The following is a 56,543-nucleotide window of genomic DNA, read 5'->3' as shown; positions in this document are numbered from 1 at the left end:
CCGCGGCGCCCTGGCCGTGGGTAAAACCCGCTGGGGCATGCTGGCCCTGGTGTTCTTCGCCACCACGCTGAACTACATCGACCGCGCCGCCCTGGGCGTGATGCAGCCGATCCTAGCCAAGGAAATGAGCTGGACGGCGATGGACTACGCCAACATCAACTTCTGGTTCCAAGTCGGCTACGCCATCGGGTTTGTGCTGCAGGGTCGCTTGATCGACCGAGTTGGCGTCAAGCGCGTGTTCTTCTTCGCAGTATTGCTGTGGAGCCTGGCCACCGGCGCCCACGGCCTGGCCACCTCCGCCGTAGGCTTTATGGTCTGCCGCTTTATCCTCGGCCTGACCGAAGCCGCCAACTACCCGGCCTGCGTCAAGACCACCCGTCTGTGGTTCCCCGCTGGCGAGCGGGCAGTGGCGACCGGCATCTTCAACGCCGGCACCAACGTCGGCGCGATGATGACGCCGATGTTGCTGCCGCTGATCTTGCACGTATGGGGCTGGCAGGCGGCGTTCCTGTGCATGTCGGCACTGGGCGGCATCTGGCTGGTGTGCTGGGGCCTGAAGTACTACAACCCAGAAGATCATCCAACGGTTAAACAATCCGAATTGGACTACGTGCAACAAGAACCCGAACCGGAACAACCGCGCGTGCCCTTCAGCCGTATCCTGCGCATGCGTGGCACCTGGGCCTTTGCCCTGGCCTATTCGCTGACCGCGCCGGTGTTCTGGTTCTACCTGTACTGGCTGCCACCGTTTTTGAACCAGCAATACAACCTGGGCATCAACGTGACGCAGATGGGCATCCCGCTGATCATCATTTATCTGACAGCCGACTTCGGCAGTGTGGGTGGGGGGATTCTCTCCTCGTTCTTGATCGGCCGGGGGATGAACTCGATCAAGGCACGGTTGCTGTCGATGCTGCTGTTTGCCTGCTGCATCGTCGGCGTGATCATGGCGGCCGGCTCCAGCCAGCTGTGGGTGGCGGTGTTTGCCATCTCCCTGGCCATCGGTGCGCACCAGGCCTGGACCGCGAATATCTGGAGCCTGGTGATGGACTACACGCCCAAGCACATGATGAGCACGGTGTTCGGCTTTGGCGGCATGTGCGCGGCCATCGGCGGCATGTTTATGACCCAGATCGTCGGCCATATCCTGACCGTGACTAACAACAACTACACCGTGTTGTTCACCCTGATCCCGGCGATGTACTTCATCGCGCTGACCTGGATGTACTTCATGGCGCCGCGCAAGATTCCCAAAGTCGACGTTTGACTCACCGCCGCCGCTGCTGCCAGGCAGCGGCCAACCCGCTCATGCAGATCACCCCGATGCCGACCACCGTGGTCATATCGGGGGTATGGGCAAACACCAGCCAGCCCAGTAAACCCGCGAAGACGATCTGGCAATAGCCGAACGGCGCCAGCAAGGCCGGCGCCGCAAAGCGGAACGCCTGGGTCAGCATCAAGTGCGCAGTCATGCCACAGGTGCCCAAGGCCAGCATCATCACGCCGTGCCACAGGGTCGGCACCTGCCAGAAGAACGGCACCAGCGCACTCATCACCAAGGTATTGCACAGCCCGGCGAAAAAGTTGCTGGTGGTGGGGGTGTCGTATTGGCTGAGGATGCGCGTCAGCAACTGGTAAAAGCAGAAGAACATCGCCGAACACAACGGCAGCAGCACCGCCGGCGTGAACAGTTCGCCACCGGGGTGGATGATCACCACCACGCCGATAAACCCGCAGATCACCGCCAGCCATTGGCCGCGTGTCACATGCTCACCCAGCAGCGGCACCGAGAGCGCCGTCACCAGAATCGGTGCGAGGAAGTTCACCGCAGTGGCTTCGGCCAGCGGGATGTAATGCAGCGCAGTGGTAAAGAACAGGCTGGTACCCAACAGACACAACGCGCGTACCACCTGCATCCCCGGCCGTTTGCTGCGCAGCACGCGCAACCCCGATTGCGGCAGGAAGATCCCGGCCATCAGCACCGTGTGCACCACATAGCGTGCCCACACCACCATAACAATCGGGTAGAACCCGGCGAGGTATTTGGACAGCGCGTCGTGGCTGGAAAACAGAAAAGTCGCCACCACAATCAGCAGGATGCCTTTGAAAGGATGGTTGACGCCGGACAGCGGGGTACTGACAGTCATGGAATTCTCTTGCGTGGCGGGCTTAACGCTGAGCACTGAACGAGGCCGCGCTCAACCCGGTAATCTAGCAGGCGGGCCGCAGCCTGCCCCGAGAGCATAACCAAACACCGGGCGAACAGCGCACTAAATCATGGGAATCGAGTCCAAGCCTGCACGTCGCCTTCCCGTTGCACATTTTTTAATCAAGGCTTTGCCGCTATGAAAAAAACTCTCTTTGTTCTCTCCACCCTCGCCTTGCTCGCCGCCTGTAACCAGGAGGCCAAGCAAGCGCCGAAACCCGCGCCCGCGTCGGTGCAAGCGACCCTGGTTCCGCCAACCCCACCAACCGATCAGTGGGTGGGCAAATGGGTCGGCGTCGAAGGCCTGCACCTGACCATCGCCAAGGACGACAGCATCGGCCGCGGTCATTACATCCTCACCATGCAATACGGCCTCGACGCCGATGACAGCGGCACCTTCAAGGGTGAGGCGGCCGAAGACGGGATCGCCTTCAACCGTCCGGACGGCCCGCAACTGCTGCGCGCCGGTGATGGCGCGGCGACCGGCCTCAAATGGCTGGCGGACAAGAAAGACTGCCTGGTTGTGGTGACCGGCGAAGGGTATTGCCGCGATTAACGGCCATACTCATCTCAATATTTTGTAGGACCGTTCATCAAGAGGATTGCCCCATGCTATGGAAAAAAGGCCGACGCAGCGACAACGTGGTGGATGCCCGCAATGACAGTGGCGGTGGCGGCGGGATGCGCTTCGGCGGCGGCAAGGGCCTGAGCCTCACGGCCATTGTGCTGATTGTCGGTATCGGCTGGTTGACCGGCCAGGACCCGATGCAAATCCTCGGCCAGTTGACCGGTCAGATGGAGCAGGCGCCGTCGGTCAGCACCCAGACGCGCCAGGCGCCACCGGCCAACGATGAGCAGGCCGATTTCGTCCGCGCAGTGCTGGGCGACACCGAGGACACCTGGGGCCAGGTGTTCAAGGAGAATGGCAAAACCTACCAGAACCCCAAGCTGATTCTGTTCCGTGGCCGGGTCAATTCCGCCTGCGGCGGCGCCACTTCGGCGAGCGGTCCGTTTTATTGCCCGGCTGACCAGCAGGTGTACCTGGACCTGGACTTCTTCCGAGAAATGTCCCAACGCTTCCAGGCCGCTGGCGACTTCGCTCAGGCTTACGTGATCGCCCACGAAGTCGGGCACCACGTGCAGACCTTGCTCGGCATCTCGGCGAAGATCCAGGCCGCGCGCCAGCAAGGCCTGCAAATGCAGGGCGACGGAGGGCTGTTGGTGCGTCAGGAACTGCAAGCCGACTGCTTTGCCGGCGTGTGGGCCAACCGCGCACAAAAACGCCTGAACTGGCTGGAACCGGGGGACATCGAAGAAGCCCTGAACGCAGCCAACGCCATCGGCGATGACCGTTTGCAGCAGCAAGGCCAGGGTCGCGTGGTGCCGGATTCGTTCACCCATGGCACCTCCGCGCAGCGGGTGCGCTGGTTCAAGGCCGGCTTCGCCCAAGGCCAGATCAGCCAGTGCGACACCTTTAACGCCAAGAGCCTGTAAATGCATAAACGCTCGGGATTGCTGCTGGGTATGTACCTGGCCTGCTCTACCGCCGGGGCCGTCGAGCATGGGGTCAAGGTAGTCAGCCCTGAGCGTTTCCAGCTGGAGGCCGGCGCCTTAAGCCTGGGTGTAAGCCAGGACTGGGGCCAGCCGCTGCCCCATGTCACCCGCGTGCTGATCGTCGTGCACGGTCGCCTGCGCAATGCGCAGACCTACCTGCACAGTGCCGAAGCCGCCGCCGAACAGGCGGGCCAGGCCGATACGACGCTGGTAATCGCCCCGCAGTTTCTCAACGAGGCCGATGCGCAGCGCAATCACTTGGACAACAGGGTGCTGCGCTGGAAAGGCAATGAGTGGATGGCCGGCGAACCGTCCACGGGCGCAGATCGCGTCAGTTCCTACGGCGCGCTGGACCAACTGATCGAGCATCTGGGGGATCGCCGGTTGTTTCCGGCACTCAAGGAAATCGTGGTCGCCGGTCATTCCGGCGGCGGCCAAGTGGTGCAGCGCTTTGCCCTTCTCGGTCATGACCATCCGGCCTTGCATCACGAAGGCATCCGCCTGCGTTATGTGGTGGCCAATCCATCGTCCTACGCCTACTTCAGCCCGCAACGGCCCGTGCCGTTCGACGCGGCGACCTGCCCCGGTTTCGACGACTGGAAATACGGCCTGCAAAAACTGCCGACCTACGCCAACGGCCAAAACGCCGCGCAACTTGAGCAAACCTATGTGTCACGCACCATCACGTATCTGCTCGGCCAACAAGACACCAACCCCAACCACCCCGCGCTGGATAAAGGCTGCGAGGCCGAGGCCCAGGGCGCCTATCGGCTGATTCGCGGGCACAACTATTTTGACTACCTCCAGCAACGCCATCCGCAGCTGCGCCAAGAACTGGTGGAAGTGCCAGGGGTGGGGCATAACGGCGATGGTATGCTCAGATCACCCGAAGGCCAGAAAGTACTGTTTCCCCAGCTTTAACTGAACAAACCGGCCCAACCTGTGGGAAGGAACTAGCACCCGATAGCCGTAGGTACCCACACAACCCTCAAAGGCTGAAATAACTCTGTGGTGAACTCGGCTGTTTGTAGTGAGCTGGGCTTGTTGTGGTGAGCTGGGCTTAATGTGGTGACCTGAGCTTATTGTGGTGACCTGGCCTTGCTTTGGTGACCGGGCTTGTTGTGGTGAGCGGGCTTGCCCCGCGCTGGGTTGCGAAGCAGCCCCATTCCAGGCGATGTGGTTTCAACTGACACTCCGAGGTGCCTGACTTTGGGGCCGCTTCGCAGCCCAGCGCGGGGCAAGCCCGCTCACCACAAGAGCCTCATCTACTGAGGTGATGGTTCACTGAAGGTGGGTAGGGAGCCATGCCCCGTTAGCGCTGGGTCAGTCACCCCAGCTATTGCTGACTCACCGTTGTGGTGACCTGGCCTTGATGTGGTGAGCGGGCTTGCCCCGCGCTGGGTTGCGAAGCAGCCCCATTCCAGGCGATGTGGTTTCAACTGACACTCCGAGGTGCCTGAGTTTGGGGCCGCTTCGCAGCCCCATTCCAGGCGATGCGGTTTCAACTGACACTCCGAGGTGCCTGAGTTTGGGGCCGCTTCGCAGCCCAGCGCGGGGCAAGCCCGCTCACCACAAGAGCCTCATCTACTGAGGTGATGGTTCACTGAAGGTGGGTAGGGAGCCATGCCCCGTTAGCAGTGGGTCAGTCAACCCAGCTGTTGTTGACTTACCGTCATCGGGGCAGGTCGAATCGGCACATCGCCCCTCCCACCTTTGATAGTCATTGCCTGGGCTGGATCATCCGGTGCAGTGCCGCGCAGTCTGCGGCATGCCAGTCCGTCAACTCGGGCCACGGGTTCTCCGGCAGGTTTACCAGCACGGTCCGCGTTCCCGCCGCACGGCCGCAATCGAGGTCGAAGCGGTAATCCCCAACCATCACCATCTCTTCCGGCGCTACCTGCCATGCCGCTGCCAGCTTCAGCAGGCCCCCCGGTTCCGGTTTGGGCGGTGCGTCTTCGCGGCCCAGCACATCGTCGGCGGCGAAGCAGTCGGCCAGGCCGATGGCCTGCAACGTAACGTGGGCCAGTTCCCGTGCGTTGCGGGTCAGGATGCCCAGGCGATAACCGCGCACAGCCAACTCGCGCACCAGTTCCACCGCACCGTCCGCTGCCACCGAGCCCAGCGCCAGTTCACGCTCATGCTCCAGTAACCAGGCATGTTTGGTCGCCGCCACCTCGGCCGGCAATGCCGCCAGGTGGGTGAGGATGTCGTCCTCGGGTGGAATCTCCAGGGCCACGCGGATGGCGGCGAAATCATGCACAGCCACCGTGAGGGTGCCGTCCATATCGAAGACCCAGTGCTTAACGTCCGTCAGGCTCATGCCCAATCCTTGCGATGGCGGATCAGCCCTTCCTGGGTTACCGACGCCACCAACTGCCCGGCGCGGTTGAACACGCTGCCACGGGAGAAGCCTCGGGAGTTGCCGGCCCACGGGCTATCCATGGCGTAGAGCAGCCAATCGTCGGCGCGCAGATCGGCGTGGAACCACAGCGCATGATCGAGGCTGGCGACCTGCATGTCTTTCTGCCACACGGTCTTGCCGTGGGGCAGCAACGAGGTGGTCAACAGGCCGAAGTCCGACGCGTAGGCCAGCAGGTATTTATGCAGCGCCGGCGCATCGGCCAGGGCGCCGTCGGCACGAAACCACACGTACTTGACCGGGTCGGACGGCTGCGGGTTGTAGGGATCTTTTTCAGTGACGGGGCGCACTTCGATCGGCTTGGCGCACAGCAGTTTGTCGCGCATGGGCTCGGGGATCAGGTGCGCACGCTGGCGTGTCAGCTCCAGCTCCGATGGCAGGTTTTCCGGGCCCACCACTACGGGCATGGTGCTCTGGTGCTCGAAGCCTGCTTCGTCGTACTGGAACGAGGCGCTGCATGTAAAAATCGGCTGCCCCTTCTGGATTGCCGTGACCCGGCGCGTACTGAAGCTGCCGCCGTCGCGCACGCGGTCCACCGAGTACACCACCGGCAACCCCGCATCGCCGGGGCGCAGGAAGTAACCGTGCAGGGAGTGCACATGCCGCGCTTCTTCGACGGTCTGGCTGGCCGCCGACAACGACTGGCCGAGCACCTGGCCACCGAACAACTGGCGAAAACCCAGGTCCTGGCTGCGGCCGCGAAAGAGGTTTTCCTCAATCGGCTCCAGCGTCAGCAGGTCCACCAGATCTTCCAATACTTGGCTCATTGAGCAACTCCTAAAAACGATAGGGCATTCCGGGCTGCTTATCCGTGCAGCGTGTCCAACCATTGGGCGCGGGTGATGCGGTACAAAACATGATGACGCAGCGGGTCGTCGGCCGCGACTTTGGGGTGGTCGAAATCGGCTTGCGGATCGTAATGCATACCGATGGCCTGCATGACTTTTTGTGAAGGCAGATTGGCCTCAGTGGTGAAGGCGACGATTTCATCCAACTGCAATCGATCGAAGCCACACCGCAGCGCAGTCCAGGCCGCTTCACTGGCGTAGCCCAGGCCCCAGTGCTCGCGCGCCAGACGCCAGCCAATCTCCACCGCCGGGGTGAAGCCGGTTTCAAAGCTGACGTTCTGCAACCCGGTGAGGCCGATAAACTCGCCAGTGTCCTTGCGCTGCAAAGCCCAGAAACCAAAACCATATTCGGCGAAATGCCCACGGATGCGCCCGATCAAGGCGGCACTCTCCAGATGGCTCAACCGGGCCGGAAAATAGCGCATCACCTGAGGGTCGTCGCACATACTCGCAAACACCTTGAGGTCTTTGTCGCGCCACTGGCGCAGCACCAGCCGCGCGCTTTCCAATTCCAGTATCGGCTCCATGGGGCCCCCTCCCTTGCCATGTGCGTGAGTGTACAGCGCTGTTAAGATCCGTCGCAGGTTCCCGTCAGAAAATTCCATGCCATTGCCACTGATTTACCACGATGACTACAGCCCCGAGTTCCCGGCAGACCACCGGTTCCCGATGGATAAATTCCGCCTGCTGCGCGACCACCTGGTGGCCAGCGGCCTGACCGAAGACCACCAACTGCTGCGCCCGTCATTGTGCCCGCCGCAGATTCTGGCCCTGGCCCATGAACCTGGGTATATCGAACGCTACATGAGCGGCGAGTTGTCCCGCGAAGACCAACGGCGCCTCGGCCTGCCCTGGAGCGAAGCCCTGGCCCGGCGCACGGTGCGGGCGGTCGGCGGCTCGATTCTGACCGCCGAAAAAGCCCTGGAACACGGCCTGGCCTGCCACTTGGCGGGCGGCACCCACCATGCCCATTACGATTACCCGGCTGGCTTTTGCATTTTCAATGACCTGGCGGTGATCAGCCGTTACCTGCTGGAAAGCGGCCGGGTCAACCGCGTGCTGATATTCGACTGCGACGTGCACCAGGGCGACGGCACTGCACGCATCCTGCACGACACACCGGAAGCGATCACCGTGTCGCTGCACTGCGAAAAAAACTTCCCGGCACGCAAGGCCCATAGCGACTGGGACATCCCGTTGCCCATGGGCATGGGCGATGTCGACTACCTCAAGGTGGTCGATGACGCCCTCAACTACCTGCTGCCGCTGTATCAGCCCGACCTGGTGCTATACGACGCCGGCGTGGATGTGCATAAGGACGACGCCCTCGGTTACCTCAAGCTGACAGACCCGGGCCTGGCCGACCGTGATGAACGCGTAATGCGTCACTGCCTGGGCCGTGACATCCCGGTGATGGGCGTGATCGGCGGCGGCTACAGCAAAGACCGCGCCGCCCTGGCCCGCCGCCACGGCATCCTGCACCACAGTGCGCAGCGGGTATGGGCGTCATCAGGCTGTCATTGAACCGTGGGCCGTTACCCACAATGCCTGTGGAACGGCCTGTGGATAACTTGAGCGTAAGCGTCTACGAGCCAGTAGCTGTATAGCGTGTAGGAAGCTGTACATTTTTTGATCAGGCAAGGCTGCGTCGCTCGGGTAGAATGCTCGGCTTATTTCCGCGACCGTAGCCTCTGCCCATGTCCGACCTTTCTGCTCATCACGTCACCATTATCGGCGGCGGCCCTGCCGGCTTGATGGCCGCCGAAGTCCTGAGCCTGGCGGGCGTGCGGGTCGATCTGTACGACGGCATGCCATCGGTGGGGCGCAAATTCCTGCTGGCCGGCGTGGGCGGCATGAACATCACCCATTCCGAAGTGTACCCGGCGTTTATCGCCCGCTACGCCGAGCGCGCGCCGCAGATGGCGCCGTTACTGCGAGGGTTTAGCGCCGATGACTTGCGCGGCTGGATACACGGCCTGGGCATCCAGACGTTTGTCGGCACGTCCGGTCGCGTGTTTCCCACCGACATGAAAGCCGCACCGCTGCTGCGCGCCTGGCTCAAGCGTCTGCGCGAACTAGGCGTGGTTATCCACACCCGGCATCGCTGGACCGGCTGGACTGCCGAGGGCGATTTACTTATCCACAGCCCGGACGGCGATAAAACCCTGCGCAGCGACGCGGTGTTGCTGGCCCTGGGCGGCGGCAGTTGGTCGCGCCTGGGCTCCGACGGCGCATGGCTCAAGCTGCTGGAAGATCGGGGCGTACCCTACGTGCCGCTGCAACCGAGCAACTGTGGCTTTGAGGTGTCGGCCTGGAGCGAGTTGATGGTCAGCAAATTCGCCGGCGCGCCGTTGAAAAACGTCGCCATCGGCTTGGGGGACGACAAACCGCGGCTGGGCGAATGCGTAATCACCGCCACCGGCATCGAAGGCAGCCTGATCTACGCACTGTCGGCGCCGATTCGGGAAGCGATCAACCGCGACGGCGCGGCCACCGTGCATATCGATTTGCTGCCGAGCAAGGCGCTGGATAAGGTCCAGGCCGCCCTGGCCAAGCCGCGCGGTTCACGCTCGATAAGCAAGCATTTGCACAGTCAGCTGGGGCTGGATGGCGTGAAAGCCGCGCTGCTGCGCGAGTTGACGCCAGCCGAGCATTTCCAGGATCCCGCGCAATTGGCGGTGGATATCAAGGCGTTGCCACTGACGCTGGTGAAAACCCGGCCCATGGATGAAGCGATCAGCACAGCCGGCGGCGTGCCGTTCGAAGCACTGGACGAACGCTTGATGCTTAAGCAATTGCCGGGGGTGTTTTGTGCCGGTGAGATGCTGGATTGGGAGGCGCCGACGGGCGGGTATTTGCTGACGGGGTGCTTTGCCAGTGGTCGGGCAGCTGGGCGGGGCGTGTTGGAATGGCTTAATCGTTGAGATGTGTGGTGGGTTTGAAACCCCATCGGGGGCAAGCCCCCTCCCACAATTTGACTGTATTCACAAATCAAAAATGTGGGAGGGGGCTTGCCCCCGATAAGGCCATCAGCCACACCAAAAAATCACTTCTTCTTACGCGGCCCGGTATTGAATACCGGCACCTTACGCACCGGCTTGATCGAAGGCTCCGACGGTGCGACATCACCACTGTCCACCCACTTGCCCAAATTGCGCTTGCCGCCACCACCGGACGCCTTGGGCTTCTTCGGTTTTTTCGGCTTCTTCACCACCTGACCGCTGGCGTCGGTTTCGGGCACGCGGTGCTCCGGCTCGAACTCCGGCTCGGTTTTGCGCGTGAGGGTCTGACGGGTCAGCATCTCGATGGCCGACAGCATGTTCACTTCATCGGCGCACACCAGGGAAATCGCCTCGCCGGTGTTGCCTGCGCGGCCGGTGCGGCCGATGCGGTGGATGTAGTCCTCGGCCACGATCGGCAAGTCGAAGTTGACCACCAGCGGCAGGTCTTCGATGTCCAGGCCACGGGCCGCCACATCGGTGGCCACCAGAATCTGCACATCGCTGGACTTGAAGCGGTCCAGCGCGCGTTGGCGCGTAGCCTGGGGTTTGTCGCCATGGATGCCATCGGCGTTCACGCCCAGGCCCTGCAACTTGTCCACCAGTGCGTCCACGCCGTTGCGGGTCTTGGCAAACACCAGCACCTGCTTCCAGCGGCCTTTGCGCATCAGGTGCACAAACAGCTCCGGCTTGCGCTTCTTGTCCACCGGCACCACCCACTGCTTGACGGTGTTGGCCGCCACGTTGCGCGGGCTGACTTCGATGCTCAGCGGGTCGTTAAGCATTTGCCCGGCCAGCAGGCGGATATCATCGGAGAAGGTCGCCGAGAACAGCAGGGTCTGGCGCTTCTTCGGCAGCATGCGGTAGATGTTCGCCAGTTCTTCGGAGAAGCCCAGGTCGAGCATGCGGTCGGCCTCATCCAGCACCAGGGTTTGCAACTGGTTGAGTTTCAGCGCGTTCTGGCGGAACAGGTCGATCAGGCGGCCCGGTGTGGCGACCAGGATGTCGACGCCCTTGCGCAGCTTCATCATTTGCGGGTTGATGCTCACGCCGCCGTACACCGCGTAGGTGGTCAGCGGCAGGTGTTGCGCATATTCGGCGACGCTGGCGTGAACCTGCTCGGCCAGCTCGCGGGTCGGGCACAGGATCAGCGCGCGTGCCGAGTTGGCGGCGACTTTCGGCCCTTCCATGGTCAGCAATTGCAGCAACGGCACGGCGAAGCCGGCGGTCTTGCCGGTGCCGGTCTGGGCGGCGGCCATCAGGTCGCGACCGGCCAGCACCGCCGGAATGGCTTGCGCCTGCACCGGCGTCGGGGTCTGGTAGCCGAGCGTCTCAAGGGCGCGCAGCAAGGGTTCGATCAGGCCAAGGGTGGCGAAAGTCATGTAGTTACCGTAGGAAAAATCAACGCAAGGTCGCAATGCGCGGCAGTTTACCTTATTTCCGGCTTGGGCTTGCGCCACTGGGGCAGGCTGATCAACAGCACCGCGCTGATAATCACCAGCATCGCCAAGGCTTCTTCCAGGCCGATGCTCTCACCGACGAACACAATCCCCAGCAACACCGCCACCGCCGGGTTGACGTAGGCGTAACTGGTCGCCGCCGCCGGGCGTACGTGCTTGAGCAGGTACATGTAGGCGTTGAACGCGATGATCGAGCCGAACACGGTCAGGTAGGCCAGGGCCAGCCAGCCTTCCAGCGGCGGCAGGGCTTGCAGGTGTTCGCCGGACAGCGCACTGCCGAGCAGCAGCGCTACACCGGCCACCAGCATTTCCGCGGCACTGGCCATGGCGCCCTGGGGCAATGGCAACTGCCGGCTCCACACCGAACCGAACGCCCACGAAGCCGCCGCAAACAGCAACAACGCGGCCCCTATCGGACTCGATTGCAGGGTGCTGCCCATGTTGAGCATGGCGATGCCGACGATCCCCAGGATCACCCCGGCCCATTCCAGCCGCGTATTGCGCGCGCCCCAGAAGTACCCGCACAGCAGGGTGAACAGCGGCACCGTCGCCACCGCCAGCGCCGCCACCCCGGACGACACGCCGGTGTGCTCGGCCACGCTGACGCCGCCATTGCCGAAGGTGAGCAGCAAAATGCCGATCATCCCGGCGGCTTTCCATTGCTTCCAAGTCGGCGCCGGCACCCCACGCCATCTGAGGTAGCCATACATCAACGCCCCCGCCGTGCAAAACCGAATCCCCGCTAGCAACAGCGGCGGCCAATATTCGACGCCGATGCGGATCACCAGGTAGGTGGAACCCCAGATCACATATAAGGCAAAGAAGGCAGCGATCAACGGTAAGGGAAAGCGACGTGGGCCAGGCATGGGGCGGCTCTATGACGGAAACGGGAGGCTTATTCTAGAAAGGCAGGCGGATAAAAATAAGTTACAAAACCTGTTTAAACGGCCCATACACTTTTCAAAACAGGGTTATGGGGGCTATAAGCTTTGTTTTCGAAAGCAACCGGTGATTGGAGCCTTTCTATGGACAAATACGACCGCATGCTCCTCAACGCCCTGCTTGAAGACGGCCGCGCGTCCTACGCACAACTGGCGCGCATCGTTAACCTCTCCGCCCCCGCCGTGGCCGAACGCGTGGCCAAGCTGGAGGCCAGCGGGGTAATCACCGGCTATCAGGCCAAGGTGGACCTGTCCAAAGTGGGCTTACCGATTCAATGCGTGATTGAACTGCGCCTGACCCACCACGGTAATCAAAAGGTCTACGACGCCCTCGCCGAAATCCCCGAACTGACCGAGTGCCACCGCGTCACCGGCGACCCCTGCGTGATCATGCAGGCGGCGGTGGGGTCGATGCAGGAGCTGGAAAACTTGATCAACCGGATTGCAAAGTTTGGGTTCAGCAAGACCTCGATCATCCTATCGAGCGCGATAGAACGGCGAGTGCCGTTGGGGCAGTTGGAGGGCAACGGGAAAACGCTTGGCTGATAGATCGCCATCGGGGGCAAGCCCCCTCCCACAGTTTTGACCGCGTTGACTGCGCAATCCGAAGGTAAACACAGATCCAATGTGGGAGGGGGCTTGCCCCCGATAGCGGTAGACCGGTCAGCTAATCCGTGACTGACACACCACAATCGGGGCAAGCCCTCTCCCACATTTCCAGCAGCGTTGTTCTGTCAGAACCCGCGATGTTTCTTCAGATGCTCATTGATCTTCGCCGCCGGCACTTTCTGCAAGGTGCATAGCAGGTCGTGGGACAGTTCGCGCAAGCCGTGAGTCCCGCGCAACTCCTTGGCCAAATGCGCCGTCAGGTTGGCGGCCATTTCCGCGTCCGCCAATGCCCGGTGAGCCTTGCCGGTGTGAGGCAGTTGAGCGAAAGCATTCAAGGTGCCGAGCTTATGGTTGGGGGCCGAGGGCATCAGGCGGCGGGCCAGTAGCAGGGAGCAGGCGAATTTCTGCAGGCGGGTGCGGCGGATCAGGCCCAGTTCGAAGTCCCAGAACTTCTGGTCGAACGCGGCGTTGTGCGCCAGCAGCGGCGTGGTGCCGACGAACTCGTTGACTTCGTTCATCACCCGCTCGGCCGGTGGCGCGCTGCGCAACATGGCGTTGCTGATGCCGGTCAGTTGTTCGATAAAGCCCGGCACGCGCACGCCAGCATTCATCAGGCTCTGGTAGCGGTCGACGATCTGCCCACGCTCAAGGATGACCACGGCAATTTCCGTGGCCCGGCAATGGCTGCTCGGGGTGATGCCGGTGGTTTCAAAGTCGATGACCGCTATACGTTCCAAACCTGTTCCTACTCCGTCAAAACAACTATTTGAGCAGCAACGCGCCTTCGATCGGCACGTAGCGGCTGGCGGCGCGTATCAATGAATTGGCCGTAAGCCCCGGTACGCCATAAGCCACAGCTTCAACGCCATGTTTGTGGATGATGCGTTCGAGCAGCATGTCGAAATCGCCGTCGCCGGAGGCCAGCACCACTTCGTCGACGTGGTCGGCGGCGTCCATGATGTCGAGGGTGATGCCCACGTCCCAGTCGCCCTTGGCCGAGCCGTCGCTGCGCTGGATATACGGCTTGAGCTTTACCGTGAACCCCAGGTTGCGCAGGATCTGCTGGAACTGCTGCTGCTTGCTGTCGCCCCGGTCGATGGCATAGGCGTACGCCTCGACGATCTGCCCGCGCGAGCTGATATCAGCCCACAGGGCGGCGTAATTGAAGTGGCAGCCATAAGCCTGGCGCACGGTGTAATAGAGGTTTTGTACATCGGCGAACACTGCAATTTTCTTCACCGCACTTCCCCATGACAGCCATTTGGACCCGGCATACGGGGGTCCGCAAAGGCGCCAGTATGCCAGCCAGCGGGAAGTTTCCGGGAAAAAATCAGACCGGGGCGCTATGCCGCCCCGGTCTGGCTATGTTCAGACGAAGGAATCGTCGTCGCCGAAGGAGGATGAATCGTCGGAATAATCGCTGTCGGCAAAGCTGTCGGCATTGTTGCTGCCCCAACTGTCATCGCCGGCGTATTTCTGGTCATCGCTGCCCCAACCGCCTTGATCGCTGGCCGGCGCCGGTTGTTCGATGATTTCCTCCACCACCTGCGGTTGCGAGTTGTGGTGGAACAGGCTGCTGATGCCCTCGGCCAGTAACACACCACCGGCCACGCCGGCGGCGGTTTTCATGGCGCCGCCAAGGAAGCCGCTGCCCATGGGCGCGGCAGGCGCTTGGGGTGGTTGCTGATAGTTCTGTTGTGGCGCGGGCTGGCTAAAGGAAGGCCGCGCCGGTTCGCGCCAACCGCCGCCCGTGGAGGCCGGAGCGCTCTGGGTCGGTTGTGCGTCGCGGGAGCCGCCGCCAAAGATGCTCGACAGGAAACCGCCACCGCTGGAGGCCGCAGGTTGCGCGGATTTGGCACGCTGCAACTCTTCCTGCAACTGCTGGATCTGCTGCGCCTGTTGCTTGTTCTGCGCGTCGAGGCTCTGGAGTGCGTGTTCCTGCACCAGAATCGACTGGGTCATGTAGTACCCGGCGGCCGGTTGGCGAGTCATGTGCTCCTTGATCCGCGCTTCGGCCTGGGCGTCGCGGGGGGCTGAGTCCGTTTCGGCTTGCTGCAACCGTGAAAACAGTCCATCGATCAGGGTTTGCTCTTCGCTGTTCATGGCGACCTCGTTAGATTGCCGGTAGAAATCATGGTCCTGACCTTGATCAGGCCAGGTGCGTGCTAGTTATGGGGCTGTTACCAATTGTTTCAATGGTCTTTACTCAAGGTTTACGTTTGCGCCCCTGCGATGCTGATCGGTTAAAGTGTCGCCCTTGTTTACAGGCCTGCGATGAACCTGATGAATCCGTTAGACGTACTGCGCGACTCCTTCCGTTTTACCCAGCGCAATCTGGGCGCCATCGTTCAGTTGTGCCTGCCCTTGGTGATTCTTGAAGCGGTGCTGCAACAAGTGCTCGACCATACGCTGGGGGCGGATGCCTTCCCCGGTTACAGCGTGGTGGTGGGGCTGCTGGTGTACCCGTTGTACACCGGCGCCCTGATCCTGTTCCTCGATGCCCGCACCCGTGGCGAGGCGCCGCGTACCCGCGATGTGTGGGCGATGGCGCTGACCCTGTGGCCGCGTTTCGCGCTGCTGACGGCGATGAGTACGCTGCTGATACTGCTGGGGCTGTCACTGTATTTTCTGCCGGGGCTGTGGCTGATGGTGGTGCTGGCGTTCGCCGAATACCTGTTGGTGCTGCGCGACATGCCGGCACTGGAGGCGATGAAGGAAAGTTTTCGTCTGACGCGCGGCCACTTCTGGCGCATCCTGGTGTGCCTGCTGTGTGTGATGACGCCGCTGTGGCTGCTCAAGGGCGTAAGCGTCGCGGCGTATCCCGAACCCGCGCCATTGCTGGGGGTATTGATCGACAGCGCCCACAGCTTCCTGCAATTGTTCACCAGTGTGGTGCTGTTCCGTTTATTCATGCTGATCGGTGGCGACGCCGACGCACGGTGATATGCTCCCCGCCACTCCTGACACGCCATAAGCCGAGCCGATGACCCGTTTATTGCGCATCACCTTGCTGGGCCTGTTGTTGATCGCGGGCCTGTTGACCGCGTTGATCTACAGCCTGACCTGGCGCCCCGAGCCCAAGCAGACCCTGCCCGTCAGCTGCGTGGCGCCACGTGCGCCGACCCTGTTGCCCGGGCAGGCGCTCAAAGTGATGACGTGGAACGTGCAATACCTGGCCGGCAAGAACTACGTGTTCTGGTATGACACCCCCGACGGCAGCGGCCCGGATGAGCGCCCCACCGTAGAAGACATGGCCGCCAGCCTCGACGAAGTGGCGCGGGTGATCCGCGACGAACAACCCGACATCCTGCTGTTGCAGGAACTCGACGAAAACGCCAAGCCCTCCCATTACCAGGATCAACTCGCGTTGCTGCAAGAGCGCTTGGTGGACCTCTACCCGTGCAGCGCCCAGACGTTCGACTGGAAGGCCGATTTCGTGCCCGACCGGCATATCTTCGGCAGCGTCGGCCGCAAGCTCGCCACCCTCAGCCGCTACCAGATCGAACACGCCGAGCGCCTGCAACTGCCGGCGCCCGATGCCGGCTTGATCAGCCGCCAGTTCCAGCCCAAGCCGGCTCTGCTGCTGACGTATTTACCCCTAAGCGACGGCGGCCAACTGGCGGTACTGAACACGCGCCTTAGCGCCGACATGCCGGGACGCAGCGTCGCACAGGAACAGGTGCAGGCCACGGTCAAGCTGCTGGATAAATTCGAGGGGCGTGGCACGCCGTGGTTGATCGGCGGCGATTTCAACCTGCTGCCGCTGGGGCAATTCCTGCGCCTGGACGCCAGCAAACGCGGGCAATATTCGCCGGACAGCGAACTGCATCTGCTGTGGGATAAATACCCGATGATCCCCAGCAACAGCCAGTCCAGCGGCATCGACCGCGAGAAGTGGCTGACCTACTTCCCCAATGACCCAAGCATCGATGGCCCGGATCGCACCGTCGATTACCTGTTCTACAGCCCTCGTATCAAGCGGGTGGAGGCCAAGGTGCGGCAGGAGGATACGTTGCGCATTTCCAACCATTTGCCGGTGATTGCCCGCTTCCTGCTGCCCGCCGCGCAATAACTGTGGGAGGGGGCTTGCCCCCGATGGCGGTATGTCAGTCAGCTCTCTAACTGGTCCACCGCTACCGGGGGCAAGCCCCCTCCAACATTTGGAGGCTTAGGGTTACGACTTTCGGGGTTTGATCCGCGCGGTCGGCTCGGCTATCAGCGGATCATCCGGCCAGTAATGCTTGGGATAACGCCCCTTCAGATCCTTCTTCACCTCGGCATAGGTACTGCGCCAGAAGTTCGCCAGGTCCTGAGTCACTTGCACCGGGCGTCTTGCCGGGGACAACAGGTGCAGCTTCACCACTTGGCGCCCGCCGGCGATGCGCGGGGTGTCGGCCAGGCCGAATAATTCCTGCAAACGCACCGCCAGAATCGGCGGCTGCTCGCTGTAGTCCAAGCGCACCGATGAGCCCGAGGGGACTTTGATGTGCTGCGGCGCCAGTTCATCGAGGCGCTGGGGCAGCGGCCAGGGCAGCAGGTTGTGCAGGTAGCTGGAGATATCCAGGTTAGCGAAGTGGCTCAGGCGCGAGACTTTACCCAGGTAGGGCATCAGCCAGTGCTCCAGGCCGGCCAGCAACGCGCTGTCACTGAGGTCGGGCCATTCGCTGGTTTTGCCGGCGTCCAACTGGCGCAGCAGCATCACGCGGGATTGCCATTGGCGCAGTTCCGGGGTCCAGGGTAATAGCTCCAGACCTTTGCGCCGCACCAGGTTGACCAAAGCCTGGCTGCGTGCAGCTTCGTCGAGGCCGGCCAGCGGTTCGCGGCTGAGTACCAGTTCGCCGACTTTGCGCTGACGCTCGGCGCGCAGTACGCCTTCGCGTTCGTCCCAATCCAGTTGATCGACGTTGCGGACTTGTTCGGCGAGCACCGTGTCGAACAACGTCGGATCGAAATCCGCCGCCAGGTAGATGCGTTCTTCGCGCTGGCCCTGACGGCTACCCAGGTCGGCGATTACCAACCACGGCTGTTTCATCAGGCTGTCAGCCTCCGCGAATAGCGCCGCGCGACCGTTGGCCAAGCGGTATTCGGCTCCGCCTGGGCGGCGTTGCTGGGCCACGCGATCCGGGTAAGCCAGCGCCAGCAAGGCGCCGAGCCAGCGCGGGTGATCGGGATCGGCCACCGCTTGGGTCGGCTTGCCGCGCAGATACCCGCGGTATTGCCGCGCCAGTTGCTTGGCCCGCTGCACGCCACCTTGGCTGCCGCGCGCGCGCTCCTCGCCGGACAACAACGCCAGACGGCTATGCAGGTCCGCACCGCCACCGCGCACGATATCGCGCTCGCCCAACAGCGCAGCGACGTCACACGCGGTCGCCGCCAGCCCCAGGTCCTGCCCGCGCAGCAGCAAATGGGCGATGCGCGGATGGGCCGGCAATTCGGCCATTTTCTGGCCGTGGGCGGTAAGCGTGTCGTCATTCAATGCCCCCAGACGCACCAGCAAGTCCTGGGCCTGGGCATAGGCCGCGCTCGGCGGTGCATCCAGCCACACCAGTTGGTTCGGCGTCACGCCCCAGCGCGCCAACTGCAGGGCCAGACCGGCGAGGTCGGCGGCGAGAATCTCCGCGCTGCCATACGCGGCCAGGCCTTCATGCTGGTCTTCGGACCACAACCGATAACACACCCCCGGCTCCAGGCGCCCGGCCCGGCCGGCGCGCTGGGTCGCACTGGCGCGGGAGATGCGTTGGGTGTCGAGGCGGGTCATGCCGCTGCCGGGGTCGAAACGCGGCACTCGCGCCAGCCCGGCGTCAATCACTACACGCACGCCATTGATGGTCAGGCTGGTCTCGGCGATGTTGGTGGCCAGGACCACCTTGCGTTTGCCGGGCGGCGCAGGGTCGATAGCGGCGCGCTGGGCGTTGAGGTCCAGCTCGCCGTGCAGCGGGCACAGCAACACGTCGGGGCGATCACCCAGGGCGTCGGCGAGTTGCTGGTTGACCCGACGAATCTCCGCCTGGCCCGGCAAGAACACCAACACGCTGCCGGTTTCGTCATGCAGGGCTTCAAGGATGGTTTGCACCACGCGCGGTTCGATAAATTCACCGGGCTGGTACGGCCGCCCCCAGCGCATCTGCACCGGGAACATGCGCCCTTCGCTGCGCAGGATCGGTGCGTCGCCCAGCAAACCGGCCAGGCGCTCGCCTTCGAGGGTGGCGGACATCAACAGGATTTTCAGCGGCTGCTCATCGCGAAACAGCTCACGACCGTTCAGGCTCAGGGCCAGGGCCAGGTCGGCGTCGAGACTGCGCTCGTGAAATTCATCGAAGATCAGCAGGCCCACGCCCTCCAGCGCCGGGTCGTCCTGCAAGCGCCGCGTGAGAATACCTTCGGTGACCACTTCGATACGCGTGTTGGGGCCGACCTTGCTGTCGAGGCGGATGCGATAGCCGACGGTGTCGCCAACCTTTTCCCCCAGTTCGCTGGCCAGGCGTTCGGCGGCGGCGCGGGCGGCCAGGCGCCGCGGTTCGAGCATCAGGATGGTCTGCCCGGCCAGCCACGTTTCATTTAATAAGGCCAAGGGCACGCGGGTGGTTTTACCGGCGCCGGGCGGTGCTTCGAGCACGGCTTCATGGCGATTGGCCAAAGCGTCACGCAGGGCGGGTAAAACATCATCGATGGGCAACGAATTCATACTGGCTCCAAAGCAGAGCGGCGAGTATAACGGCGAACTGCCGGATGCCGACGCTGGTCTCAAGGCCGGTGTTATATAGTCGCGTATCAACCCTGTTGAGGAGCTTGTCCATGCGTATCGCTTCCCGTGTCATCGGCGGTGTTTTAGCCGTCACCCTGCTCAGCCAATTGACCGCCTGCGGTTCGATCTTCTACCCCGACCGCCGTGGTCAGATCGACGGCAAGATCGACCCGGCCATTGCCGCGCTCGATGCCGTGGGCCTGCTGTTTTATGTGATCCCCGGCCTGATCGCCTTCGGCGTCGACTTCGCCACGGGCGCGATCTATTTCGAACCGGGCAAGACTGCCCAGGTCGCCCCGGAAAAACTCCACGAAGCCATCGGCGCCGACGGCCAGGTCGACAACGCCAAACTGCAAAGCATCATCCAGAAAGAAACCGGCCACAGCCTGCCGCTGGACGACCCGCGCCTGATCCAGTTCAAGGGCAGCGTGCAGCAACTTGCCGCCCTCGGCCTGCAACCCGCCGCGTAAGGACTGCCCATGATCAGCAGTCCCGAACACGCCCGCCTGTTGCGCCTGGCGACCCGTGCGTCAGTGGCGGTCGCCTGTGTATTGATTGTTACCAAGGCTATCGCCTGGTGGTTCAGCGGCTCGGTGAGCATGCTCGCGGGCTTGACCGACTCGTTGCTGGACGGCGTGACGTCGCTGCTGAACCTACTCGCAGTCCATTACGCGCTGCGGCCGGCCGACGACGATCACCGCTATGGGCATGGCAAGGCGGAATCGCTGTCGGGCATGGCCCAGGCGCTGTTTATCAGTGGCAGTGCGGTGCTGATTGCATTGCAGGCTTATGAACGCTTGCAGCATCCGGAACCGGTAGGGGCGCCGTGGCTGAGCATCGGTGTGATCGTGTTCTCTCTGCTGCTGACCGTGGGGTTGCTGACGTTGCAACACCGGGTGGTCCGCGAAACCGGCTCCAACGCGGTGCGCGCCGACTCATTGCACTACCGCTCGGACTTGCTGCTCAACGGCAGCATCCTGCTGGCGTTGGTGCTGGCGGCCATGGGCTGGCATCAGGTGGATGCCTGGTTCGGCCTGGGGATTGCGGCGTACATTTTGTGGAGCGCGATCCATATCGCCCGGGAAAGCTTTGCGGTGCTGATGGACGAGGAATTGCCGCCGGAGGTCAGCCAGCACATGCTGGAACTGGCCCGTGGCGTGCCCGGCGTGCTGGGCGCCCATGACCTGCGCACGCGGGTATCGGGCAACCATTGGTTTGTGCAGTTGCACCTGGAACTGCCGGGGGATCTGAGCCTGTCAGTAGCTCACGGCATCAGCGACCAGGCCGCCGACGCCATTCACGCCGCCTACCCGCGCGCCGAAGTGTTGGTACACGCCGACCCGCAGGAAGTGGTCACAGGCGCCAAGGATTAGTACTGCACCTGATAGCCGCGACTGCTCAGGCAGTTGCCTTGGGCCTGGCGGTAGGTCTGCACCACCGCCGGGTCGGGGGCGTAGGTGACGGCCTGGGGGTCGAAGCCGCTTTGCTGCACCGCCCAGCGATAACAGTCATAACCGTCCTGTTGCACCTGGGCCGGTGATTGGCCATTGGCGGGATAGGCCACCACGTCATAACCATTGCCCTGGGGCGCAGGCTGCGGCGCGGGAACCGCTGCCGGCGGCTGCACCACCACGTATTGCTGGGTGCTTTCTTCGTAGGCGTAATAAGCGCCGGCGGCGAGGAACAGCAGCGAACCGCCGACCCACACTTCCCGCGCATAGTCCGGCAGGTAATGCACGCGGATGCCATACGGCGGCGCAACCACCACGTAGCGTGGGCCTTGGGGGCGATACCAGTAACCGCCGGAGAAGAAGTAGTCCTGGCCGCGATAGGGCACGCGGTAGTTGCGGTCGGGGAAGCGGTCCACCACATAACCCGGACGGTACTGCGGGCCGGGGCCCCAGCCATTACCGTGACCATCGGGGCGGCCAGGCCAGCGATGGTCATCCGGATGCCCGTTGTAGCCGGGGCGCGAACCGGGGCCGCCGGCCTCCCAATGGCGGTTGTCGTCGCTGCGTCGAGGTATGTCACGGTAGTAACCCTGGCGCGGCTCCTGGGTCTGGCGCACGGTATCGGGGCGCCCCTGGATCGGCAGGTTATTCGACGGCTGCGGCGCCGGGCGCGCCTGCTCATTGCCTTGTGGCCGCGCCTGCCATTGACCGCTGCCATTCGGGCCGCCGCGGTCAAAATGCTCGTTCTGCGGGCGTGGTTGAGGGTTCTCGGGACGCGGTGGACTGTTCTCCGGCCGCCGCCCGCCCTCAGGGCCTCGCTCATGCTGCCCACCGCCCTGCGGCCCTTGGCCTTCGCGAGGTACGTTATCGCGCTCGTCGGCCAATACCTGCGTGCCGACACCGACCACCAGCAAACCAACACCTGCCAAACGCCAGATGCGCTTCATGCTTTTCCTCACTGCGATTCAGGGCTTGAACATGAGACTGGGAAAGCCTCGCCCGGTTCTGAGACAGGTTATCAGTCACGAGAACAATTTTCTTAAGGCAAAAGAAAAGGGGCGACCCGTCGGCCACCCCTTGAGAATTTCGTCCTGGCTCAACGCTTTTGACGTTGGCTCACCTCACGCCGTCTTGTGGACAGTGTGCAGCCTGGAGGCCGGCTCAACCCTGCTGGGGTGGCGGCCGCAGCGGGCCTGATTGGGCGAGCTGCAGTGGACTGTTGTCCAGGCGGTGATTCTGTTGCTAACGATACGCGCCAGCGCCCGACAGATGATTGCGAAGATTGCGTCAATAAACAGTGCTTGCGCAATTTTTAACCCTTCATAGATAATTCGCCGCAATAGTTACGACAAAGGCCAACCCAATGAGCAAGCTTGACCGATATGACCTGAGTATTTTGGCTGAATTGCAGCGCGATGCGCGGATCTCCAACCAGGAGTTGGCCGAACGCATCGGCCTGTCGCCGTCGCCGTGCTCGCGCCGGGTCAAGCAGTTGGAAGACGATGGCTACATCGCGCGCCAGGTCGCCCTGCTCGACCGCAAGATGCTCGGCCTGAGCCTGACCGCGTACGTGCTGATCGGCATGGACCGCCACACCCCCGAACGTTTCGAAAACTTCGAAGCCGCCATCCGCACCCTGCCCCAGGTACTGGAATGCAGCCTGGTCACCGGCATGGATGCGGACTATCAGTTGAAGGTGGTGGTGCCGGACATGGATCACTATCAGAAATTGCTGCTAGGGCACTTAACCCGTATTGAAGGCGTAACCAGCGTACGTTCAAGCTTTGTACTCAACCAAGTGCTCAACAGCACAGAGCTGCCACTGACCCACCTACGCACCTAAGGTCAATGAAGATCAAATGTGGGAGGGGGCTTGCCCCCGATAGCAATACTTCAGTCAGCTTATCCATAGCTGACCCCCCCCACATTTTGATTGCACTTCGATCCAGGTCAATGTTGCGCTTGTGACACTGCCCTATACTCGCCGCCTGCCCCGTTGGAAGAGCCCATGAACAACATCGACCCCGCCCTGTTTGAAGAATGGATGATGACCGGCCTGGTCACGATTCTGATTATTTTCATGGGCTTTATCGTCTGGGACCTGGCGAAGAAATCCAAGGCCGGACGCTTCGGCTCGTTCATCCTGTTCTTCGTGCTGGGCCTGGGCGTGGCGGCGTTTATCATCAAGAGCGTGGTGATTGGCCTGATCGAATCCGGCGCTTTATAAACGCGCCGGGACTTCCTTCCATTGGCCTTGGTCCAGGCCGTCGATTGTCCAATCGCCAATGCGCACCCGCACTAGCCGCAGGGTCGGCAAGCCCACGGCGGCGGTCATGCGCCGCACTTGGCGGTTACGCCCTTCTCGAATCACCAGTTCAAGCCAGTACGTCGGGATGTTTTTGCGAAAGCGTACCGGTGGGTTGCGTGGCCATAACGCGGGCTCGTCCAAGCGCCGAGCCTCGGCGGGCAGGGTTTTGCCGTCGTTGAGTTCTACCCCATCGCGCAGGCGTTGCAGCAATTCTTCCGTGGGTTCGCCCTCCACCTGCACCCAGTAGGTTTTCGCCAACTTGTGCTTAGGGTCGGCAATGCGCGCCTGCAACTGGCCATCGTTGGTCAGCAGCAGCAAGCCTTCGCTGTCACGGTCCAGACGGCCCGCCGGGTAGATGCCGGGAATGTCGATGAAGTCCTTGAGCGTCGCGCGCCCGCCTTCGTCGCTGAACTGGGTCAGCACGTCGAATGGTTTATTGAACAGGATCAACTTCGGCTCGGCCGGCGGCGCCTTGGCAACGCGACGCGCAGCGGAATACGGAGGTTTCACGCCAGGGCGGCGCGAATCGGGACGGGTGGGACGAGACATGGCAGAACAACATCTAACGGTCAGGACCGACAATGCTAGTGGCCTGACCGTTAAATGACCATCCCAACCGCTTAGCGGAACGGCGGCTCGTCGAAGCTGCGCAGTTTGCGCGAGTGCAGCGAGTTGAGTTCGTTGCGCAGCAGGTCCACCGCTTCGATGCCAATCTTCAAGTGCTGGCTCACTGCGCGCTCATAGAACGCGTTGGCCGAACCAGGCAATTTGATTTCACTGTGCAGCGGTTTATCCGATACACACAGCAACGTGCCGTACGGCACCCGCAAGCGATAGCCCTGGGCGGCGATGGTGCCGCTTTCCATGTCCACGGCCACGGCGCGGGACAGGTTGATCAGCGGCCGCTCCTGGGCCCAGCGCAGCTCCCAGTTGCGATCGTCGTAAGTCAGCACGGTGCCGGTGCGCAGGCGTTTTTTCAGCTGTTCGCCTTTTTCACCGGTAACGTGGGCCGCCGCTTGCTGGAGCGCCAGTTGTACTTCGGCCAGGGCCGGGATCGGGATATTTGGCGGCACCACACGGTCGAGAATGCCATCGCGACGCATATAAGCGTGGGCCAGGACATAGTCACCGATGGTCTGGGATTGGCGCAGGCCGCCACAGTGGCCGATCATCAGCCAGCAATGCGGACGCAGCACCGCCAGGTGATCGGTGATGTTCTTGGCGTTGGACGGGCCCACGCCGATATTGACCAGGGTCACACCGTGACCATCGCTGGCCTGCAAGTGATAGGCCGGCATCTGGTAGCGGTGCCAGACCACGCCGGCGGCAATGGCCGAGGCTTCGCCGTGATCCATGCTCTTGTCGATCACCACGTTGCCCGGCAGCACCATGCGGATAAAACGTGGGTCGCTGCGCAATTGTTCCAGGCCATGCAGGATGAACTGGTCGACGTAGCGGTGATAGTTGGTCAGCAGAATCCAGGGTTGTACGTGGCGCCAGTCGCTGCCGGTGTAATGCACCAGGCGACGCAGGGAAAAGTCCACGCGGGCCGCATCGAACAGCGCCAGGGGCAGTGGGTTGGTGTTTTCCCAGTCATACAGGCCATCGGCGATACCGTCGGTGGCGGCCGACAGGTCGGTGCTCGGGAATACGCGGGCCAGAGTGGCGGCAGTCACGCCGGAGCCGGCGAGTTCATCGCCCTGCTCGACCACATACGGGTAAGGAATATTCTGTTGGCTGACGCCCACTTCCACCGTCACGGTGAAGTCGTGCATCAACGGCACCAGTTGCTCCAGCAGGTACTTACGGAACGCCGCAGGATGGGTGACGGTCACGCTGTAGGTGCCCGGCAGTTGCACCTTGGCATAGGCGCGGGTGGTCTGTGGGACTTCGCCGTGGCAGTGGTAGGTCAGGCGCAGCTCGGGGTAGCGGAACAGCGCGCGTTGCTCGGCGTCGGGTTCGACGCGGTCCTTGAGGTATTGCTTGAGGGCCTGATTGAGCGCGCCGGTAGCTCGCTCATGCAGAGCCGCCAGCCGGTCCACGGCTTCTTCGGCGGTTTTAACGACAACAAAAGCTTCGGTCACGGTAAGCATCCTGTGTTCTGACATGCAGGCCTGTATCTTGCCTGCATCCCAGCCGCACCGAAACAGTGGCGTTGGAATGCACTCAATAATGTCGGAGAGGCTTGCCCCCTCCCACCTTTGGACCGGGCTTATTCAGAAACAGAAGGCGTTGAGCGGGCGACTATCGCCGCCACATCCACACCACGCGGCAAGGCGCCATAAGCGCGGCCGGAGGAATCGCTCAAGCGGCTGGCAATAAAGCCGTCGCTGACCGCAGCATTCCCCGCCTCCAACAACAGCTTGGCCTGCAAGGCCACGGCAATGTCCTCGGTCAACTGCCGCGCACGGTATTGGATGTCCTGGGTATCCATAAAAGCTGACTTTAGCTGTTCGATATGCCGCGCCAAATGCCGGTCGCCGTGGCCATTGCCCAGTTCGATAAACAGCGTCTCCAATACGCCCGGTTCCTTGGACAGCGCACGCAGCACATCCAGGCATTGCACGTTGCCGGAGCCTTCCCACGTTGAATTCACCGGTGCCTCACGGTACAGGCGCGGCAGGATGCTGTCCTCCACATAACCGGCGCCGCCCATGCACTCGGCGGCCTCGTTGATCATGGCCGGCGCGCGTTTGCAGATCCAATACTTGCCCACCGCCGTCACCAGCCGTGCGAATTTACTCTCCTGCTCGTCATCCAAATGGTCCAACGCCCTCCCCATGCGCATGCTCAAGGCCAGGGATGCTTCACTTTCCAGGGCCAGGTCGGCCAGCACGTTTTGCATCAGCGGTTGCTCGCTGAGCACGCGGCCGCTCACCGAGCGATGGTCGCAATGATGGCTGGCCTGGGTCAGGGCCTGGCGCATCAGGGCGCTGGAGCCGACCATGCAATCGAAGCGGGTCATGGCCACCATCTCGATGATGGTCGGCACACCACGGCCTTCTTCGCCGACCATCCAGGCCAGGGCGCCGCGAAACTCCACTTCGCTGGAGGCGTTAGAACAATTGCCGAGTTTGTTTTTCAGGCGCTGGATGTAGAACTCGTTGCGGGTGTCATCCGGGCGGTGCCTGGGCAGTAGGAAACAGCTCAGGCCCTTGTCAGTCTGGGCTAGCGTGAGGAACCCATCGCACATCGGCGCGGAACAGAACCACTTGTGGCCCACCAGCTCATACGCCTGCCCAGGGCCGCCAGCGCCCACCGGATAAGCCCGGGTGGTGTTGGCGCGCACGTCGGTGCCGCCTTGCTTCTCGGTCATGGCCATGCCGAGGGTGGCACCGGCCTTGTGGGCGATGCCGACGTTGCGCGGGTCGTATTGGGTGCTGAGGATTTTCGGCAGCCAGGTCTTGGCCAAATCCGGCTGCAACCGCAACGCCGGTACGCAGGCAAAGGTCATGGTCAATGGGCAACCGCTGCCGGCTTCGGCCTGGCTGTGCAGGTAGGTCATGGCGGCGCGGGCCACATGGGCGCCGGCCTGCGGATGAGCCCAGGGCAGCGAAGGTAGGCCATGTTCGACGGCGGTGCGCATCAGCTCGTGATAGGCGGGGTGAAACTCAACCAGATCAATGCGGTGACCGTAACGGTCGTGGCTGTTGAACACCGGTTTGTGTTGATTGGCCAGAAACCCAGCCGCCATCAACGGCCCGCCGGCCAATGCGCCATAGGTATCGATGCGCGAGTGTGCCCAACCGGCGCCGAAACGTCGCGACCACTCTTGCAGGGGCAGGTCGATGCGGTACAGGTTGACGCCGTCCAGGGAGGGCGGTTGGTTGGTCACGTCGTGGGTTTCGGCAAATTGATGCAGGTTCATCACGGGCGTCCTGGAAAAAAGGCCACGCTCAGTTGAGGCCGGTTTTTTCAGTTAAGCACCGCTACCGCGCTTAAAAAAGTGACATACGCGCCGAATGCGCGGCGCTTTCACCCTCTAAAACCCCTAGCACGCAGCGCTCCATCACCGCTTGCAGCGCCTCGAAACGCACCGGTTTGGTCAAACGCTCAGTGACACCTACGCCCAGGCACCGCTCTCGCTCAGGCACATTCGACGATGTACCCAGGGCGATCACCGGCAATTCTCCCCCACCAGGCAGTGCGCGGATCTGACAGCACACAGAGAAGCTTCCTTCGGGAAGGTCCAACAGAACCGCGTCAAACGCCTGCGCTTGCAGCGCCTCCAACGCCGCAGGGCCACTGTCGACGGTTTTGACCCGATAGCCGAGCTTGAGCAGCATGCCGCGCACGGCCAGTTGACCGACGCTGTTGTCATCCACCAACAACACCGCGCAATCCTGCGGCGCTCGTTGCCGGGCCGGCGCCGGCTTGGCTTCGGACGGAACCGAGCGCACCTGCATTTCGAGCTGGAAGCGACTGCCCTTGCGGGGTTCGGAATGATGGGTAAGGCGCCCGCCGATCAGTTCGATCAATTGCCGGCAGATCGCCAGACCGATGCCCAACCCGCCGTATTCGCGGGTGGTCGAGCCATCCAGTTGGAAGAAGCGCTGATACAGCGTGGCCTCATCCAGGGAGGCAAAACCAATGCCGGTGTCAGTCACGATAAAACTCAGGTGCACGCCGCCGTCGCGGTGAGGCACTCCCACCACGCGCAGGCGTACCGAACCTTCGTGGGTGAATTTGAAGGCGTTGTCCAGCAGGCAATCCAGGCACTGAATAAGCTTGTCGACGTCCCCCTCCAGACGGTCCGGCAGCTCATCCGCCACGTCGATGGAAAACGCCAGGCCCTTGCCCTGGGCGCTGGTATTAAATTGCTGGCGCAGGCTGTCGAGCACGCCACGCAGGCTGAACACGCGGTGTTGCGCACTCAGGCGACCGGCCTGCAATTCGGTGAGGGTGAGGATGCCATTGACCATGCGCATCATGTCCCGCGCGGAGCCGGCGGCGGTCTGATGGTATTGGGTCAGATCGTGACTCAGGGGCACCGTCTGCATGAGTTCCAGGGAACCGATCACGCCGTTCATCGGCGTGCGTAGCTCGTGGGTCAGGGTGGCGAGAAACTCATCCTTGAGCCGGTTGCTGCGGGCCAATTGGGAGTTAAGCACTTCGAGCTTTTGGCTGGCATCGAACAGAATCTGCGCCTGCTGCTCGCGCATGGCATTGATGCGGTCGGCCAGGGCCAGGGACAGCAGTGCCACTTCAATCGCCGAACCGATCTGACTGGCGTACATGGTCAGGAACATATTGGGCAGATAACCCAGCACCATCAGGGTGTTGACCACCCCGCCCAGCAGGAACGCCGACCAGGCGATGATGAAGTAACGCGCCACCCTCTGCCCGCAGTACCAGGCCTTGATGGCGGCGACGAAGATGGTCACGGTGAACACCAGCGCCAGGCCCGTGGCCAGACGCAACGCCAGCGCGTAGCTGGTCATCAACGACAGCAGCATGACCACTGCCCCGCACGCCACCAGCGCCAGCAACACACGGTTGATCCAGCGACTGTGTTGAGCGGTGTGCAAAAAGCTGCGCGCGAACAGACTGCCGAACAGCGCCGACGCGCCGATCAGAAACGGTGTCGCGGCGTTCGTCCACCAAGGGTTGTTGGGCCAGAAATATTCCACCGCCGCGCCGTTGACCGACAACTGGTACAGACCGAACGAGGCGATATAGAAGATGTAATACAAGTAGCTGGTGTCGCGCACGCTGAGGTAGATGAACAGGTTATAAACCAGCATCCCCAGCAACACGCCATAGATCAGACCCAGCACATACAGGCGCAGCGGCTGCTGTTCCAGATACGCGGTGCTCGACCAGAGGGTCAGCGGCGCCTGAATCGAGCCCTCGCTCTGCACTCGCAGATAAACGGTTTTATCCTCGCCTGGGGTGAAATCCAACTTGAACAGGTAGTTGTTCTGACGGATCTCGCGACTGGCGAACGGCAACGCATCTCCAGTGCGCCTGACCAAACGATAGGTGCCCGTGCTGTCGGGCAGGTACAGGTCCAGATGGTCCAGCGGCGGGTACGCCAGCTCCAGCAGCCAGGTGCGTCGGGCCTCGGCGTTGTGGGGCACATAGTGCAGATTGAGCTTGAGCCAGAACACCGAGCGCGAATAGCCGGCGTTGAGGGTGTCCTTATCGTGGAGCTTGAATTGCGCGAGCGCGGAAGGCGCGCTGACATCGGCAATGGTGAGGGCGGCGCTCGGGTCTTCGAGCACTTGCAGGGCTCGGCCCAGGGGCAGGCTTCGGGTGTCCTGGTTGAACTCAATGGCGCTGGCGAGCATCGGCAGCCCGCACAACAATAGAATCAGCAAATAGCGCATAGAGCCCCAGCGTGGCCTGTCCGGTTATATCAAAAGCCCCCCATTCCTTTTGAGAAGACGTACACCGGCGGTACAGATAAGTTGTTTGAATCCACTCTAGCATAGCCGTTGCAGGCCATTGGACACCATTGAAATAATTTTTTGAAAGGCTCTAGATCAAGGCTTTCAGCGCTGTTTTTCAGGGTTTCAGGCAGCAAAAGAAACTCGCCGGGTGCGACAACATTCAGCCACCGCCCGAAGGCCACGCAAAAAGCGTTTGGTGGTAAGCTCGCCCACCATGAATATCTACAGCTCTCGCCCTGTTGTCCTCTGTCTCTCCGGCCATGATCCCAGTGGTGGCGCCGGCTTGCAGGCAGATATCGAAGCCCTGCTCGCCCAGGGTTGCCATGCGGCTCCGGCCGTCACCGCGCTGACCGTGCAGAACACGGTGAACGTCAGCGACTTCCGCGTGCTCGACCGCGAGTGGGTGCTGGCCCAGGCCAACGCCGTGCTCAGCGACTCCGAGGTGGCGGCGGTCAAGCTGGGCATGCTCGGCTCCACCGCGATGGTCGACACCGTAGTCGAGCTGCTGCAGGCGCACCCGCACCTGCCGGTGGTCTGCGACCCAGTGCTGCGCGCCGGCGGCGGCGGTAGCCTGGGCAAGGACGAAGTGGGCTACGCGATGCGTGAGCGGTTGTTGCCGCTGTCGCTGATCGCCACGCCGAACCTGCCCGAGGCACGTATCCTCGCCGAACTGCCCGAAGGCACGGCGGACGAGTGCGCCGACAAGCTGCTGCCGTTTATCAAACACCTGTTGATCACCGGTGGTCATGGCGACGAGCATGAAGTGCACAACCGCCTGTATAGCCGCGACGGCACGCGCCAGACCTTCACCTGTCAGCGCCTGCCGGGCAGCTATCACGGTTCGGGCTGCACGCTGGCCAGCGCTTTGGCCGGGCGTCTCGCCCAGGGCGAGGGCCTGGTCAGCGCCGTGCAATCGGCCCTCAACTACACTTGGCGCACGTTGCGTGACGCCGAACAACTCGGCCAGGGCCAGTTCGTACCGCGCCGGCTGCCGCTGGATTTCTGCTCGTAGGCGCCTGCTCGCCACTTCAAGGGACATGCCCGATGAAATTACGTGGCCTTTACGCCATAACCGACGGCCAACTGTTGGCCGGCAAATTCCTCGCCTACGTCGAAGCGGCGTTGGACGGTGGCGTGACCCTGCTGCAGTACCGCGACAAAAGCAGCGATGACGCGCGCCGCCTGCGCGAAGCCGAAAAGCTGCGAGAACTGTGCTCGCGCTACAAGACCCAACTGATCATCAACGACGACGCCGAACTGGCCGCGCGCCTGGGCGTCGGCGTGCACCTGGGCCAGACCGACGGCCCGCTCACCCCGGCCCGTGCGTTGCTCGGCCCCAAAGCCATTATCGGCGCCACCTGCCACAGCCAGATCGAACTGGCCGAACAGGCCGCCAAGGAAGGCGCCAGTTACGTGGCGTTTGGCCGCTTCTTCAATTCCAACACCAAGCCCGGCGCCCCGGCCGCCACGCTGGAGATGCTGGCCGAAGCGCATCAGCGCCTGCATGTGCCCATCTGCGTGATCGGCGGCATCACTCTGGAGAACGCCGAACCGCTGGTGGCCCAGGGCGCCGACCTGCTCGCCGTGGTCCACGGCCTGTTCGGTGCCGACAGCACCCAGGAAGTGACGCGCCGCGCCCGCGCCTTCAACGACCTTCTTAAATCTTCAGTTTAGAGAGCCCGCTCATGTCCCGTTCCGAAACCCTGTTTGCCAATGCCCAGAAACACATCCCCGGTGGTGTGAACTCCCCCGTGCGTGCGTTCAAAAGCGTGGGCGGCACGCCGTTGTTCTTCAAACATGCCGAAGGCGCCTACGTCACTGACGAAGACGACAAGCGCTACGTGGACTACGTGGGCTCGTGGGGCCCGATGATCCTCGGCCACAGCCATCCGGACGTGCTGGACGCCGTGCGCAAGCAGTTGGAACACGGCCTGTCCTATGGCGCGCCGACCGCCATGGAAACCGAGATGGCTGACCTGGTGTGCTCCATCGTGCCGTCGATGGAGATGGTGCGCATGGTCAGTTCCGGCACCGAAGCCACCATGAGTGCGATCCGCCTGGCTCGCGGCTTTACCGGGCGCGACAGCATCATCAAGTTCGAAGGCTGCTACCACGGCCACTCCGACAGCCTGCTGGTCAAGGCCGGGTCCGGCGCGCTGACCCAAGGCGTACCGAGCTCGGCCGGTGTGCCGGCGGCGTTCGCCAAACACACCCTGACCCTGCCCTTCAACGACATCGCTGCCGTGGAGCACATGCTCAGTGAAGTCGGCCAGGACGTGGCGTGCATCATCGTCGAGCCGGTGGCGGGCAACATGAACTGCGTACCGCCGGCGCCGGGCTTCCTCGAAGGCCTGCGCGAGCAATGCGACAAACATGGCGTGGTGCTGATCTTCGACGAGGTGATGACCGGTTTCCGCGTAGCCTTGGGCGGCGCGCAGGCGTACTACGGCGTCACGCCGGACCTGAGCACCTTCGGCAAGATCATCGGCGGCGGTATGCCGGTGGGCTGCTTCGGCGGCAAGCGCGAAATCATGCAGCACATCGCCCCGCTGGGCCCGGTGTACCAGGCCGGCACGCTGTCGGGTAACCCGCTGGCCATGGCCGCCGGCCTGACCACCCTGCGGTTGATCAGCCGTCCGGGCTTCCACGCCGAACTGACCGACTACACCACGCGCCTGCTCGACGGCCTGCAACAGCGCGCCGATGCGGCCGGTATCCCATTCGTCACCACCCAGGCCGGCGGTATGTTCGGCCTGTATTTCAGCGGCGCCGACGATATCGTCACCTTCGACGATGTGATGGGCAGCGATGCGGACCTGTTCAAGCGCTTCTTCCACCTGATGCTCGAGGGCGGCGTTTACCTGGCGCCAAGCGCGTTCGAAGCCGGTTTCACCTCCATCGCCCATGGCGACGCCGAGTTGAAACTGACCCTGGATGCCGCTGAACGCGCCTTCGCCGCTCTGAAATAAACATTTGAAACCGGTAGGCGCCACCCCAGTGGCGCCTGATGCACTACTTTGCCTACGGATATTTCCGAGTTTTTTCGAGAAATAACCTGCAATCCGGCAGATAACTTGCCCAACCAGCAGAAAAACGAGTAAAGACTTTGTAAGCAGGGGCCTGCTTATTTCATAATGCGCGCTTATTGGATCCCACGAGGATCCGCGCGCCCCGTCAGAGGTAAGTCGATTCCCATGAAACGCACCGGCCGCACCCTGGTTCTGGGCTGCCTGTTGCTCCTTCAGCCGCTGCTGGCACATGCACAAGCAGGCGGCAACTCGTTGTTAATCCCAGCGATGGGTCGTTGCACCCTCAATACCCAGCCAGACAGCCAGGCCGAAGCGCTGAGCGCGTGCCAGAAACAGGCCGACGACGGGGATGCCCAGGCGCAATACGAGTTGGGCGAGTACTACCATGACAGCAAAAACCCCGCTCGCGACCTCAACAAAGCCCTGAGCTATTTCGAAAAAGCATCGTTACAGGGCCACGCGCAGGCGCAATTCGAGCTGGGTAACATGTTCTTCCACGGTGAAGGTGTACCGGCCAATAACGTCCAGGCTTACATCGTGTTGAAAATGGCGGCGGTCAACGGCGCCGAAGACGCGCTGGACACAGCCGACGAAGTCGCCGAACACATGCAGCGCGATGAACTGGAAGTGGCTACCCAGGTACTGGGTCAGATCTTCCGCAAGTACCTGCTGGAATTGCAAAGCGCCGACGGGCGTTCGCCCTTCTCGCCCCTGCCTTGATAACTAAGGCGACAAGAGGTCTCCCTGGCGATAGGCATGTGCGCCTGCGACATGCGCGATCGTCATCCCCGCGGTCGCCATTCGCCGTATAGACCGAACGTACAAGAGCCCGGCGTACGTGCAGGCCACGTGTGTCACACGGTCTGTGATCGGATCAATGATTTCGGCCAGGATTTGCCCCGCCTCCACGTACTCCCCGACCTGCGCGCAAAACACAATCAGCCCACCCACCGGAGTCTTTACGGGCTCCACTCCCGCCAAGGGTATTGGTGGATTGAGCAAGGGCGGCATAGGTAACGCTTGGCCTTCAATGACACCGCGCTGCATCAAGAAGTTGATCATCCCTTGGCAATCCCTGCGTGCCAGCCGATGGTCGACATCGGCAACACCCCGCAACTCCACGGTCACTGCAAAACCGGGCGCACAAAAGCGCCCGTTGAACCTCTCCTGCATCTGCTCCCAAAACAACGTAAAGCACTCATCGAAAGAGTGCCCGCCAGCCTGCTTGGTCAAAAAACACGCTTCGGCGCCCAAGTAACGAGCCAACGGTTCCACTTGTGGCCAGAAATCCGGCGACAGGTACAAGTGCTGCACTGCTTCAAAATCACAATGTAAGTCCATCACCAAGTCGGCATCACAGGCCAGTGTCTGCAGGATCAAGCGCATGGAATGCAGTTGTGTGGCGGGCACTTGGCTGGCAAGCGTTCGTAGCAGAGTCGAACGGATCAAGCGCAGGTTGCTGACAGGGTCTTCGGTCAAGATGTCTTGCACACTGTCGCCGACCTGCTGGCTGACATCCAAGAACAAGCGATTGAAGTTTTCCCGACTCTCGTTATCGAAACGCCCCTGCGGCACGTCCATCAGCACCTGCTCCAGCCCCAGCGGATTGGCCACCGGCACGAGCACCACAGCGCAGCGCAACAACCCGGCGGCCTCCAACTGCGCAAGTTGCTGCTTCAGATGCCACACCACCAACATTCCCGGCAACTCATCGGCGTGCAGTGAGGCTTGGATGTAAACCTTGCCCGCCGCTGCGGTCGGGCCGTAATGAAAACTATGGATCCGCCGTACCGTACCCGGCACGGCCGCCAGCAATTCGTGCGTCTGAATTTGCATAACAGCCTCCTATCGGCCCACATCGAGAAAACGCAGCCAACGCCGTTCAGCGAGACGAAACAAACCGACCAGCGCAAAAGTAATACACAGGTAAAGGAGTGCAGCGAGGCCGAAGGATTGGAAGGTCAGAAAGGTCGCGGCATTGGCATCCCGCGCGACTTTGAGGATGTCCGGTACCGTAGCCGTGAACGCCAACGTGGTGGAATGCAGCATGAAGATCACCTCATTGCTGTAGTAGGGCAATGATCGGCGCAGTGCCGAGGGCAAAATCAAGTGCACGTATAGCTTCCACCCATCGAACCCCAAGGAGCGCGCGGCCTCGATTTCACCCCGTGGCATCGCGCGAATGGCGCCGGCCAATATTTCTGTCGTGTAAGCACCTGTATTCAGGGCGAACGCGAGCAGCGTGCAATTGAGCGCCTCGCGGAAGAACGCATCCAGGACCGGCTGTTCTCGCACGGCGGCGATGCTGTAGATGCCGGTGTAGAAGATCAGCAATTGGATATACAGCGGCGTACCGCGAAACAGGTAAGTGAAGGTACGCACCGGCCAACGCAGCCAGCACCGGGGAGAGTCCCTGGCGATGGACAATGGCAACGCCAGTATCAGCCCGAAACACAGCGAAGCGCTGGTCAGCCATAACGTCATGGCCAAACCGGTGAGTTGATGGCCGTCGGAGTAAATGAACGGCCGCCAATACGTCTGTATCAACTCAATCATCGTGACGGCTCCTGCGCACCCACGCCGTATCGACGCTCCAGCCAACGCAAGGCGAGGTTGGAAACGCTGCTGAGCAGCAGGTAGATCAGCGCCGCCAACAGCAGGAAAGGCAACAACAGTTGGCTGCCCTTGCCTGCCATCTGAGCCACTTTGATCAGATCCGCTAAACCAATGACCGACACCAGGGCCGTGGCCTTGAGTAATACCATCCAGTTATTGCCCAGCCCCGGCAGGGCGAGCCGCATCATTTGCGGGAACACCACATGCACAAACCCCTGAGTGAACGTCATACCAAGCGCCTTGGCGGCCTGGAATTGGCCGCGTGGTACAGCCAGCAAAGCCCCCCGAAAGGTTTCGGTGAAATACGCGCCGTAGATGAATCCCAACGTGAGCACGCCAGCACTCAAAGGGTCGATTTCGATGTAATCCCATCCCAAAGCGCGGGTCAGGCGGCTCAAGCCGGTTTGTGCCCCATAAAAAATCAGCAACATCAACAGCAGGTCTGGCACACCCCGTACCAGCGTGGTGTAGAGCTGCGCCCATAGGCGCAAGAGACGCAAGCCGGATAATTTGGCCGCCGCACCGAGCAAGCCCAACAGAAGTCCCAACAGCACTGATAGCAGTGCCAGTTGCAGGGTGACGCAGACGCCAAGCAGCAAAAGCGGTGCATACGCGTCCAGCGTCGAGATGAAATGAGTGAACGTGACTGGCATCGCTCGCGCCCTCGTCGACGATTGAAAGGCGGTTATTGACCGCTGTACATGTTCACACCAGGAAAATACTGGTCTTGCAGGCGCGCGTAGGTGCCATCGGCGTGCAGCGCGGCCAGCCCTTTATCCAGCAAGGTTTTCAAGGCGTGGTTGCCCTTGGCGATGCCGATGGAGCTTTTGGAGGGCATTAAATCGCTTTCAATCAACGGTCCCATGACGAACCCGGCTCCCTGAGGTAACCGCAGGAAGCCACTTTGCGCCTGCTGGGCATCTTGCAGGGAGGCGTGCAAACGCCCTGCGACCAAGTCGGCATACACCTGCTCCTGGTCGGCATACGCCACGACTCTCATGCCTTGGGTGGCGAGCACTTGGCGAGCGTAGGTTTCCTGGATACTGCCTTGCAGATAGCCAACGGCCATGCCCTTGCCCAGCTCGGTGCCTGGGCGTAAGACCATGGCCGTAGGGCTGGAAAACACTTCAGATGAAAAATCGATCACCTGCTCCCGGGCATCGGTCACGGTCATCGACGCCAGAATCGCGTCGATCTTGCCAGCGTTCAGGCTGGGGATAAGCCCGTCGAAATCGCTTTCAACCCATCGGCAACTAACGTTCAACTGTTTGCAAAGGGCATTGCCGATATCAACTTCGAAGCCGGTCAACTTTCCCGCATTGTTCTTATAAGCAAACGGGGCATAGTTAGGATCCACACCAAAACGAATAACGGTGTATTCCTTGGCAAACAGCGAAGTATTTAAAAAAAGAAGCATGAGAAGAAACAGGCATATTTTTTTCATTGTTGTATTTCTCTCGTGATTGATTAACGACGGATTGACTACACCTCGATAAAAGGAATTTCTCTACGAACAACTAAAGAATGGGCTGGCGCATCAAACTCCCGCGCATGCCGATGCCCCGAATAAACAGCCGCGGCGATGGTGCCAGGTGCCAGGCTGTCGCCAACCAAGGTGAGCGTGCCAATGCCACGCTCGTGCAGAATTTCCGGGGTGCTGGCCAACGCCTGATAAAGCGACTGCTCAGGCTCGCGCGAGGTGACCAGCAACACCGATGCGGCAGGCAGCCGGCGCGTACGCCCGGTGTAGACACACGCAACCTCCATACCTTCCGGTGCCGCATTGACCAGCGTATGGGACGGGACGATTGTGATGTTAAGTTCCAGCAAACGGCGCTGGATGCGGTGTTGCTCCAGGGTGTTGTGCGTCCACGCCGCCACATCCGCCGCCGGAGTGACGAAGACCACCTCTACACCCTGCGCCACCAACCGTTCGGCCAGCACGCTGCCCATATAATAGTGATCATCGTCAAACAGCAGCACCGGTGAAGGCGGCACTGCGCCAGCCATCAGATCGTCTGGGGTCAGCACCGGGAGGCATTCGAGGCCCGGTAATGCAACGCGCAGAGCACGGCCCAGACCGTCCCGCCGCCAGTGCGAGCCGGTGGCGATAACCACATGCTCGGCCGCGAAATCGAGTACGTCTTGGGCCTGCAGGGGGCTCTCACGGTAAATGTCGACCGATGGCAGGCGGCTCAACGCATACAGCCGATAGTCAACGACCCGCGCCCAACTCGCCAGGCCCGGGAGCCGGGATTCCAGCGCTACACGCCCACCCAGGGTACGCCGGCTGTCGACCAGCGCCACCTGCATCCCACGCGCGCCAAGCACCCGCGCGCACTCCAGCCCCGCGGGGCCGGCGCCCACCACCAGGACAAGGCCGGGCTGACGGACTTGATGGAGGTTCTCCGGGTGCCAGCCGCGCCGCCATTCCTCGCCCATGGTGGGGTTCTGCGTACAGCGCACAGGCGTACTGGTGTGGTCACCACTCACGCAAATATTGCAGCCAATACACTCACGGATCTCGTCCGCACGCCCCTCTTGGATCTTTCGCGGCAGAAACGGATCGGCAATCGACGGACGAGCCGCGCCGATCAGGTCGAGCACCCCGCGGCGTACCAGAGAGACCATGGTGTCCGGGGAGGTAAAGCGCCCGACGCCCACCACCGGCTTACTCGTAAGCGCCTTGAGCCCCAGCAGGAAGGCTTCCTGATAACCTTCCGCGGCGAAACGTGCCGTCATACTGTCGTTTGCCCAGTCGGCGACATTTACGTCCCATAGGTCCGGCAGGTCGGCCAGCCTCGAAAAAATCTCCGCCCCCTCGCCCTCGCGACATAGGCCGCCAGCCATCTGCTCATCCACGGCCAGACGCACCGCCACGGCGCAACGCCCTCCCACCGCATCGCGGGTGTCTTCAATCAGCTCTCGCAACAGGCGCACGCGATTCTCCAGCACACCACCGTACTCATCGGTGCGCCGGTTGTTACGCTGGGTCAGAAAATGAAAGGCCACGCTCAGGTCATGTCCGGCGTAGACGTAGATGATGTCGAACCCTGCCGCTTGCGCCCGTAATGCGGCAGCCCTGTGCAGGGCGCGCAGCTGACGGATATCGGCTAGGCTCATGGTCCGCGCCTGTACCGGGTCGTACCCGCGCACAGGTGTATTCGAGGGAGCCCAGGGGATTTCCCGGCTATAGCGATTGGGCGCCGCATAGCCGTTGAAGGCCAACTCCACACCGGCCAGCGAGCCGTATTGATGTACCTCTTCGCACATGCGCGCCAGGGCAGGAATGTCGCGTTCATCCCACAAACGCGCCTCAATGCAGGGAGAAAACTCGCTCAACGGGCTGATTTCGCACTCTTCGGTACAGACCACGCCCCACCCGCCCTCAGCTTTTATACCGCGCATGCGGGCCATGGCCGATGGATGTACATGCCCCATGCCATTGCAGTGCGGCACTTGATAAAAGCGGTTAGGAGCGCGAACGGGGCCGATGAGGACCGGTTCAAACAGAATGTCATAGCGTGAATCGCGCACAGGGATACTCCCGAACGGATACGTTCTTTGAAGACTGCTATAAGAAACTCGACGACAACTAACGGCTTTATAAATGAGGTGACAACCTACTCAGGCACTCACCCTGTTAAAGTCGAATCAACGTGACAGCTCAATAACAAGAACATCAAGATCCAGGCCCATTATTACGGCGAGACTTGAGGTGATTTGTTATTGGCATCGTTATATCGCCCTCCAGACACAAACAAAATCTGCTATTTTTTAAACAGAATGTCTATGTACTAGAGGGCAAAATCAGAAACGCCCTACAAAATAGTTGAGCCTTACTTTTCAGGCATCGGCATCGGAAACGGCATGACATTGCTCATGCCCCGTGCTTCGCTGATCTTCGGTGTACCCAGGCGCTCGACTTCATCGATGCGCACGATCGAGTGCATCGGCACAAAGCTGCGCACTACACCTTCGAACTGCGCCTTGAGCTTTTCCTCGCCCGGATCGACGACCAACTGGGTGCGCTCGCCAAAGACGAACTCTTCCACTTCCAGGAAGCCCCACAGATCACTTTGATAGATCTGCTTGGCGTACATCTCGAACACCTGGCCCTGGTTGAGGAAAATCACCTTGTAGATTGGAGCTTCACGTTTGGTCATGGTGGGCGAATAACACATCGGGGATATAAAAGAGGGCGCGAACTATAGCATGGCACCCGATGCACAGCGCTAGGAACCAATGGGCATGCCCCCTATAATGCGCGGTTCTTTACCACCAGTTGACGATTCCCATGGCCAAGAAGCTTTACATCGAAACCCACGGTTGCCAGATGAACGAGTACGACAGCTCGCGCATGGTAGACCTGCTGGGTGAACACCAGGCCCTGGAAGTCACCGCCCGCGCCGAAGATGCCGACGTGATCCTGCTCAATACCTGCTCGATCCGCGAACGGGCCCAGGACCGTGTGTACTCGCAGTTGGGTCGCTGGCGCGAATTGAAACTGGCCAACCCGGACATGGTGATCGCCGTCGGCGGTTGCGTGGCCAGTCAGGAAGGCGCTGCAATCCGCGATCGCGCGCCCTATGTCGACGTGGTTTTCGGCCCGCAGACCCTGCATCGCCTACCCGAGATGATCGACGCTGCGCGCACCAGCAAGCTGCCGCAGGTTGACGTGTCATTTCCTGAAATCGAAAAATTCGACCACTTGCCCGAGCCGCGCATCGACGGGCCCAGCGCCTATGTGTCGGTGATGGAAGGTTGCAGCAAGTACTGCACGTTCTGCGTGGTGCCCTACACCCGTGGCGAAGAAGTCAGCCGTCCATTTGACGATGTGCTGTCGGAAATCATCCACCTGGCCGAGAACGGCGTGCGCGAAGTGACCCTGCTGGGTCAGAACGTCAACGGTTATCGCGGCCAGACCCACGACGGGCGGCTGGCGGACCTTGCCGAACTGATCCGCGTGGTCGCGGCGGTGGACGGCATCGAGCGCATCCGCTACACCACTTCGCACCCGTTGGAGTTCTCCGACAGCCTGATCCAGGCCCACGCCGAAGTGCCGGAACTGGTCAAACACCTGCATTTGCCGGTGCAATCGGGCTCGGACCGCATTCTGGCGGCCATGAAGCGCAACCATACGGCCCTGGAATACAAATCCAAGCTGCGCAAATTGCGCGCAGCCGTACCGGGGATTTGCATAAGCTCGGACTTTATCGTCGGTTTCCCCGGCGAAACCGAGAAAGATTTCCAGCAAACCATGAAACTGATCGAAGACGTCGGCTTCGACTTCTCCTACTCGTTCGTCTACAGCCAACGCCCCGGCACCCCGGCGGCGGACCTGGTGGACGAAACCCCGGAGACCGTGAAAAAAGAACGCCTGAATGCCCTGCAACATCGCCTGAATCAGCAGGGCTTCGAGATCAGCCGACAAATGGTCGGTTCGATCCAGCGCATCCTGGTCACCGACTATTCCAAGAAAGACCCCGGCGAACTGCAAGGCCGCACCGAGAATAACCGGATCGTCAATTTCCGTTGTGATAATCCAACATTGATCGGTCAGTTTGCCGATGTGCACATCGATGCGGCGCAGCCGCATTCGTTGCGCGGCTCGCTGGTGCAATAAACGTGGGAGGGGGCTTGCCCCCGATGGCGGCGAATCAGACCACTCATTTATTGGCGACACACCGCTATCGGGGGCAAGCCCCCCACCCACATTGGAACCGTGCAACATTCCAATGACGTAAGTGCTTTCGTACCCGCGTCACTGGCGTTATCCTCTCTTTCACTTAAACAGCCAAAGGGCGGCTAAAAGCAACCTTGAACGCACCCATAGCAGAACCCCATCGTTTTCTCCTCGAGCCATTTGAGGCTCGCCGTTTCGCCAATCTGTGCGGACAGTTCGACGAGCACCTGCGTCTGATCGAACAACGCCTGAGCATCGAGATCCGCAACCGCGGCAATCAGTTCGAACTCATTGGCGACCCCCAGCACACCACGTCCGCAGAAAACCTGCTGCGCCGTCTCTACCGCGAGACGAAGGGCAGCGAGTTGTCACCGGAAACCGTGCACCTGTACCTGCAGGAGTCGGCCGTGGAAGACCTGGCCAACAACCCTGTAGCCGAAGCCAGCGTGGCCCTGCGTACCAAGAAAGGCATGATTCGCCCACGCGGCTTGAATCAGCAGCGCTACGTCAAGGAAATCCTCGGCAACGACATCAACTTCGGCATCGGCCCGGCCGGTACCGGCAAGACCTACCTGGCCGTGGCCTGCGCGGTGGATGCTCTGGAACGCGAGCAAGTACGCCGCATTCTGCTGGTACGCCCAGCGGTCGAGGCCGGTGAAAAGCTCGGCTTCCTGCCCGGTGACCTGGCCCAGAAGATCGACCCCTACCTGCGCCCGCTCTACGACGCGCTCTACGAGATGCTCGGCTTCGAGTACGTGGCCAAGCTGATCGAGCGCCAGGTGATCGAGATCGCTCCGCTGGCCTACATGCGCGGCCGTACCTTGAACAACAGTTTCATCATCCTCGACGAAAGCCAGAACACTACCGTCGAGCAGATGAAGATGTTCCTCACCCGTATCGGTTTCGGCTCCACGGCCGTGATTACCGGCGACGTCACCCAGGTCGACCTGCCCAAGGGCACCAAGTCCGGCCTCGCCCAGGTGATCGAGGTACTCAAGGACGTTCCGGGTATCAGCTTCACGCACTTTATGCCCAAGGACGTGGTGCGCCACCCGCTGGTGCAGCGCATTGTCGAAGCCTACGAGCGCTTCGACCATCGCGATGGTGCCCCGGCCAAGGACGTTCGCGGCGATGCTTGAACTGGATCTGCAGTTGGCTACCGACGCGCCAGCCCCCAGCGAGGAGCAGTTTCGCCAATGGTGTGCACTGGCACTGCGCCAGCGCAGCGCCGACTCGGAACTGACCATCCGTCTGGTGGGCGAGGCCGAGGGCCGCGAGCTGAATCACACCTGGCGCCACAAGGACTACGCGACCAACGTGTTGTCCTTCCCCGCCGATGTTCCCGACGAGTTGCTGGACATTCCATTGCTGGGCGACCTGGTGATCTGCGTCGAAGTCGTCGAGCGTGAAGCCAGGGAACAAGGCAAGGAACTTGAGGCGCATTGGGCCCATCTAGTCATCCACGGCTGCTTGCATCTCTTGGGTTACGACCATATAGACGATGACGAAGCCGAGGAAATGGAAGCACTGGAACGAACGTTGCTTGCGCAATTGGGTCATCCCGACCCTTATGCCGATGACGAAGCTTAAAAAACACTCAACTGTAACAACAAAGGATTCAGAGTAATCGCTATGAGCGAAGACCGATCGAGCAACGGGCAGAAGTCATGGCTGGGTAAACTGACCCAGGCTTTTGCCCACGAGCCGAAAAACCGCCAGGAGCTGCTGGAGCTGCTGCGCGAGGCCCATCAGAACAAGTTGCTGGACAGCGAAGCGCTGGCCATCGTCGAAGGCGCCATCCAGGTGGCTGACCTGCAGGTCCGGGACATCATGGTCCCGCGTTCGCAGATGATCAGCATCAAGGCGACCCAGACCCCACGGGAGTTCCTCCCGGCCGTGATCGACTCGGCGCACTCGCGCTACCCGGTGATCGGCGAAAGCCATGACGACGTCATGGGCGTGCTGCTGGCCAAGGATCTGCTACCGCTGATCCTCAAAGAGAACGGCGACAGCTTCAACATCAAGGATCTGCTGCGCCCGGCCACCTTCGTGCCCGAGTCCAAGCGCCTGAACGTGCTGCTGCGCGAATTCCGCGCCAACCACAACCACATGGCCATCGTGATTGACGAATACGGCGGCGTGGCGGGCCTGGTGACCATCGAAGACGTACTGGAACAGATCGTCGGCGACATCGAAGACGAACACGACGTCGAAGAAGACAGCTACATCAAGCCCCTGCCCAGCGGCGACTTCCTGATCAAGGCGTTGACGCCGATCGAGAACTTCAACGAGTTCTTTGACAGCGAATTCTCCGACGACGAGTTCGACACAGTGGGCGGTTTGGTGATGAGCGCGTTTGGCCACCTGCCCAAGCGCAACGAAACCACCGAAATCGGCGCCTATCGCTTCCGCATCCTGAATGCCGACAGCCGTCGTATCCACTTGATTCGCCTGACACCTATCGCCCGCTAAGGACTGACATGCGCCGTCTTATCGCACCCGGCTGGCCCGGTAACCTGCTGGCCGTGGTGGCCGGCGCCATCACTACCCTGGCGCTGGCGCCGTTCGATTTGTGGCCATTTGCGCTGGTGGCCGTCGGGCTGTTCTATATCGGCCTGCGAGAGCTGACACCGCGCCAGGCCTTGGGGCGTGGCTGGTGCTTCGGTTTCGGCCTGTTCGGTGCCGGCACCAGCTGGATCTACTACAGCATCCACCACTTCGGCGGCGCTTCGGTGCTGCTGGCGGGGTTCCTGATGCTATTGTTCACGGCCGCCATTGCCTGGTTCTTCGCCCTGCCCGCCTGGCTGTGGGCACGCTGGCTACGCCGCAACGAAGCGCCGCTGGCGGACGCCCTGACATTCGCAGCGCTATGGGTGGGTCAAGAGGCCTTTCGCGGCTGGTTCCTCACCGGTTTCCCGTGGCTCTATTCCGGCTACAGTCAACTCGATGGCCCACTGGCAGGGCTGGCCCCGCTCGGCGGGATGTGGCTGATTTCCTTTGCCCTGGCGCTCACGGCTGCCGTGCTGTGCAACCTGCCGCGCCTGCTGGCCGCCAAACGCAATGGCTTTGTCGCCGCGGGCCTGGTGCTGCTGGTCGCGCCATGGGGCATCGGGCTGGCGCTCAAACATCATGCCTGGACCGAGCCATCCGGCGCTCCGTTGAAGGTGGCCGCGATCCAGGGCAACATCGAACAGAGCATGAAGTGGGACCCGCAGCAGCTCAATGCGCAATTGGCGCTGTACCGCGACATGAGTTTCAGCTCCAAGCCTGTGGACCTGCTGGTCTGGCCCGAAACAGCGGTGCCGGTGCTCAAGGAGTCGGTGGAGGGTTACCTGGGGATGATGGGGCGGTTCGCGGCCGACCGGCATACCGCGCTGATTACCGGCGTGCCGATTCGTCAGGAAGTGCACCACCAGAAGCGTTACTTCAACGGCATCACCGTAGTGGGCGAAGGCGACGGCACCTACCTGAAGCAAAAACTGGTGCCTTTCGGTGAGTACGTACCGTTGCAGGACATATTGCGCGGGCTGATTGCGTTCTTCGACCTGCCGATGTCGGACTTTGCCCGTGGCCCCTCCGACCAGGCCATGCTGCAAGCCAAGGGTTATCAGATCGCCCCGTTCATCTGCTACGAAGTGGTTTACCCCGAGTTTGCCGCAGGCCTTTCAGCCCAGAGCGACCTGTTGCTGACCATTAGCAACGACACCTGGTTCGGGCGCTCCATCGGCCCTCTGCAACACCTGCAAATGGCGCAGATGCGTGCGCTGGAAGCGGGGCGCTGGATGATCCGCGCCACCAACAACGGCGTGACCGGGCTGATCAACCCGTTCGGACAGATCACCGTGCAGATCCCGCAGTTCGAACGCGGCATCCTGTACGGCGAAGTGGTGCCCATGCATAACCTGACGCCGTACCTGCAATGGCGTTCGTGGCCGTTGATCATCGTGTGTCTGGGGCTGTTTGGCTGGGCGCTGCTGGCGGGCCGCCTGTCGAAAATCGGCTGACAAGAGCCCTACCCGCAGGCAGGGCTTTCTCCGAGGAGAAAGCCCTTGCACCTACCTTAGCGTCATGGCGATTCTGCCGGTGATTGCCATGCCCGACCCAGCCAGTTTCACGCGCCGCCCGTAATAATCCATGTGACCGTCGACAACGGCCAGCATATGGCCGGGGGTATACATCGAGCCCGTTCCGCCCTTTCGTAGCTCGCGCATCGACGCGGCGACCATCTGGTGCTTCAGCCCCAACCGTCGTAATGCCTCACCTGGATAATCACCTGAACTGAGCATTTGCAGCGCCGAGGCAAAGGTTTCACTGCTGCGCTCGTAAAACTTGTCGAGCTGCATGCGTTTGGCGCTGACCGCATATAAAAACTGGGCGTTAACCAGCACATCATTGGAACCGTCGCCTATAAATCCCGAAGCGGCGGCAGCCTGCCGAATTTCGTCATGAGTAATGAAGAGCTTATAGCCGTCCCTCATCCTCACATTGAACCCATCAGCCGTTGCCTCTATTTTTTTATAGATATGATGAGGGTTGTGGCCAAACTTCATCATGGCCAGTTTAATCGCCGAAATAACCACTGAATTTCCACTGCCGCCCTGGTAGAAATCGCGGAAGATATTCGTCGGGATAACGCTGGGTGAATCCGCATCGCCCTTGATCAATGAATTGCCGGGCTCTGCTCCGTTGTCGAGACTGGCATACGCCTGGTTTGCGGACGGTCTATCAAGAGGCGACCGGTACGATGAATAGGTGTTTTCGTTACTGTTGCGCTGGGCGGTGACAGGCTGACCGTAACGCCCCTCGTAAAAACTGTTAGCGACTCTGGACACGCTCATCAGCAGTATTCCTTACTTACTTGATTGGTTTAGATCAGTTTGGCGCCATAACGCCAATGAAAGTCCTTATAGACGCTGGTCTTGGTGCCCCACATATCAAGCGCGCCATCGACTACCGCCATTTGGTGCGGCCCATTGCAGAGAACTCCGATGGCACCCTCGGCCAGTTCCCTCACGGTGGTAGGCGCCATATGCGCCCGCAATCCCAGGCGAATAAGCCCCTCGCCCGCAAGCTCTCCATCGGCGAGCGTCACCATGGCATCCTCGAAGCTCTCTTCGGCGTTTCCGTCATTGTTTTCAAGCTGCGCTCGTTTGGCACTGACGGCGTATAGAAACTGCGCATTGATAAGAACATCTTCCGAGTGACCCGGCCTAAGTCCGGCACCTTCTTGAGCCTCTTCCAATTCCTCAAAGGAAATATGCAACTTGAAAGAGTCCCGCATGGTGACTTCAAAACCGTCCTTAACTTCGGTGATTTGCTTGTAGATGCCATGAGGGTTATGGCCGAACTTAGCCATGGCGGCCTTGATTGCACTGACGGTGACGCAGTTACCCACCCCTTCCTGAGAGAACGCCCCCCAAATATGGGTCGGTTTTATGCCGGCATTCTCCGCGTTGCCCCGGATAAATTTTCGATGCGGCGTCTCGGGAACATCTGAACCCGAATCTACGCCGAGCGCCGAGCGTTCCAATGGCGGGCTATGGGGCTGAAGCACTGATCGTGTTTGATCAGGAATCAACTTAGTAGCGGGTAATGTCCTGTGCTGCTGCCCACCCATACGTGCGGACAGCGTAGTGATCATGTTATTTAACTCGCGCAACATTTCAGTGATCGCGGAGAACGAAGCCTGGGCATGGGGGGCCGCACTTTTGGCTGCTGCGCCATCGGGGCGTGCAGCCCTGTCGAACGCCCCTGCCCCGTGCGGCCTTTCAGGCGCAGCACCCACATAACTTTTATGCACCTCAGCCTGATAACGCCCGTAGTAACCATTTACGGGGCTGGCAACCGAATGACTCATACCTCTTTCTCCCTGGTTTTCATTAACAGCCACGGCCAGCCAAGACTAACCGGCGCTCATCAACAGATAGCCCTAATAACCCTTGAAATATCTTCCATCAGAGGCTCAGTAATTATGTTGCCGTACCTTTCTTTCACGAGGACCTTTGGCCAATTCAGTGGTGCTGATCGCGTCGCGCAATCCAAGCGCCGCCAGAATTTCATGTTTGTTCGTATTAAATGGCGTGAGCGCTAATACACCGGCATAGGTGCGCATTTTCGGAATTTTTTCAGCAGATGAGCGCGTCCAAGGTTCATTGTCCGCGAAGTGCTTCGCTTGCTCAGTCAAATAGATACGCTTGCACAGAACCCCAAATAAAAACGAAGCATCGTTCACCATGCCTTCATCGAAGCCCACAAACCCACAGGCCTTGGACGCCAAGTGCAACTCTTTATGAGTGATATTTAACGCGACACCATCTTTCATAATAATGTCGTACCCGCCAGGCACGGCCGTTACTTTTTCCAGGACACTGTCCACACTCTGGCCATACTTCGACATGGCCAACTTAATGACTTCCAAATAAGGAACACGGCTGTCATGGCCCAACCACGGGTACGGCTTGTATTGCCAGGACACCCCCGCTTTCAGATCATCCGGTTTTTGCCCCTTGGGTTTTCCAGACAACTCCACCGCCCAATCGTCTTCATTGATCACTTCGCTCCATATCCGCCGCCATTCATAATCCTCAAGTGCAACGCCTGCGCCGCCATGCTTGCCATCAGCGAAGTCCAGTGCATCAAACGGATCAAGCTCCTCGTCAGCCACAGGCAAGCGGTCTACGAGGAGCCTGACCTTGATATCAACTGCTGGCAGCGCTTCGAGTTCACGCGGTTTGAGCGGGATAATCGAGGGTGGCTTGGGCGCTACGTCGGTCGCGGGCGCCGGCAATATCGCGTCGGCATCCAAAAACTGTTTCAAGCTGTCGGTGACGTTTTTCAATAACAAAAGCAACGTCGTCAGCGTTTGACCTAATTGCGCGTCGTCCTGTTTTAAAGGGCCAAGAACGTTAGGGCTGTAAGCCGTGAAATGCTCACCTCGTTTCGCTGACAAGTTTCCCGCTCCAGATGTAGCAGGAGCCTCTTCACCGGCAAAGGCATTACCCAACCGGCTTACTCGGTGAGTATTTGCTGTTGATAATATATTCACACAACTCCGCCTCTCTAGGTCAATTAGCACATAGTTCACCACGGAAACACCTACGACAACTTAACGCACGAGGGGAGCGATTAATTTATCCCACAAGTTTAATTTGTCGCACTGCGCAGCGTCAGTGTTCGCACAGACTAGTGGCAGCCAACTTCTTAAAAATTCCACCTTATCAACGCACAAAAAATTACGGCACGCAGCGAACCCGCACAAGCAAAAATAACTTATTCACACAACAACTTTTAATTGACCGCGAATTAATTGAAAATTTACGCAACCAAAAAATTACGAACCCCCATAAACAATCAATCAACACAACAACAAAAAGTTATTCATTTATATTCATCACTCAGCATCTTAGGTACTGCGCGCACTAGGATGTACTACATATCCTACAAGCAAGAATGCGCCTGACCGCTTGCGCCATAAGGCCAGTTAGAACATTGCGTTCATACCGAAAACTGACCTTCTCTAAATCCGCCCAACGGCTGATTTCTTATGACGCAATTCAGCGATAAAACAATCGATACCCCACCTGCCCGACCGCTTCGTTAATCAACTGCCCGCTCTGCCACACCGATTTGAATTCCGGCATCCAACCGCCCAGAGGACGGGCATTGTCCACCCCCAAAAAACCGACCGGGGCCGGTACGACGGTGAAACCGGCCTTTTCAAAACTCCAGACCGATCGCGGCATATGCCAGGCCTGGGTGACCACGACCACGCGCTTGATACCCTCGGGCAATAGAATCTCGGCGCTCATCTGCGCGTTCTCCCAAGTGGTACGGCTGCGTTCTTCCTTCCAGCGCACCGTGACGCCAAAGTCATCCTGCATCGACACCGCCATCAACTGCGCTTCGCTGGGGGGCGTGCCGTAATGCAGGCCACCGGTAGTCAGTACCGGCAACCCCGACGCCTTGGCCAAGCGCGCGGCGTAACGCTGGCGTTCCAGCCCGATGCCCGTAGGCTGATCGGCGCCCCACGCGGGATCGCCTCGCTCACGCCCGGAACCCAACACTACGATGGCGTCGGCGCGTTGGGCCAGGGTTGACCAGTCCTCACGAGCCAATGGCGGCTCGGTCTCAAGCGCACGGGCGCCCCACTCCACCATCACGGGCAGGCTGATCAACCACATACCGCCCAGGCCCAGGGCAAAGCAGCAGCCGGCCAACTTCGGGCGGCTACGGCGAAACCACCAGGCAAGCGCCAGCAGCAGCAAGAGAATGCCGGGCGGCAGGAGCAGTTGTTTGATGAAATAACGAATAGGCATCGGGCATCTCCACAGATGCCCGAAGCCTAAGGTGTAACGGGGTCTAGCGACAATCTAGAAAGTTGCACGTTTAAATGGTGCTGTTCAGGGGGGAGCGAACTACTTGCAGCGGGCGGACCGGAATCTCTCCGGGCCACGACCGGCCGGCAAATCCTTGAGCCACACCACCTTGGCAGACTGCGTGGGCTCCTTGACTGGCGGGGTTGCCGCCATGGGAGGCGCACTGCACTTGTTGCGTTCCAGATAAGCCTTGATCAGTTCCAATTCCGCGCGGCTCAAACCGCGCAGCTCCAACTCCACAGGCCGCTCATCACGCAATCGGCCCGCAGTTCTCGCTGCATCCAATGCACGACCCAATCGGTCGATAAGTCCTTCGTAGATTTCCGGTTTCGTTGCGATTCGCTGCGATTCAACCATCCCCTCACCTCATTGAAGAAAGACTTGCTCCCCAATAAACAGCGTAGCCCCCGTAGCTGCGCCTGCCCGGCGCCGCGACAGACGGCCTTGGCCGCGCAATCAGGGTTTCCCTCGATAGAGTGGGGTCATGTATGCTACGGCGCTTCCTGTAACTCCACTTCCCGCAGGGTTTGGGCACGGATGCGGCGCTTTTGGGTGTCGATCTACCCGGACAATGCACCGAAGAGGATTAGGCCACCCCTATTCAGTTCAAAAAGTAGCCATGCACGAACAATATCAGCCCCGTGAAATAGAAAATGCCGCCCAAGCCTTCTGGGACGAGCAGAAGTCCTTTGAAGTCAGTGAACAGCCAGGCAAGGAGACCTTCTACTGCCTGTCGATGTTCCCTTACCCCAGCGGCAAGCTACACATGGGGCATGTGCGTAACTACACCATCGGCGACGTGATTTCCCGTTACCAGCGCATGCAAGGTAAAAACGTCCTGCAACCCATGGGTTGGGACGCCTTTGGCATGCCGGCGGAAAACGCCGCGATGAAAAACAATGTAGCGCCCGCCAAGTGGACCTACGAAAACATCGCCTATATGAAGACCCAGCTGCGCAGCCTGGGCCTGGCCGTGGACTGGTCCCGTGAAGTGACCACCTGCAAGCCGGACTACTACCGCTGGGAACAATGGCTGTTCACGCGCCTGTTCGAAAAAGGTGTGATCTACAAAAAAAGCGGCACCGTGAACTGGGACCCGGTCGACCAGACCGTACTGGCCAACGAGCAGGTGATCGACGGTCGCGGCTGGCGTTCCGGCGCGCTGATCGAAAAGCGCGAAATCCCGATGTACTACTTCAAGATCACCGCCTACGCCGATGAGCTGTTGTCGAGCCTGGATGATCTGCCGGGCTGGCCGGAACAGGTCAAGACCATGCAGCGCAACTGGATCGGCAAATCCAAGGGCATGGAAGTGCAGTTCCCGTACAACGTCGACTCCATCGGCGAAGCGGGCACCCTCAAAGTGTTCACCACCCGTCCCGACACCCTGATGGGCGCGACCTACGTCGCCGTGGCCGCCGAACATCCGCTGGCCACCCAGGCCGCACAGAATAACCCTGAGCTGCAGGCATTCATCGCCGAATGCAAAGGCGGTAGCGTGGCCGAAGCCGACGTCGCCACCCAGGAGAAGAAAGGCCTGCCGACCGGATTGTTCGTCGAGCACCCGCTGACCGGCGAGAAGTTGCCGGTGTGGGTCGCCAACTACGTGCTGATGCACTACGGCGATGGCGCGGTAATGGCCGTGCCGGCGCACGATGAGCGCGATTTCGAATTTGCGACCCAGTACAACCTGCCGATCAAAACCGTAGTGCGCACCAGCTCGGGCGACAGCAACCCGGCACCATGGCAAGACGCGTACGGCGAGCACGGCACCCTGATCAACTCCGGCGAATTCGACGGCCTGGACTTCGCCGGCGCCTTCGACGCCATCGAAGTGGCGCTGATCAAGAAAAACCTCGGCGCTTCACGCACCCAGTTCCGCCTGCGCGACTGGGGCATCAGCCGTCAGCGCTACTGGGGCTGCCCGATCCCGATCATCCACTGCGCCAGCTGCGGCGACGTGCCGGTGCCCGAAGATCAACTGCCTGTGGTGCTGCCGGAAGACGTGGTGCCGGACGGCGCCGGTTCGCCCCTGGCGCGCATGCCCGAGTTCTATGAGTGCAGCTGCCCGAAATGCGGCCAGCCGGCCAAGCGTGAAACCGACACCATGGACACCTTCGTCGAGTCCTCGTGGTACTACGCGCGCTACGCCTCGCCTCACTACGAAGGCGGCCTGGTAGAAAAAACCGCAGCCGACCATTGGTTGCCGGTTGACCAGTATATCGGCGGTATCGAACACGCCATTCTTCACCTGCTGTACGCGCGCTTCTTCCACAAGCTGATGCGCGACGAAGGCCTGGTCACGTCCAACGAGCCGTTCAAGAACCTGCTGACACAAGGCATGGTAATCGCCGAGACCTACTATCGCCGCGAAGCCAATGGCGCTTACACCTGGTTCAACCCGGCAGATGTAGAGCTGGAACGCGACAGCAAAGCCAAAGTCATCAGCGCCAAGCTGATCGCCGACGGCCTGCCGGTGGAAATCGGCGGCACCGAGAAGATGGCCAAATCGAAGAACAACGGCGTCGACCCGCAGTCGATGATCGACCAATTCGGCGCCGATACCTGCCGTCTGTTCATGATGTTCGCCTCGCCGCCCGACATGAGCGCCGAGTGGTCCGACTCCGGCGTGGAAGGCTCGCATCGCTTCCTCAAACGCGTCTGGCGTCTGGCCCATGCCCATGTCAGCCAGGGTCTGCCGGCCAAGCTGGACGTGGCCGCGCTGAACGACGAGCAGAAAGCCATTCGCCGCAGCATCCACCTGGCCATCAAGCAAGCCAGCCAGGACGTGGGCCAGAACCACAAGTTCAACACCGCCATCGCCCAGGTGATGACGCTGATGAACGTGCTGGAAAAAGCCCCGCAGGCTACCGAGCAGGATCGCGCGCTGGTACAGGAAGGCCTGGAAACGGTCACCCTGCTGCTGGCCCCGATCACGCCGCATATCAGTCACGAACTGTGGAACCGCCTGGGTCACAGCGACGCGGTCATCGATGCGCGCTGGCCGGTACAGGATGACAGCGCCCTGGTGCAGGACACGTTGCAATTGGTCATCCAAGTCAACGGCAAACTGCGTGGTCAGATCGACATGCCAGCCAGCGCCAGCCGCGAAGAAGTCGAAGCGGCTGCGCGCAGCAACGAGAACGTGCTGCGCTTTACCGAAGGCCTGACGATCCGCAAAGTGATCGTTGTGCCAGGCAAACTGGTCAATATCGTCGCCAGCTAATCGGATCGGGCGCAGGGCTTGAGCCCTGCGCCGAACTAAACCTTCAGGGCCGCGATAAGGCCCGCCTGGTTTCAAGGGGAGCAACAAAATGATCAAACGCAACTTGCTGGTTATGGGCCTTGCCGTGCTGCTGAGCGCTTGCGGCTTCCAGCTGCGCGGCACGGGCACCAATGACCTGTCCATCAAAGAATTGGACGTCAGCGCCCGTAACGCTTATGGCGAAACCGTGACGCAACTGCGTCAGGTCCTGGAAAACAGCGGCGTACATGTCTACACCGGCGCGCCCTACAAGCTGGTACTGGTGGACGAGAAAGAAACCCAACGTAACCTGAGCTACGCCAGCGCAGGCCGTGCATCGGACATCGAACTGAGCAGCGTGCTCAGCTTTGAGGTGCAGGGCCGTGATCACCTGCCGTTGATGGGTGACAAGATTCAGATCCAGAAGGTAGTGAGCCACGACGGTAACAACCTGGTGGGTTCGGATTCGGAAGTCATTCAAGTGCGCAAGGAAATGCGTCGCGACCTGGTTCAACGCATGATGTTGCGCCTGCAACTGCTCACACCTGAGCAGCTGGAAGTGCTGCAACGCACCGCTGACGACAAGGCCAAGGCAGAAGCCGACGCGCTTAAAGCGGCACAAGAGTACGAAGACAACACGCCGAAACAATCGCCTGTCGAAGTACCGGTACCGGTTGAGTAAGCCAAATGGGGCGCCCCAGGCGCCCCGTTCGCCCTGCCTATGAAACTCGCTCCCGCCCAACTCGCCAAACACCTGCAAGGTGGCCTCGCGCCCGTCTACATTGTCAGCGGTGACGACCCGCTGCTGTGCCAGGAAGCCGCCGACGCCATTCGCACGGCTGCCCGCCAGCAAGGTTTCGATGAGCGCCAGGTCTTCAGCGCGGATGCCAGCTTCGACTGGGGCACCTTGCTGCAAGCCGGTGCGAGCATGTCGCTGTTCGCCGAAAAACGCCTGCTGGAACTGCGCCTGCCTTCAGGCAAGCCCGGCGACAAAGGCGCTGCGGCCCTGATGGAATACTGCGCACGCCCCGCCGAAGATACGGTGTTGCTGATCAGCCTGCCCAAACTCGACGGCAGTGCGCAGAAAACCAAATGGGGCAAGGCGCTGGTGGAAGGCGCGCAGACCCAGTTCATCCAGATCTGGCCGGTGGACAGTAACCAATTGCCGCAGTGGATTCGTCAGCGCCTGTCCCAATCGGGCCTGGCGGCGACTCAAGACGCGGTCGAGCTGATCGCTGCCCGGGTTGAAGGCAACTTGCTTGCCGCCGCCCAGGAAATCGAGAAGCTCAAGCTGATGGCCGAAGACGGGCAGATCACCGTCGAAACCGTCCAGGGCGCCGTGGCCGATAGCGCGCGCTTTGATGTGTTCGGGCTGGTGGATGCGATTCTCAACGGCGAACCTGCCCATGCCCTGCGCATGCTCGAAGGGCTGCGCGGCGAGGGGGTGGAGCCGCCGGTGATTCTCTGGGCCCTGGCCCGTGAGTTGCGGGTACTGGCCAATATTTCCCTGCAATACAGCCAAGGTACGCCGCTGGACAAATGTTTCAGCCAGGCACGACCACCGGTATGGGACAAACGCAAACCCCTGATGAGCAAAGCCCTGCAACGGCATTCGGCGCAACGCTGGGCGCAGCTTCTGCTCGAAGCACAGCGCATCGATGCGCAAATCAAGGGACAAGCGGCCGGTTCGCCGTGGATGAGCCTGAGTCGCTTGGCGCTGCTGATGTCCGGGCAACGCCTGACACTCCCCGCCGAATAGCCCTCCCATCTGTTGACCGCGTTAACATTTCAAAAACCTTGTCGGGCTTTACAGCGGCCAAACTTCGGCAGATGATTTGCGCCGTTGTAACCACCTACCGAGAGTACCGACCATGAGCAAAAAGCCATCCAAGCATGGCCCCAACAAGGCCAAATCCATCATCGCCCAGCCACTGTTCCGCAGCCGTCAGGAACGCGCCGGCAAGGGCAAAGGCAGCTACCGCCGCGAAGCCTTCCAGTCTAATAGCTGGGAGGCTTCTTACTTTCTGGCTGCCTGAAGGCAAGCGCCCCTCTGGCATGATAAGGTCTGCACCTGATTTGTAATCCCTGGACCTGTGCATGCCCTCTAGCCTTTCCCGTCGTTGGCACCTGCGCCAATTGATCGCTGCCTCCAGCCTCATTCTGCTCGTCGCCTGCGCGGAAAAACCTACCGCCGCCGACGCCCAGCCCTTGCAGACGCTTCAGCCCGCCCCTGTGGTAGCGCCCGCCGTTGTGGCTCCGCTGGCCGTGGACAACCTGGATATCCAACCGACCCAGACCTTCGCCGAATGGCAGGCTGGCTTCCGTGCAGAGGCGCTAAAGGCCGGTATCACCCCCGCTGTTTTCGATACTGCCTTTGCCAACGTCACGCCTGATATGGCGGTGATTCGCGCCGACCGCAGCCAGCCGGAATTTTCTCGCCCGGTGTGGGAATACCTCGACGGCGCCCTGTCACCGGTGCGCGTGCGCAATGGCCAGGCGTTGCTGATCAAGTACGCCGATATTCTGCAACGCATCGAGCAACGCTACGGTGTCGACCGTCAGGCGCTGGTCTCGGTGTGGGGCATGGAGAGCAACTTCGGCCAGTTCCAGGGTAACAACTCGGTGATCCGCTCCCTGGCGACCCTGGCCTACGAAGGCCGCCGACCGGCGTTTGCCCAGGCACAATTGCTGGCGGCCCTGCAGATCATCCAGCATGGCGATATCGCAGCCGACCAGATGAAAGGCTCCTGGGCCGGGGCCATGGGCCAGACCCAGTTCATTCCCACCACCTACAACACCCACGCCGTGGACTTCGACGGCGACGGTCGCCGGGATATCTGGAACAGCCCGGCCGACGCCCTCGCCTCCACCGCGCACTACCTGCAAAGCTCCGGATGGCAGAAAGGCCAGCCGTGGGGCTTTGAGGTCAAACAACTGCCAAGCAACTTCGATTACGCCCTGGCCGATGGCGGCACGCGCAAGACCGTTGGCGAATGGCTGAAACTGGGCCTCCAGTTGCCGCCGGGCGCCAGCATGCCGCCCAACGTCGATCAACTGTCCGCCGCCCTGCTGCTACCTGCGGGCTACCGTGGGCCGGCGTTCCTGGTGCTGGACAACTTCCGCGCCATCCTCAAGTACAACAACTCGTCGTCTTATGCACTGGCGGTTGGCCTGCTGTCCGAACGGTTCGGCGGTGGCGGTGTGATTCGTGGCGATTGGCCCAAGGATGAACTGCCCCTGAGCCGTTCACAGCGCATTGAGCTGCAAACGGTACTCAGCGCTAAAGGCTACGACGCGGGCAACCCGGACGGCATCATCGGCGCCAATACCCGCAAGGCCATTCGCGCGGCGCAACAGGCACTGGGCTGGCCGGCGGATGGGTATCCGACGGTGAAGTTGCTGGAGTCGCTGCAAAACCGCTAGATCGGCTGATGGCGGCTAATGAAGTGCGCCCCAAAAGTTGGACACCTATCCAACTCTTGGGGCTTTTTCATGAGCAAGTACACGACGCAGTTCAAGCTTTCCGCCATTACCGCTTTTCTTGAACGAGGCCGGGGTTTTCGCCGTATCGCCGCTCAATTTCAAATGGACCCCACCTTGCTTCGCCGTTGGGTGGAGGCTTACCGGCTGCACGGTGAGGCCAGCCTGAGCAGTGCCGGTG

The 56,543-nt window shown here is 61.1% G+C and carries 54 protein-coding genes (1 of these 54 running past the window's edge); 28 read left to right on the top strand and 26 right to left on the bottom strand.

All coding sequences use genetic code 11. The features are described from left to right. Window positions 1-1,267, top strand: partial view of an MFS transporter gene (locus ABX75_RS12650; RefSeq protein WP_034100862.1) — the 3' portion only. The gene continues 68 nt to the left of window position 1, outside the view; the window shows 1,267 of its 1,335 coding nt (coding positions 69-1,335); the start codon falls outside the window, past its left edge; the stop codon is at window positions 1,265-1,267. Window position 1,268: 1 nt separating this feature from the next. Here ABX75_RS12650 and ABX75_RS12645 read toward each other — a convergent pair whose 3' ends face one another. Further along, window positions 1,269-2,147: a DMT family transporter gene (locus tag ABX75_RS12645; RefSeq protein WP_034100863.1), complete on the bottom strand. Its 879-nt coding sequence runs from the start codon at window positions 2,145-2,147 to the stop codon at window positions 1,269-1,271. A gap of 198 nt (window positions 2,148-2,345) precedes the next feature. Here ABX75_RS12645 and ABX75_RS12640 point away from each other — a divergent pair, with 198 nt between their 5' ends. The 3 genes from ABX75_RS12640 to ABX75_RS12630 are packed head-to-tail and all read left to right on the top strand — an operon-like array spanning window position 2,346 to window position 4,681. Next, window positions 2,346-2,762, top strand: coding sequence for a membrane lipoprotein lipid attachment site-containing protein (locus tag ABX75_RS12640; RefSeq protein ID WP_034100864.1), 417 nt, complete (start codon window positions 2,346-2,348; stop codon window positions 2,760-2,762). Window positions 2,763-2,815: 53 nt separating this feature from the next. Further along, on the top strand, window positions 2,816-3,700 hold the full coding sequence (locus ABX75_RS12635; RefSeq protein WP_034100865.1) for a neutral zinc metallopeptidase: 885 nt from the start codon (window positions 2,816-2,818) through the stop codon (window positions 3,698-3,700). Next, window positions 3,701-4,681 (top strand): hypothetical protein, encoded by a 981-nt coding sequence (locus tag ABX75_RS12630; RefSeq protein ID WP_034100866.1) that lies wholly within the window; start codon window positions 3,701-3,703, stop codon window positions 4,679-4,681. It begins immediately after the preceding gene. A 799-nt stretch (window positions 4,682-5,480) separates the two neighbouring features. Here ABX75_RS12630 and ABX75_RS12625 read toward each other — a convergent pair. The 3 genes from ABX75_RS12625 to ABX75_RS12615 are packed head-to-tail and all read right to left on the bottom strand — an operon-like array spanning window position 5,481 to window position 7,554. Continuing rightward, entirely contained in the window at window positions 5,481-6,080 is a 600-nt protein-coding gene (locus ABX75_RS12625; RefSeq protein ID WP_047882023.1) for an HAD family hydrolase, read from the bottom strand. Beyond that, entirely contained in the window at window positions 6,077-6,946 is an 870-nt protein-coding gene (gene tesB, locus ABX75_RS12620) for an acyl-CoA thioesterase II (RefSeq protein WP_034100868.1), read from the bottom strand. Before tesB ends, ABX75_RS12625 begins: the two co-directional genes overlap by 4 nt. A gap of 38 nt (window positions 6,947-6,984) precedes the next feature. After that, window positions 6,985-7,554 (bottom strand): GNAT family N-acetyltransferase, encoded by a 570-nt coding sequence (locus ABX75_RS12615; RefSeq protein ID WP_047882022.1) that lies wholly within the window; start codon window positions 7,552-7,554, stop codon window positions 6,985-6,987. 76 nt (window positions 7,555-7,630) lie between these two features. On the opposite strand from ABX75_RS12615, the gene ABX75_RS12610 reads away from it, so the two are divergent. Both ABX75_RS12610 and ABX75_RS12605 read left to right on the top strand, forming a co-directional pair. Beyond that, window positions 7,631-8,551, top strand: coding sequence for a histone deacetylase (locus tag ABX75_RS12610; protein WP_047882021.1), 921 nt, complete (start codon window positions 7,631-7,633; stop codon window positions 8,549-8,551). A 173-nt stretch (window positions 8,552-8,724) separates the two neighbouring features. After that, entirely contained in the window at window positions 8,725-9,951 is a 1,227-nt protein-coding gene (locus ABX75_RS12605; protein WP_047882020.1) for a TIGR03862 family flavoprotein, read from the top strand. Window positions 9,952-10,073: 122 nt separating this feature from the next. On the opposite strand, the gene ABX75_RS12600 is transcribed toward ABX75_RS12605, so the two are convergent. Together ABX75_RS12600 and yedA are read right to left on the bottom strand one after the other, a co-directional pair. After that, window positions 10,074-11,408: a DEAD/DEAH box helicase gene (locus ABX75_RS12600; RefSeq protein WP_034100872.1), complete on the bottom strand. Its 1,335-nt coding sequence runs from the start codon at window positions 11,406-11,408 to the stop codon at window positions 10,074-10,076. 47 nt (window positions 11,409-11,455) lie between these two features. After that, entirely contained in the window at window positions 11,456-12,352 is an 897-nt protein-coding gene (gene yedA / locus ABX75_RS12595; RefSeq protein WP_034100873.1) for a drug/metabolite exporter YedA, read from the bottom strand. A gap of 159 nt (window positions 12,353-12,511) precedes the next feature. Between yedA and ABX75_RS12590 the strand changes: the two genes are divergently transcribed. Then, window positions 12,512-12,973 (top strand): Lrp/AsnC family transcriptional regulator, encoded by a 462-nt coding sequence (locus ABX75_RS12590; protein WP_034100874.1) that lies wholly within the window; start codon window positions 12,512-12,514, stop codon window positions 12,971-12,973. Between the two features lie 188 nt (window positions 12,974-13,161). On the opposite strand, the gene ABX75_RS12585 is transcribed toward ABX75_RS12590, so the two are convergent. The 3 genes from ABX75_RS12585 to ABX75_RS12575 form a co-directional block, all read right to left on the bottom strand. Beyond that, a complete protein-coding gene (locus tag ABX75_RS12585) occupies window positions 13,162-13,773 on the bottom strand; it encodes a PolC-type DNA polymerase III (RefSeq protein ID WP_034100875.1) in 612 nt (203 codons plus the stop codon). A gap of 25 nt (window positions 13,774-13,798) precedes the next feature. Beyond that, on the bottom strand, window positions 13,799-14,275 hold the full coding sequence (locus ABX75_RS12580; RefSeq protein WP_034100876.1) for an NYN domain-containing protein: 477 nt from the start codon (window positions 14,273-14,275) through the stop codon (window positions 13,799-13,801). Between the two features lie 129 nt (window positions 14,276-14,404). Beyond that, the gene (locus tag ABX75_RS12575) at window positions 14,405-15,139 is read right to left on the bottom strand and encodes a DUF2076 domain-containing protein (RefSeq protein ID WP_047882019.1); all 735 of its coding nucleotides are present in this window, start codon (window positions 15,137-15,139) and stop codon (window positions 14,405-14,407) included. 180 nt (window positions 15,140-15,319) lie between these two features. On the opposite strand from ABX75_RS12575, the gene ABX75_RS12570 reads away from it, so the two are divergent. Together ABX75_RS12570 and ABX75_RS12565 are read left to right on the top strand one after the other, a co-directional pair. Next, window positions 15,320-15,979 carry a YciC family protein gene (locus tag ABX75_RS12570; protein WP_034100950.1) on the top strand — a complete coding sequence of 220 codons (660 nt, stop codon included), beginning with the start codon at window positions 15,320-15,322 and terminating at the stop codon, window positions 15,977-15,979. Window positions 15,980-16,019: 40 nt separating this feature from the next. Continuing rightward, the gene (locus tag ABX75_RS12565; RefSeq protein WP_034100878.1) at window positions 16,020-17,108 is read left to right on the top strand and encodes an endonuclease/exonuclease/phosphatase family protein; all 1,089 of its coding nucleotides are present in this window, start codon (window positions 16,020-16,022) and stop codon (window positions 17,106-17,108) included. A gap of 102 nt (window positions 17,109-17,210) precedes the next feature. On the opposite strand, the gene hrpB is transcribed toward ABX75_RS12565, so the two are convergent. After that, entirely contained in the window at window positions 17,211-19,721 is a 2,511-nt protein-coding gene (gene hrpB / locus ABX75_RS12560) for an ATP-dependent helicase HrpB (protein ID WP_047882018.1), read from the bottom strand. Between the two features lie 110 nt (window positions 19,722-19,831). On the opposite strand from hrpB, the gene ABX75_RS12555 reads away from it, so the two are divergent. Both ABX75_RS12555 and ABX75_RS12550 read left to right on the top strand, forming a co-directional pair. Further along, window positions 19,832-20,251, top strand: coding sequence for a hypothetical protein (locus ABX75_RS12555; RefSeq protein WP_034100880.1), 420 nt, complete (start codon window positions 19,832-19,834; stop codon window positions 20,249-20,251). Window positions 20,252-20,260: 9 nt separating this feature from the next. Next, entirely contained in the window at window positions 20,261-21,154 is an 894-nt protein-coding gene (locus ABX75_RS12550; RefSeq protein WP_034100881.1) for a cation diffusion facilitator family transporter, read from the top strand. Here ABX75_RS12550 and ABX75_RS12545 read toward each other — a convergent pair. Continuing rightward, on the bottom strand, window positions 21,151-22,179 hold the full coding sequence (locus ABX75_RS12545; protein WP_047882017.1) for a DUF6515 family protein: 1,029 nt from the start codon (window positions 22,177-22,179) through the stop codon (window positions 21,151-21,153). The genes ABX75_RS12550 and ABX75_RS12545 overlap by 4 nt on opposite strands. A gap of 416 nt (window positions 22,180-22,595) precedes the next feature. Here ABX75_RS12545 and ABX75_RS12535 point away from each other — a divergent pair, with 416 nt between their 5' ends. Then, complete coding sequence (locus ABX75_RS12535) at window positions 22,596-23,075, top strand: Lrp/AsnC family transcriptional regulator (RefSeq protein ID WP_003194418.1); 480 nt, start codon at window positions 22,596-22,598, stop codon at window positions 23,073-23,075. A gap of 174 nt (window positions 23,076-23,249) precedes the next feature. Continuing rightward, a complete protein-coding gene (locus ABX75_RS12530) occupies window positions 23,250-23,459 on the top strand; it encodes a DUF2788 domain-containing protein (protein ID WP_025999909.1) in 210 nt (69 codons plus the stop codon). On the opposite strand, the gene ABX75_RS12525 is transcribed toward ABX75_RS12530, so the two are convergent. The 4 genes from ABX75_RS12525 to ABX75_RS12510 form a co-directional block, all read right to left on the bottom strand. Then, entirely contained in the window at window positions 23,454-24,089 is a 636-nt protein-coding gene (locus ABX75_RS12525) for a pseudouridine synthase (protein WP_034100884.1), read from the bottom strand. The genes ABX75_RS12530 and ABX75_RS12525 overlap by 6 nt on opposite strands. A 71-nt stretch (window positions 24,090-24,160) precedes the next feature. Then, a complete protein-coding gene (amn, locus tag ABX75_RS12520; RefSeq protein ID WP_162276694.1) occupies window positions 24,161-25,633 on the bottom strand; it encodes an AMP nucleosidase in 1,473 nt (490 codons plus the stop codon). Between the two features lie 119 nt (window positions 25,634-25,752). Beyond that, window positions 25,753-27,408, bottom strand: a complete 1,656-nt coding sequence (locus ABX75_RS12515) for an acyl-CoA dehydrogenase family protein (RefSeq protein ID WP_047882016.1) — start codon at window positions 27,406-27,408, stop codon at window positions 25,753-25,755. A 70-nt stretch (window positions 27,409-27,478) separates the two neighbouring features. Next, window positions 27,479-29,869, bottom strand: a complete 2,391-nt coding sequence (locus ABX75_RS12510; protein WP_047882015.1) for a hybrid sensor histidine kinase/response regulator — start codon at window positions 29,867-29,869, stop codon at window positions 27,479-27,481. A 277-nt stretch (window positions 29,870-30,146) separates the two neighbouring features. Between ABX75_RS12510 and ABX75_RS12505 the strand changes: the two genes are divergently transcribed. The 4 genes from ABX75_RS12505 (at window position 30,147) to ABX75_RS12490 (ending at window position 33,681) form a co-directional block, all read left to right on the top strand. Beyond that, window positions 30,147-30,944: a hydroxymethylpyrimidine/phosphomethylpyrimidine kinase gene (locus ABX75_RS12505; RefSeq protein ID WP_034100888.1), complete on the top strand. Its 798-nt coding sequence runs from the start codon at window positions 30,147-30,149 to the stop codon at window positions 30,942-30,944. Between the two features lie 32 nt (window positions 30,945-30,976). After that, window positions 30,977-31,606, top strand: coding sequence for a thiamine phosphate synthase (gene thiE / locus ABX75_RS12500; protein WP_034100889.1), 630 nt, complete (start codon window positions 30,977-30,979; stop codon window positions 31,604-31,606). 11 nt (window positions 31,607-31,617) lie between these two features. Beyond that, a complete protein-coding gene (hemL, locus tag ABX75_RS12495) occupies window positions 31,618-32,901 on the top strand; it encodes a glutamate-1-semialdehyde 2,1-aminomutase (protein ID WP_034100890.1) in 1,284 nt (427 codons plus the stop codon). Between the two features lie 225 nt (window positions 32,902-33,126). Further along, on the top strand, window positions 33,127-33,681 hold the full coding sequence (locus ABX75_RS12490; RefSeq protein WP_034100891.1) for a tetratricopeptide repeat protein: 555 nt from the start codon (window positions 33,127-33,129) through the stop codon (window positions 33,679-33,681). A 3-nt stretch (window positions 33,682-33,684) separates the two neighbouring features. Here the strand turns inward: ABX75_RS12490 and ABX75_RS12485 are convergent, their stop codons facing one another. The 6 genes from ABX75_RS12485 to ABX75_RS12460 all read right to left on the bottom strand — a co-directional run bounded on the left by ABX75_RS12485 (window position 33,685) and on the right by ABX75_RS12460 (window position 39,743). Beyond that, window positions 33,685-34,797 (bottom strand): succinylglutamate desuccinylase/aspartoacylase family protein, encoded by a 1,113-nt coding sequence (locus tag ABX75_RS12485; RefSeq protein WP_047882014.1) that lies wholly within the window; start codon window positions 34,795-34,797, stop codon window positions 33,685-33,687. 9 nt (window positions 34,798-34,806) lie between these two features. Further along, window positions 34,807-35,517, bottom strand: a complete 711-nt coding sequence (locus tag ABX75_RS12480) for an ABC transporter permease (protein ID WP_034100893.1) — start codon at window positions 35,515-35,517, stop codon at window positions 34,807-34,809. Further along, a complete protein-coding gene (locus tag ABX75_RS12475) occupies window positions 35,514-36,230 on the bottom strand; it encodes an ABC transporter permease (protein ID WP_034100894.1) in 717 nt (238 codons plus the stop codon). The genes ABX75_RS12480 and ABX75_RS12475 overlap by 4 nt, the downstream gene beginning before the upstream one ends. Window positions 36,231-36,262: 32 nt before the next feature. Then, a complete protein-coding gene (locus tag ABX75_RS12470; protein WP_034115192.1) occupies window positions 36,263-37,021 on the bottom strand; it encodes a transporter substrate-binding domain-containing protein in 759 nt (252 codons plus the stop codon). Window positions 37,022-37,059: 38 nt separating this feature from the next. Next, a complete protein-coding gene (locus ABX75_RS12465) occupies window positions 37,060-39,114 on the bottom strand; it encodes an FAD-dependent oxidoreductase (RefSeq protein WP_047882013.1) in 2,055 nt (684 codons plus the stop codon). Between the two features lie 302 nt (window positions 39,115-39,416). Next, complete coding sequence (locus ABX75_RS12460) at window positions 39,417-39,743, bottom strand: DUF1820 family protein (RefSeq protein ID WP_003215457.1); 327 nt, start codon at window positions 39,741-39,743, stop codon at window positions 39,417-39,419. 131 nt (window positions 39,744-39,874) lie between these two features. On the opposite strand from ABX75_RS12460, the gene miaB reads away from it, so the two are divergent. The 5 genes from miaB (at window position 39,875) to lnt (ending at window position 45,267) form a co-directional block, all read left to right on the top strand. After that, window positions 39,875-41,203 carry a tRNA (N6-isopentenyl adenosine(37)-C2)-methylthiotransferase MiaB gene (miaB, locus tag ABX75_RS12455; protein WP_034100897.1) on the top strand — a complete coding sequence of 443 codons (1,329 nt, stop codon included), beginning with the start codon at window positions 39,875-39,877 and terminating at the stop codon, window positions 41,201-41,203. Between the two features lie 194 nt (window positions 41,204-41,397). Then, complete coding sequence (locus ABX75_RS12450) at window positions 41,398-42,402, top strand: PhoH family protein (RefSeq protein ID WP_034100898.1); 1,005 nt, start codon at window positions 41,398-41,400, stop codon at window positions 42,400-42,402. After that, window positions 42,395-42,853, top strand: a complete 459-nt coding sequence (gene ybeY / locus ABX75_RS12445; RefSeq protein ID WP_034100899.1) for an rRNA maturation RNase YbeY — start codon at window positions 42,395-42,397, stop codon at window positions 42,851-42,853. The genes ABX75_RS12450 and ybeY overlap by 8 nt, the downstream gene beginning before the upstream one ends. 42 nt (window positions 42,854-42,895) lie before the next feature. Then, window positions 42,896-43,735: an HlyC/CorC family transporter gene (locus tag ABX75_RS12440; RefSeq protein ID WP_010206772.1), complete on the top strand. Its 840-nt coding sequence runs from the start codon at window positions 42,896-42,898 to the stop codon at window positions 43,733-43,735. 8 nt (window positions 43,736-43,743) lie between these two features. Beyond that, the gene (gene lnt / locus ABX75_RS12435; RefSeq protein ID WP_034115195.1) at window positions 43,744-45,267 is read left to right on the top strand and encodes an apolipoprotein N-acyltransferase; all 1,524 of its coding nucleotides are present in this window, start codon (window positions 43,744-43,746) and stop codon (window positions 45,265-45,267) included. A gap of 51 nt (window positions 45,268-45,318) precedes the next feature. On the opposite strand, the gene ABX75_RS12430 is transcribed toward lnt, so the two are convergent. The 5 genes from ABX75_RS12430 to ABX75_RS12410 form a co-directional block, all read right to left on the bottom strand. Then, on the bottom strand, window positions 45,319-46,101 hold the full coding sequence (locus tag ABX75_RS12430; protein ID WP_082136149.1) for a hypothetical protein: 783 nt from the start codon (window positions 46,099-46,101) through the stop codon (window positions 45,319-45,321). 29 nt (window positions 46,102-46,130) lie between these two features. After that, complete coding sequence (locus ABX75_RS12425; protein WP_236238637.1) at window positions 46,131-47,120, bottom strand: hypothetical protein; 990 nt, start codon at window positions 47,118-47,120, stop codon at window positions 46,131-46,133. 105 nt (window positions 47,121-47,225) lie between these two features. Next, window positions 47,226-48,308, bottom strand: coding sequence for a hypothetical protein (locus ABX75_RS28065; protein ID WP_144419296.1), 1,083 nt, complete (start codon window positions 48,306-48,308; stop codon window positions 47,226-47,228). A gap of 508 nt (window positions 48,309-48,816) precedes the next feature. Next, a complete protein-coding gene (locus ABX75_RS12415) occupies window positions 48,817-49,578 on the bottom strand; it encodes a YdcF family protein (protein WP_034115196.1) in 762 nt (253 codons plus the stop codon). Window positions 49,579-49,677: 99 nt separating this feature from the next. Further along, window positions 49,678-49,995, bottom strand: a complete 318-nt coding sequence (locus tag ABX75_RS12410) for a hypothetical protein (protein WP_034100902.1) — start codon at window positions 49,993-49,995, stop codon at window positions 49,678-49,680. Between the two features lie 262 nt (window positions 49,996-50,257). Between ABX75_RS12410 and leuS the strand changes: the two genes are divergently transcribed. From leuS to ABX75_RS29995, 6 genes are all read left to right on the top strand, one after another. After that, the gene (gene leuS, locus ABX75_RS12405) at window positions 50,258-52,864 is read left to right on the top strand and encodes a leucine--tRNA ligase (RefSeq protein WP_034115197.1); all 2,607 of its coding nucleotides are present in this window, start codon (window positions 50,258-50,260) and stop codon (window positions 52,862-52,864) included. An 88-nt stretch (window positions 52,865-52,952) separates the two neighbouring features. Then, on the top strand, window positions 52,953-53,564 hold the full coding sequence (lptE, locus tag ABX75_RS12400) for an LPS assembly lipoprotein LptE (RefSeq protein ID WP_034100904.1): 612 nt from the start codon (window positions 52,953-52,955) through the stop codon (window positions 53,562-53,564). Window positions 53,565-53,603: 39 nt separating this feature from the next. Then, window positions 53,604-54,641: a DNA polymerase III subunit delta gene (holA, locus tag ABX75_RS12395; RefSeq protein WP_034100905.1), complete on the top strand. Its 1,038-nt coding sequence runs from the start codon at window positions 53,604-53,606 to the stop codon at window positions 54,639-54,641. 112 nt (window positions 54,642-54,753) lie between these two features. Then, a complete protein-coding gene (gene arfA, locus ABX75_RS12390; RefSeq protein WP_003176285.1) occupies window positions 54,754-54,918 on the top strand; it encodes an alternative ribosome rescue factor ArfA in 165 nt (54 codons plus the stop codon). Window positions 54,919-54,979: 61 nt separating this feature from the next. Further along, window positions 54,980-56,305: a lytic murein transglycosylase gene (locus ABX75_RS12385; protein ID WP_034100906.1), complete on the top strand. Its 1,326-nt coding sequence runs from the start codon at window positions 54,980-54,982 to the stop codon at window positions 56,303-56,305. A gap of 18 nt (window positions 56,306-56,323) precedes the next feature. After that, window positions 56,324-56,543, top strand: a 220-nt coding sequence (locus tag ABX75_RS29995; RefSeq protein ID WP_144419295.1) for a transposase, incomplete at its 3' end; no start/stop codon positions are given.

Origin of the sequence: Pseudomonas sp. ARP3 (genome assembly GCF_001029595.1) — a bacterium.
In the GTDB taxonomy this organism is placed as follows: Bacteria; Pseudomonadota; Gammaproteobacteria; order Pseudomonadales; family Pseudomonadaceae; genus Aquipseudomonas; species Aquipseudomonas rhodesiae.
The sequence above is the reverse complement of the archived record's forward strand: the minus strand, read 5'-3'. Positions and strand labels throughout refer to the sequence as shown.

What these genes read in the sequence shown, in the direction of transcription:
- ABX75_RS12635 (WP_034100865.1), top strand. Translation starts at nt 2,816, where the DNA reads ATGCTATGGAAAAAAGGCCGACGCAGCGACAACGTGGTGGATGCCCGC.
- ABX75_RS12575 (WP_047882019.1), bottom strand. Translation starts at nt 15,139, where the DNA reads ATGAACAGCGAAGAGCAAACCCTGATCGATGGACTGTTTTCACGGTTG.
- ABX75_RS12430 (WP_082136149.1), bottom strand. Translation starts at nt 46,101, where the DNA reads ATGAGCGTGTCCAGAGTCGCTAACAGTTTTTACGAGGGGCGTTACGGT.
- ABX75_RS12415 (WP_034115196.1), bottom strand. Translation starts at nt 49,578, where the DNA reads ATGCCTATTCGTTATTTCATCAAACAACTGCTCCTGCCGCCCGGCATT.
- hrpB (WP_047882018.1), bottom strand. Translation starts at nt 19,721, where the DNA reads ATGAATTCGTTGCCCATCGATGATGTTTTACCCGCCCTGCGTGACGCT.
- ABX75_RS12605 (WP_047882020.1), top strand. Translation starts at nt 8,725, where the DNA reads ATGTCCGACCTTTCTGCTCATCACGTCACCATTATCGGCGGCGGCCCT.
- amn (WP_162276694.1), bottom strand. Translation starts at nt 25,633, where the DNA reads ATGCTTACCGTGACCGAAGCTTTTGTTGTCGTTAAAACCGCCGAAGAA.
- ABX75_RS12545 (WP_047882017.1), bottom strand. Translation starts at nt 22,179, where the DNA reads ATGAAGCGCATCTGGCGTTTGGCAGGTGTTGGTTTGCTGGTGGTCGGT.
- ABX75_RS12535 (WP_003194418.1), top strand. Translation starts at nt 22,596, where the DNA reads ATGAGCAAGCTTGACCGATATGACCTGAGTATTTTGGCTGAATTGCAG.
- ABX75_RS12640 (WP_034100864.1), top strand. Translation starts at nt 2,346, where the DNA reads ATGAAAAAAACTCTCTTTGTTCTCTCCACCCTCGCCTTGCTCGCCGCC.
- tesB (WP_034100868.1), bottom strand. Translation starts at nt 6,946, where the DNA reads ATGAGCCAAGTATTGGAAGATCTGGTGGACCTGCTGACGCTGGAGCCG.
- ABX75_RS12565 (WP_034100878.1), top strand. Translation starts at nt 16,020, where the DNA reads ATGACCCGTTTATTGCGCATCACCTTGCTGGGCCTGTTGTTGATCGCG.
- ABX75_RS12490 (WP_034100891.1), top strand. Translation starts at nt 33,127, where the DNA reads ATGAAACGCACCGGCCGCACCCTGGTTCTGGGCTGCCTGTTGCTCCTT.
- lptE (WP_034100904.1), top strand. Translation starts at nt 52,953, where the DNA reads ATGATCAAACGCAACTTGCTGGTTATGGGCCTTGCCGTGCTGCTGAGC.
- arfA (WP_003176285.1), top strand. Translation starts at nt 54,754, where the DNA reads ATGAGCAAAAAGCCATCCAAGCATGGCCCCAACAAGGCCAAATCCATC.
- ABX75_RS12555 (WP_034100880.1), top strand. Translation starts at nt 19,832, where the DNA reads ATGCGTATCGCTTCCCGTGTCATCGGCGGTGTTTTAGCCGTCACCCTG.
- ABX75_RS12570 (WP_034100950.1), top strand. Translation starts at nt 15,320, where the DNA reads ATGAATCCGTTAGACGTACTGCGCGACTCCTTCCGTTTTACCCAGCGC.
- ABX75_RS12410 (WP_034100902.1), bottom strand. Translation starts at nt 49,995, where the DNA reads ATGGTTGAATCGCAGCGAATCGCAACGAAACCGGAAATCTACGAAGGA.
- ABX75_RS12440 (WP_010206772.1), top strand. Translation starts at nt 42,896, where the DNA reads ATGAGCGAAGACCGATCGAGCAACGGGCAGAAGTCATGGCTGGGTAAA.
- ABX75_RS12515 (WP_047882016.1), bottom strand. Translation starts at nt 27,408, where the DNA reads ATGAACCTGCATCAATTTGCCGAAACCCACGACGTGACCAACCAACCG.
- ABX75_RS12615 (WP_047882022.1), bottom strand. Translation starts at nt 7,554, where the DNA reads ATGGAGCCGATACTGGAATTGGAAAGCGCGCGGCTGGTGCTGCGCCAG.
- ABX75_RS12475 (WP_034100894.1), bottom strand. Translation starts at nt 36,230, where the DNA reads ATGCCAGTCACGTTCACTCATTTCATCTCGACGCTGGACGCGTATGCA.
- leuS (WP_034115197.1), top strand. Translation starts at nt 50,258, where the DNA reads ATGCACGAACAATATCAGCCCCGTGAAATAGAAAATGCCGCCCAAGCC.
- ABX75_RS12425 (WP_236238637.1), bottom strand. Translation starts at nt 47,120, where the DNA reads ATGAGTCATTCGGTTGCCAGCCCCGTAAATGGTTACTACGGGCGTTAT.
- yedA (WP_034100873.1), bottom strand. Translation starts at nt 12,352, where the DNA reads ATGCCTGGCCCACGTCGCTTTCCCTTACCGTTGATCGCTGCCTTCTTT.
- ABX75_RS12480 (WP_034100893.1), bottom strand. Translation starts at nt 35,517, where the DNA reads ATGATTGAGTTGATACAGACGTATTGGCGGCCGTTCATTTACTCCGAC.
- ABX75_RS12645 (WP_034100863.1), bottom strand. Translation starts at nt 2,147, where the DNA reads ATGACTGTCAGTACCCCGCTGTCCGGCGTCAACCATCCTTTCAAAGGC.
- holA (WP_034100905.1), top strand. Translation starts at nt 53,604, where the DNA reads ATGAAACTCGCTCCCGCCCAACTCGCCAAACACCTGCAAGGTGGCCTC.
- ABX75_RS12610 (WP_047882021.1), top strand. Translation starts at nt 7,631, where the DNA reads ATGCCATTGCCACTGATTTACCACGATGACTACAGCCCCGAGTTCCCG.
- ABX75_RS12625 (WP_047882023.1), bottom strand. Translation starts at nt 6,080, where the DNA reads ATGAGCCTGACGGACGTTAAGCACTGGGTCTTCGATATGGACGGCACC.
- miaB (WP_034100897.1), top strand. Translation starts at nt 39,875, where the DNA reads ATGGCCAAGAAGCTTTACATCGAAACCCACGGTTGCCAGATGAACGAG.
- ABX75_RS12600 (WP_034100872.1), bottom strand. Translation starts at nt 11,408, where the DNA reads ATGACTTTCGCCACCCTTGGCCTGATCGAACCCTTGCTGCGCGCCCTT.
- ABX75_RS12550 (WP_034100881.1), top strand. Translation starts at nt 20,261, where the DNA reads ATGATCAGCAGTCCCGAACACGCCCGCCTGTTGCGCCTGGCGACCCGT.
- ABX75_RS12630 (WP_034100866.1), top strand. Translation starts at nt 3,701, where the DNA reads ATGCATAAACGCTCGGGATTGCTGCTGGGTATGTACCTGGCCTGCTCT.
- ABX75_RS12485 (WP_047882014.1), bottom strand. Translation starts at nt 34,797, where the DNA reads ATGCAAATTCAGACGCACGAATTGCTGGCGGCCGTGCCGGGTACGGTA.
- ABX75_RS12385 (WP_034100906.1), top strand. Translation starts at nt 54,980, where the DNA reads ATGCCCTCTAGCCTTTCCCGTCGTTGGCACCTGCGCCAATTGATCGCT.
- ABX75_RS12470 (WP_034115192.1), bottom strand. Translation starts at nt 37,021, where the DNA reads ATGAAAAAAATATGCCTGTTTCTTCTCATGCTTCTTTTTTTAAATACT.
- ABX75_RS12505 (WP_034100888.1), top strand. Translation starts at nt 30,147, where the DNA reads ATGAATATCTACAGCTCTCGCCCTGTTGTCCTCTGTCTCTCCGGCCAT.
- ABX75_RS12590 (WP_034100874.1), top strand. Translation starts at nt 12,512, where the DNA reads ATGGACAAATACGACCGCATGCTCCTCAACGCCCTGCTTGAAGACGGC.
- ABX75_RS12525 (WP_034100884.1), bottom strand. Translation starts at nt 24,089, where the DNA reads ATGTCTCGTCCCACCCGTCCCGATTCGCGCCGCCCTGGCGTGAAACCT.
- thiE (WP_034100889.1), top strand. Translation starts at nt 30,977, where the DNA reads ATGAAATTACGTGGCCTTTACGCCATAACCGACGGCCAACTGTTGGCC.
- ABX75_RS12460 (WP_003215457.1), bottom strand. Translation starts at nt 39,743, where the DNA reads ATGACCAAACGTGAAGCTCCAATCTACAAGGTGATTTTCCTCAACCAG.
- ybeY (WP_034100899.1), top strand. Translation starts at nt 42,395, where the DNA reads ATGCTTGAACTGGATCTGCAGTTGGCTACCGACGCGCCAGCCCCCAGC.
- hemL (WP_034100890.1), top strand. Translation starts at nt 31,618, where the DNA reads ATGTCCCGTTCCGAAACCCTGTTTGCCAATGCCCAGAAACACATCCCC.
- ABX75_RS12510 (WP_047882015.1), bottom strand. Translation starts at nt 29,869, where the DNA reads ATGCGCTATTTGCTGATTCTATTGTTGTGCGGGCTGCCGATGCTCGCC.
- lnt (WP_034115195.1), top strand. Translation starts at nt 43,744, where the DNA reads ATGCGCCGTCTTATCGCACCCGGCTGGCCCGGTAACCTGCTGGCCGTG.